The following is a 41,910-nucleotide window of genomic DNA, read 5'->3' on the forward strand; positions in this document are numbered from 1 at the left end:
CCGATCCGGCGCCACCGCACCGACACCACCCCCATCCGGCGCGGCCACGCCGACGTCGGTCACGTCATGCTGACCATGAACCTCGTGATGCTGTTCCTCTTCATGGCGATCGCCGCGCAGCCCTCCCGCACCATGAAGGTCATCGGATGCGGCCTCGCGACCGGCATGGCCATCGACGCGTTCGTGCTGCGGGCGACGCTCCTGCCCGCCGTTCTCCACCTCCTGCGCCCCACCCGGCCCGGCTCACCCGCCCGCCGTACCGGCTCGGCGGGCGGCAACAAAGCCGAGGATGGCGGCAGGGCCGGCCGGCGCCGCGCGCGCCGGGGGCATACGCCCACGTCGGCAGCGGCCTGCGACACATCTTCTTCCCAGTCCTACCCACCGGTTAGCCCGTCACCACAGCTGCCGGTCCGCCGCCCCCTCAGCACCCGCCCCGGACCACTTGGGATCGAGTCGAGCGCCCCCGACAAGCGGCGTCCCGAGGTGCGTTCAGGATGACTCGTTCGACGCAGTGAAGACGGTCCGCGGCGCCCACCGAAGGCGTCGCGATGTGATGAAGGACGCCGCGGAAAATCTGTAGATCCCGTCTAAGTATCTTTTCGTGGCGATGGTAAAGCGTGTAACAGCCTATGCTGCGGTGCGGATGACCGAAGAGGCATCGCCGGCCGCATGGCGCCTTGGGCCACCATGATCACCTATGGGTGGAAACGGGAAACAGTCGGAAACTCCGCGCGCCTGCCACAACGGATGGCAAACTCTGATTGACGCTGCGACTGACCGCCAAGGAATCGCACCGTGGACCGAGCAACGTCATCGAAACTGGCCGGGGGGTCTGGCGTGTCGGCGCGCTCGCACGAGTTCGGACGTGAGCTACGAAGGCTTCGGCTTGCCGCGGGCCTCACCCTTACCGGCCTCGCTGGGAAGGTGTATTACAGCAAAGGCCAGCTCAGTAAAGTCGAGCGAGGGCTGAAGCCAGCGACTCGTGAACTTGCCCAGCTCTGCGACGCGGCCCTCGGCGGAGACGGCGCGCTTGTTTCCTTGATAGGTCATCGTTCAGTTGATACGGACTTTGCTTACGAGGAAAAACTCGAGAGTCGCGAGGAGGTATGGGTCATGCAGCTGTCACCAGACGGCTCGAGCTCGTTCCAGCCCATGGGCAGACGCGATCTGATGGCATCCGGAGCGGTCTCTGCGATCGCAATCGGTCTCGGTGCCGTCGGAACGCAACCGAGCATTGGTGAACGTAGCTCCGTGGAAGCTATGCGCCTTCTTTTCGACCAGTATCGGGTGATTGGCCAGTCGGTCAGCCCTGGGGTTATTCTTCCTGCTCTCATTGCGCAGACTCACACCATGCGTGAACTCGCCATCCATGCGGATCCGAAAACTCGGCTGGAGCTCCTGCACCTCGGCTCACGGTATGCGGAGTACGTCGGATGGCTCGTCCAGGAGACAGGCGACGACGAAGGAGCCCTGTGGTGGACCCAGCGAGCCGTCGAACTGGCGGCGGCGGGCGGAGACCAGGATCTGGCGGCCTACGCGATGGTCCGTCGGGCACTGGTCACGCTTTACCGGGACGACGGTGAACAGACGGTCGCACTGGCACGGCGGGCACAGGACAGCGCATTACCTGCACGGATACGAGGTCTGGCTGCCCAGCGCGAGGCGCAGGGGCACGCGATAAACGGCGACCTCAGGTCCTGCATGAGCTCCCTCGACCGAGCACGCGATCTGCTGGCCGCCGCCGCGGCGGACGCCGGAGAAGCTCCGGTCATCGGCACAACCAATCTGACAGACCCAGTCGGAATGATCACTGGGTGGTGTCTCCATGACCTCGGACGTCCCAAGCCGGCAGCCGAGATCATGGACCGCGAGTTGAAGCTGGTCCCGGCCCGTGCGCTGCGTACCCACGTCCGCTACGGAACTCGCCGCGCCCGCGCCCATGCGGCGGCGGGCGACATCGAGCACGCCTGCGAACTGACACGAGGGCTGTTGACCAGCGCCGTCGCCGTCGACTCCGCGACCATCGCGGCCGATCTCCGCCGCCTCGCTTACACGTTGCGCCGCCATTATCGGAACCCCTCGGTTCAAGCCCTTTCTCCTGATCTGAGCGAGTCGCTCAGCCTGATTGACCCGGAGGAATCATGACTGCCGTCGCCGAAGTGGAGAGCCCGGCGCAGGACGTTTTCATCAACTATCGTACGGGTGACGGAGACAAGGCCGCCATCTACATTCATAGAGAACTAGCGCACCGTTTCGGGGCCGAGCGAATCTTTCGCGCTTCGGATTCGATCGTTCCGGGTCAGATCTATACGGACGAGCTCCTCGAAAAAGCTCGAAGGAGTGCCGTTATGATCGTAGTCATAGGGCCGAACTGGACGCGATCATCGGAGCTTGGTAATTCCGATGACTGGGTACGGCGCGAGATACTCGAAGCGCATAGTAACAAGGTTACGATTGTTCCTGTACATGATGGTCGCCTGACGGAAAGACTGAGAACGAGGGAACTTCCGGAAGACCTGAAGTGGCTCGCAACTGTGCAGTCGTATCGCCTAGACGAACACAATATAAGTAGGGACCTGACTACTCTCGGAGACATCTTGGCGAACATCGTACCCGCATTGCGTCAGGCGGACGGGGCCCGACCGGCACCAGGTACGGCCTCGCCGATCATCCACAACCATCTGGGCGAGGCGTACGGACCTTCTCTGCTGGGAAACGCGATCTCGGGTGATGGCGGCGTTATAGCTAAGGGCAACTCCGGACCGACGCACACCGGCACGGGAGATCAGTACAACAACTCGCAGCATGTGACCGGTGAAGGGCGAGCTGGTCATTTTGTCGCTGGCGACGTCTATGGTGGATTCGGGAACCAATACGGAACTCCAAAGGGGCCGGAGAGCGAAAAGTGACGGAATGGATGTCGACGGGTTTGGAATTGCCGGGACCCGTGCATTCCGGATCTGGAATTCAGAACAATTACATTGACATCCATAATCCGGTCGATTTTCGGCGGTCAAATCCTCGGCAAGTCGCCTTAGATGATCTAAATTCCTTGCATGAGATCTTTGTGTGCCCGCCTAGGTTTCTAGAAGCGGCCGATAGGTTGATGACGCTACGGACCGTTCTCCTCGGTGGGCCTCCGGGCAGTGGTCGGACGACAACAGCAAAGATGTTGCTCCACCATCTCGCAAATCCGGTAGGCCGTATTCACGAAATTCTCCCGGAGCAAGCGGACGGCAGTGGAATTTCTGCCTCCGAGCGGGTTGGAAGTGGCGACCAGATGTGGATTGACCTGTCCACCCTGGACCGCGACATCTGGCCTAAGATTCAGGGTGAACTGCTCTCACTCCGATCTGTTGTCCTGCGGCGGGACGCATATCTTGTGATCGTGCTCCCTGATGAGAATTCAGATGTCACTCCCGAATTCAGGCGATTTTATGTCCGCCCTGGGAAGCCGGCCGCGGGCGCGGTGTTGCGTAGCCACCTCGATGCCGTTGGAATTGGCGATATTGGAGACAAATTAACCCTGGATAGATTAAATATTCTCCTGGGATCAAGTCCGTCGTTGAATTGGACGGCACGGCTGGCAAGCCTCCTTCAACAGGCACGCGAAATTGCCTCCCAGGATGACGGTATGGATTCCTGGATCGCTCGTGTGGAAGACGGCCTGCAGGATCATTCGAAGGCAATATCAGACCTTGTCGTCCGTCGGAACAAAGGGCCACAACGGGCGCTCCTGCTGGCCGTCGCCTTCATGCACGGAGCTCCGGCTGATCAGGTTCTGCGAGGGGCGGACGAGCTCCTCGACGCGACTGGATACTCCGGGCACGAAAATTCACTCCTGGAAAAGCCGGATCTGATGGAGCGCCTGTCCGAGATCGAGGCACGTAGTGATCTTGATGGTCGTGTGCACTTCGAGAAAATCGGCTATGGTGCCGCCGTTGGTGCACACTACTTGGAATACAGGCCTGACCTTCGGCCAGGCATAATCTCATGGGTCACTCGGATTCTACGGTCAGACGCATATTCGCGCGGGACAAAAGAGGGGCTACTGGGATCCTTCGCCGACCATTACCTTCGTGACGGCCGTCGCAACTTCTGGGGTGATTTGGCGAAGCTGTCCGTGGAATGGGCGCGCCACAAATCGACTAGTGATGCGGCGAGGCGGTTGCTCGGGCGTGCACTCGACGACGATACTGCCGGTCCGACCTTTCGGAGGCAGATTTACGAGTGGTCGCAGCTTGCTCAGCTCGAACTCGGCCTCGTCCGCGTTCTGACGAATCTGTGCGAGGAGGTCATCGCCGTGCGGCATCCTGACCAGGCTGTCGTAAGGTTACATCATCTCGTGCGACGTCACGACCGAAAATCTCCGGAGCCGCGCAGGGCGCTGTTAGCTCTCGTGGAGTCTGATCAGGGTGCGAGGCGGTTGATGCTGCAGCGCCTGACCAGGAGGCTCCCGCCGCAGCCTGACCAGCGTGAACCACGGCAGTGGGATATCGATGTGGAGATTTTTCTCGGCATCGTGGATCCCGCCCAACCGGGTTGGGTCAAGGACGGCATACCGCTCCTACACGAGAAGGAGGTCCAGGAACACCTCGCCTCGTGTTGGGGTGCTGCCTTCTCCGCACAGGATCAGGCCGTAGCGGTGAGGCGCAGAGTGGTCGACTGGTTCGTAGCCGCCAGTGTCGATTCTCATCATCGTGCTGCGCTCCTCGATGTCTTGGTCGCCGCCTGTTCAGGCCAGATCAAAGCCTTGGCGAGGCTGCACACCTGGGTGCGGTCATGGTCGGCCTACAGCGGTGGCGAAAGGTCGGGCCGGACGGAATCGATCTCCAATGATCTGCTTAAGAAGATCAGTGTAGCTCAGGGAATCCCTGTCGAGATTCTGTAGTGGATCTTCGTTCGCGTGTTGAATTTACAGTGCTCGAGCGGCCTATCCTCGCATGCCCTAGTACCTCTGCATTTTCGTGCTGGGAACCTCTGGGTGTGATAGGTCCCGGAGTCGGAAGAATCGTGGAGAAGCGGAGGAAATATGCAGCAGAATCGCTGGAAACTTTTAACGGGCGCGGCCCTGGCTGTCGGGGTCGTCCTAGTGGTGGTGGTCGTGTGGGAAAACTGGAAGCTACTTGTGCCTCTCGGGATCGCTGTGTTCGTTCTCGGTTTCCTTGCGGCGATTCGCCGGCCATCCTATGGCGTACTGGAGTACGACTCTCCCTCGCATTCGGATCCGGCACCGGAGCCGACTTTTGTATCCAGAAATGACGAATTTCGCGTCAGTGCTGTCCCGATTCCCAGTAAGATTCCGGACTATGATTTTCTTCTGTCCGCTACGGTCCGCTGGTGGCCGTCCGGGCAGGCTGATGGGTATCCACCCCTGGCTGCGCGTGGTATTGCTGTTGATTCAGTCATCGCGCGGGCGAGGCAGATTACGGAGCAGCGGGATCCAGGTCGGAGCGCGCTCGTAGAGAAAGAGCTGCAAGGTCGCCTTGGTGTTGTGGGGGCGGACCGTTCAGGCCTGCTTGGCGTGGCCGCAGACGACGTAGTCCTCGGTCTCCCGCCGGAGGATAGAGAACGTCTGAAGAAGCTCGCAGCGGTTCGAAAGGACGAGGAGGTGTGGAACCACGAGCGCCGCTGGGAAGAGAACAGGAGAAAATACCTTGGCGAGGATGTTCTGAAAGACACTGGAAGCGCGGTCGTCTGGTGGCTGGCGCGTAATGGAGATCATGTGGAGAACGCCGTGGGGGAGATCGAGCGGCTCGCCCGTCTGTCTGCCGCGGCTAATAACCGGGAGCTACCTGACTGGTTCCAGCACACAAGTTACGCGCCGAATGGTTCCGACGACCCGTTCTCCTCGGCGCACTCGCTCGAGGTGGGCGGCCTCTGGTCAGAGAGTCGGCGTGAGCCGAGGCCGACTGATCTTATCGATAGGTTTCTAGACCTTGCGAAGTTTGAGACTGATGATCCCAGGCGCGAGCTTTTTGGTCAACAGATCGCGTTGATCTTGGAGAAGCATGGCAACCCAGGAATCGCGGAAGAGCTCCGTGAACACTTCGGAGAGTCCGTCCCGCCGAGTGATGAGCATGCGGCGAGGGATGTCGAGCCCGCGGCCGGACCGAACGACCCAGACGATAATCCGGATTATGGCCCGGATCCGGACGCTGATCCCAATCCCGGGAATTCGCTATAGTGCGTGTGTTTCACGCACTTGGGTGCGCACGAAGGGCTGCGTTGACTTGAGCCATACGTCCGCTCGTTAAACCTACGGGTCGTACGGAACCCGAGGGGCATCGACCGGAGCGACGTCCGAGGAGTTCAGGGCGTCCGAGGCGAAGCGTTGCAAGGCGGCGGTCACCGTTGGCAGGTCGACCTCGGCGAGATGGTCCATCACGTGTCTGCGGACGCTGGCCACGTGGGTCGGCCAGGCCGCGCCGAGCCGGGCGAGGCCGGAATCGGTGAGTGCCGCGTACCAGCCGCGGCGGTCTCCGGGGCACTGCTCCCTCCGCACCAGGCCCTGTGCCTGTAGGCGGCTCACGATGCGCGTCATACCGCTGATCGACAGGGAGCAGGCCGCCGCGAGGTCGCTCATGCGCAGCCGTAGCCCGGGCGACTCGGAGAGAAGCATGAGCGCGGTGTACTCGTTCAGCGACATGTGCTGCTCGCGCAGCAGGTCGGCGTCGAGAGCGCGCGGCACGATCAGCAGCGCCCGGCCGAAGGCGCGCAGGAACGCCTCCTCCTCGCCGGACAGCGGGGTCGGAGGGCCCGGATCAGCCCCTGTCATGCCGCCAGCTTACTTGCTTGACATGACAAGCAACCACCTGTTTGCTTGACGTGGCAAGTAAACAGGCGAAGCCCACCGGGTCGAACAGACCCGGTGGGCCCACGTATGTCCCTCCGGGAGAGAGTTCGCCAATGACCATCAAGATCGGCATCATCATCGGCAGCACCCGTCCGAACCGCAACGGCGAGCAGGTGGCCAAGTGGGTGTTCGACGTCGCCTCGAAGCGCACCGACGCCGAGTTCGAGCTCGTCGACCTGCTGGACTACCCGCTGCCGCACCTCGACGAGCCGCTCCCGCCGTCGCTGGGCCAGTACCAGAACGAGCACACCAAGCGCTGGGCCGCCAAGATCGCATCTTTTGACGGGTTCGTGATGGTGACGCCCGAGTACAACCACAGCACCTCGGGCGTGCTCAAGAACGCCATCGACTACTTGTTCGCCGAGTGGGCGAACAAGGCTGTCGGCTTTGTCTCCTACGGCGGGGCGGGCGGCGCCCGGGCCGCCGAGCACCTCCGGCTCATCGTCGGCGAGCTGCAGATGGCTGACGTTCGCCAGCAGGTCGTGCTCTCGCTACTCACCGAGTTCGAGAACTTCAGCGTGTTCAAGCCCGGCGAGTACAACCTGGCCGCGCTGGGCACGCTGCTCGACCAGGTCGTCGCCTGGAGCACGGCCCTTGCGCCGCTGCGGCAGCCCGCCGCCTCAGAGGCCTGACCGGTCGGTCTCGGCGGGCGTGCGGGCGCCGCGATCGTGCAGCCAGGCGATGAGGTCCGTGGCGCCCACGCGGCCGGCGGCGTCCAGGAACATCTGCGGGTTCTCCGACATGTGGGCCTCTCGTGGTTCCGTTCGACGCGTGGGCCTTCCCCACGACCTCGGGGGCGAGGGGTGACCGTAATGAGGATCCCGGGAGACGGCAGGCAGGCCGCCTGGTCGGAGCCACCAGGCCGGCCTGGGGCGGGCTCGGTGCCCGTAGCCTCCCGCTGTCCCGTCCCGGTCGCCCGTGGCCTGTTTCGGTCTGCCGGCCGGGTCATTCCAGGAGGAGTGCCATCGCGCCGACCAGGGTGGCGCTGCTTACGATCTCCCGGTTCCTGATCATTTCCGGGATGCGGGCGAGCGGGATCCATTCGATGCGGTCGGACTCGTTCTTCTCGGTCGGCGGGCCGACCAGCTCGCACGCGTCGGCTCGGAACAGGAAATGCCGGGCATTGGTGACGCCGGCCGCGGGTTCGGCGTAGAGGAGTGGTGCGAGGGCCCCCGGGCGCCAGCCCGTTTCCTCCTCGAGTTCGCGGGCGGCCGCACGCGGTGGATCCTCGTCGTCCTCGACCAGCCCCATCGGGAATTCCCAGGCCCAGGTGTCCGTGGCGATCCGGTGGCGCCACATCATGAGGACCCGTCGGTCGTCGACCGCCGCGACGACCGCGAGATCCCGGAGCCGGACCACGTGGTGTTCGCCCGCCGTGCCGTCGGGTCGCTCGACGTCGAGACACCAGACACCGAGCCACGGGGTGTGGAGAACCTCGCGTTCTCCCTTTACTTTCCAGCGCATTGCGGAAACCACCTCGTCTCAGGCCGCGGAGTTTCGACTCCCCGGACCTCCACTCGACTCGGGCGACGTGTGCCTTCCTCTGGAAGGCCGCGTCGTCTCGTCATTTTGTCGGGGGGCCGAGCCCGGTCAAGGGTCGCTCATACACCACGGGCCGACCTGGGTGTCCGCCCCTCACCGGGTGCCTTTCGGCTGTTCCGGGCGTCATTCCGATCTCCGCTGGTGGGGTTGATCGGTGTGGCGTCTCGGCGTGAGCGGTTGTCAGCGGACGAGTTCGTCCGCGGCCGGTCTCGTCTCTTCTCGATCATGCCGGGGTCGGGAGAGGTTGGTCGCCGAGGTGGCAGGGACCAACTGCCAGCTGCGGGGCAACCCGGCTACTCGAGCATGTCGAGCAACTGCCGGAGGCTCTTGCCGCTCGCGTCGTGCGTCCAGTTCTTGTTTCCGTCGATCTGGGTTCCGACGTACTCCCTGAGCGCAGGGGACGGCCCCGCAAATGATCGTCCGTCGGGTAGCTCCGTCCAGCCGTCGGCAGTCACTACCGCGTGGTAGGTCTCTCCGCTCCTCTTGCGGGTGTGTGTCAGCCGGTCGCCGGCCTGGACCAGCCCGGCGCTCACGAGCCGGGCGAGGTTGCCTGCCCGCCTTGCCTCGGACTCGTCCTTGCCCGCATGTCCCGATCCGAGCAGCAGACGCCTGAGGACGTCGTTCGCGTTGTCGATCAGTGGTCGAGCCTGCGCCTGCAGGTAGGCGAAGACCTCGTCATCGACCTCGATCTTCTCGGTCATGCCTCACACTCCTACGCAAGAGACTTTATTTCTTTGGAGTATCCAAGTCTTAAAGTCAAAAGTCAAGGCGGTCTGCACCGATCGGTCCATTGAGGCCTCTGGCTGTCCGGACAGCTCGCGCACGTCGGCGGTGCGCCGGGCCCAACCGTGCCCTGCGTCGCGAGCGGTGTGCCCACGACGTGCTGGTCCGGCGCCGAACCACCGCCGGCCACCCATGTGGCGGCGAAGAACTCGTTCACGTCGAGGACCCGGTCTTGGAGCCAGCCGGAAACATCGGCGAGGAGGCCATCGCCCCCGAGGTGCTCAACCCCCCGTGTCGTCTGGCCAGCAGGGACGAGCTGCGGCCGACTGTGTCCGGCGTGTCGTGGTCTGGCGGGTGTCCGAGTCGGTCATGGCGCATGGACATCCGTCGCATGGTTATAGCGTCAACGCTATGATCTGGGGTACCGTCGAGCTGGAACCGGAAGTGCGGGACTGGCTGGAACTGCTGCCGACCGCACAGTTTGCGACGGCTGCCTTCTACGTAGACCTGCTCGCCGAGCAGGGTCCATTGCTGGGTGAGCCGTACACGCGGCAGCTTGACGGCAAATTGCGCGAGCTGCGGTTCCATCTGGAGGGCCGAGCGGTCCGGGTCACCTACTGGATCGCACCGGGCCGGCGGGTAGTGCTGCTGACGGTGTTCGCCAAGACGCGGATGCGGGAGGCCGCCGAGGTGTCCCGCGCGAGGCGCGCGCTGGGAAGCTGCCTGACCGAGTCGCACACGGTGGGCGAGGATGAGGGGGACGGCGGCGATGACTGAGCGGGCAGGCTGGGCGGAGCTGCGGGAACGGCGGATGGGTGAGCTGGGTGCGCGGGATGCGTACCAGGCGGCAAGGCTGGCGTTCGAGCTGGGCCGGTCGGTACGGGAACTGCGCCAGCGGCGCTCCTGGAGTCAGTCCGAGCTTGCCCGCGCCGCGGGCATGACGCAATCGGCCGTGGCGCGGTTCGAGGCCGGCGGTACCGTACCGACTCTCCCGGTGCTGGAACGGCTCGCCGAGGCTCTCGACGCAGACCTCGACGTCCGCGTCGTCCCGCGTTCCGTGGCGTAGGAGACGTCCTGGCATGCCGGGGTTCGAGTCCCCCGAAGCCCACGAGCCGGCCCGTCGTGCTCGCTGACTTTTGGTCAGCTTCGCGGCGGGCCACGATCCTGTCGACGCCACGAACCGGCCTGGTCTGGCTGAGCCCGTCGACCCCGCGCCGCGCCGCTTTCATGCTCGGGATATCCGAGGTACTCGGCGCTGAACGCCTCACCCGTGCGCTGACCGATGCGATCAGCGATCCGCGGCTGCGAGCCCTCCTCAACCGGCTCGGACACCGACCCGACGGCCCGCTCGACCATCTCCCCGGCGCGATCGACCAGGCCGTCGACAGCGTAGAAGCTGCTCGGGCCGCCTGGCGGCAGGGCTCATGCCGAGGTCACGCCGTATGGGCCGGCGAACGGACCGAACGACGAGTAGCGTATCTCATCGGATACGCTTCACGTCGTGATGGAGGGGATCGTGATGGAGGGGGAGTGGCGGATTCGCTGGCGGGCCGGCTGATCGAATCGGCGCGACTGGAGGCGGGCCTGTCCGGGGCCGAGCTCGCGCGGCGGGCGCACACGTCGCGGCCGACGTTGGCGGCCTATGAGCACGGGGTGAAGTCACCGACGTTGGAGACCGCGACGCGCCTGCTGGCGGCGGCGGGCTTCCGGCTCGACGCCGTGCCGGTGCCCTCGTTCGAGGTCGTGGTGGACGGGCGGGGGCGACCGTTCACCGTGCCGGATCGGCTGCCCCGGCTCCCGATCCGGCAGGCGTTGGCACGGGTACGCCTGCCGGTCCATCTGAACTGGTCCGACCCCGATCGGACCTACGACCTTACGGACCGCCGACAGCGCCACCGGTTGTACGAGATCGTCCTGCGCGAGGGAACGGCGGAGGACATCCTCGCCTACGTCGACGGGGCACTGCTCGTCGACGCCTGGCCGGAGCTTGTCCTCCCCGCCCCGATTCGGCGCGCCTGGGAACGGGCCGCCCTGAGGTGATCACATCGTTGCAGCGGGCGGTTGCGCGGATCTTCTTCGGGCTGCCCGAAAGTGTGGGCTTCGCGGTCGCGGGTGGCGCCGCGCTCATCGCACGTGATCTCGTCGACCGCGAGACCCGCGACGTCGACCTGTTCACCGCCCTCCCGCCCACGGCATCGATCCCCGACACGGCAGCGGCGTTCGAACGCGCGGCGGCCTCGCAGGGCTGGGCCACCCGGCGGGTCCAGTTCACGGACAGCTTCGCCAGACTTGTCGTCGAAGCAGACAGCGAGGCGCTGATCGTGGATCTCGGTGTCGACAGCCCGCCGGACGAACCACCCACCCTCACCGAACTCGGGCCGACACTCAGCGCCCATGACCTGGCGGCCCGCAAGACCCTCGCCCTGTTCGGCCGAGCCGAGGCACGTGATTTCACCGACGTGCACGACCTGGCTAACGTCTTCACCAAGGAGAAACTCGTCCACCTCGCCCAAACCCAGGACGGCGGCTTCGACCTGCAGGTGTTCGCCGACATGATCGGAACCATCAGCCGGTTCACCGACGACGACCTGGGACTGCCCCGCCCGGCCGCCGACCGGCTACGCCACTTCTTCCACACCTGGCGTCAGGAAATCACCGGCGGATGAGCGACTACCGGCCTGCCCCATTCGGATCGCTGCCATGAGCCCACGCCGGACAAGATCGTCGCCCACGATTCCCTCCCACCACAGGCGAGTGACTCACGTGGCAAGATTCCCACCGGCTCTGCGGAACGTGTGTTCGAGGTCGACCACGGTGTGATCATTCCGATCCTGGTCCGGCATCGTCCCTGGTCGGCTGCCGCGTCCCGATTGGGCGGACGGTGATTGCAGGACCTTCGACCAAGATCGAGCGGTTCTTCTGCTGCCACGTTGGGTCCATCCCTCATCTGTCGGGCATCAGGTAGGCCACGCCGGCCGCCTCGACCCGCTCGATGTCCACCGGCCGCACCGGGCAGCCGGTGAACCGCTCGACGGCCACCAGGCATTTCGCGACCTTGCGCCGGTGGTCGGTGAGGTCCATGCCGGCCAGGTACGGCAGCACGGCCGGGGCGAGCTCGGTCACCCGGTCGAGCCAGGGTTCGAAGGAGGCGACGATCTCGCCGTGCTCCGCGAGCGACAGCCGGGTGACCGCGTTGACGTTCCAGAACATGCTGGCCGCCCGGCCCCGCCGGGACAGCGCCCGCAGCACCGGCGCCCGGGTGCCCTGGAAGCCGTTGTGCTCGACCGCCAGCACGGCACCCTCCACGGCGAGGACGGCCACAAAGAACTGGCCGGCACTCCACCTTTCGTGCATCTCGGTGATGGACACCGGCGTGGTGGCGTCGGCGCCGAACGCGCGGAGCACCCGCGCGATGTCGGCCCCGGGAACGACGGTGACGGTGGCCGCCTCGCCGATCGAGCTGTGGCGCACCCAGCGGTAGGCGGCCTCCGGCCGGGCCGCGGGCGGCGGCTCGCCGCGTAGCCGGTGTCCCAGCCGGTCGGACCGCCTGTGCACGACCTCCGGCGCGGCCGGGGCCGCCCACACGACGAGCAGGTAGCCCTCGCCGCCGCGCAGGTCGCCTTCGTACTCTTCGCCCTCGTCCCGGTCGCGGGCGTGCACACGCAGGCGGTACGTGCCCGGCCACGGCGGGGTCTCTCCTTCCACAGCGGGGATCGCCAGTCCTGCCCCGACGATGGAGGCGGACCCGGCCGTTGCCGTCCAGCTGACCTCCACCACTTCGTCCCATCCGTCGAGCTCGACCTCGTCCGGAGGGCCCTGGAGAATCGCCAGGCGGACATGCGCCGAGCCGGCCGCCGTCCCGGTGCGGATCAGGGCACCGCCGGGCACGGTCTCGACCAGTCCGTTCGCGGCGAACGACGTGGGTGCCGCCGCTTCCAGCGCCGGAGAGCCGGACTCGGCGAGGGCGAAGCAGTGGCCGGCCACGCTGACCCGCCCGGCGGAACCGCGCGGAAGCCGGTACTCCGCCCGGCGACGGGCCAGCGCCGCGGCCGCGTACGCGGCCGGCATCGGCACCTCGGCGAGAACATGGGCGGCCGCGCCGAGCGCGAGACCGACGACCGCGGGTGGCCGGGCCGGCACCGCCGGCAGCCCGAGCTCACGCAGCACCGCGATGGAGACCGCCACCGCAAGGGCGAGGTGCACCGCGCCATGCCGCGCCGCGACCACCTCCTCGGCCGCTACCGTCTCTTCCTCCGCCACGACCTCCTTGTGCACGGCCTCCACTACGAGCAGCGGGGCGACCAGCGGGTGGGAGCTCAGCGTCCGCACCAGGTCACAGGTGAGTGCGCTCGCGCCCCAGCGGACCTGGTCAAGCATGATCACGGCGGCTTCCGGCTCGCCGCCGCCACTGGCCATGGCGAACGCGACCACCTGGCTACCGGCAGGCGTCGGGACGCTGGCCGCCAGCCCGGTCGGGACCCCGCCCAGCTCGAACGCGCCGAGTGTCAGCTCCAGTGCGCCGAGCAGGCGTTCGGCCAGCAGCGGGCCGAGCCCGCGCAGCGCGCGCAGCACGGGCGACTCGGCCTCGCCGGCCGGGGAGGGCGGCACGAAGAACGGCTGTGGTGCGGGCCGCGGGCCCGGCCTCGGCGATGGCGGTGGAACCGGCCCGGGCCCGGACAGGCCCAGGCTCGTCACCGGCGCCGCGTGCGGTGATCGGGGCTGATCGAACACGGCCCGCCCCTGGTAGCTGACTCGGGTGGAGCGCCCTCGTGGGTTCGGGCCCTGACCGGCCATGCCCGGAGCGTGCGACGCCCCGGGCACGCCGAGCCGGCCGAGCCGGGCCGCCGCGTCGGGCGGGATGACGCCCGCCAGCGCCGGCACCACCTTGGCCACAGCGTTCGCGAGCGCATCCAGCGCCGCCGCCGGGAGCATCGTCGTGCCGTCCGCGGTGCCTGTCCGGTGTTCCACAGTCCGCCTCCTGCCTCACGGGTCTGGTGAGGATGTGAATCCTTGGCCGGTGGTTCCTGTACGGGCTGGTTGAAACCCGAGCTCGGATGCTTGCACGAGGGTCCGACAGGAATCAGCCACGCCGGCACGACCGCCGCCGGGGGCAGGCGGTTGGCGCCGACACACTCCGGGAGGATCGTTACGGCGGGGTTAGGTGCTCGTGCTGACATACCTGGAATGAAAACGTCCAAAGGATTTTTGGCCGGTGGTGCGATGTATTTCGGCAAAGCGCGCGCCGGTGAATGGCCATCACCGGGCCGGTAAGGGCCCCGCGTGCGTTCCGGTCAGCGGGCGCTGTTCCCACTGCCACGATGAACGGGTGGATGAGCTTGAGGACGCGTGGTTCGCGTTGAGGACGGGCATCAAGATCGGAGTGAGCCTGCCGCATCTGGCGGCGGACGCGCTGGCGGCCGGGTTCGACAGCCCCGCGCTGCGTGCGCTGGCGGCCCTGGGTGTCCGTGACGATCTCGAAGCGCGCCGCCTGCTGCCCGTCGCGCTCACCGAGCTGGGCCACAGCCTCGAGCCGCGGACAGATACGTGGGGTGAGCTGTTTCCCTGGGAGGAGTCGCGCGCCCGGTTCGAGCCCGATCTCGTGGCTCGGACCGAGCAGGCCCTGGCGATCGTGCAGCGGGACCTGGACGGGACCGACACCGGCCTGGGCCGCCTGACGCTCCACTGGTCCGGCGGATACGGCGACGACGGTGAGCCGCAGCTCCTCGTCGGCTTCGGCGGCGAGCCCTACCGCGGCGGGGGCAACCCCGCGGACTGCCTGGGCGGTGCCGACCTGCCCCACAGGGTCGTGTCGCTCGCCGCGAACGTCCAGGAGTGCGTGATGGAGATGTTCCAGTTCTACTGGCCGACCTGCGCCCGTCATCGCCGCGGCCTGCATCTGCCGGACTGGGACTGGGACGGCGTCGGATGGCCGGTGTGGCGGTGCCGGGCCGAGCGAGGCCACGCCGTCGCCCCGCTCGGAGGGCTGCGGACGGAGCCGCCGATCTCCTGATTCGCGCGGCCGATCCGGCGGGCCGCCACCCGACGACGTCGGCAGCCCGCCGGGTGGGTCAGCCGGGCGTCGGGCGATGGCGGCCGGGGCGCGTCAGCTCGTCGGAGACCTGGAAGACGCCCGGGGCGACCTGCTGGGACGCCGACCGCATCCGGTAGGTCCACTCACCGGGCGGCCAGGTCGTCGCGGTCGACCAGTACACCCGGTCGAGCCGGGCGGAGCTCAGGATGGCGGTGCCCAGGTCCGCGCCGCGCAGGTCCGCGCCGCGCAGGTCGACCCCGCGCAGGATCGCCCCGGCCAGGCGGATCCCGCGCAGGTCGGCCGCACGCAGGTCCGCCTGACGCAGGACCGCGTCGGTGGCGTCGGCCGCGCGCAGGTCCGCGCCGCGCATGATGATCCCGTCGGTGTCGGCTCCGCGCAGGTCGGCGCGGGCGAGAAAGGCCTTCCGGAGATCCGCGTTGTGGAGGAAGGCTCCGTGCAGGTCCGTCCCGTGCAGGTCGGCGCCGGTGAGGAAGGCGCCGGCGAGCAGCGCGCCGGCGAGGTCCGCACCGCCGAGCGCGGCCTGGCTGAGGTCGGCGTCCCGCAGGTCGGCCCCGCGCAGGCAGGCGTCCCGGAGGTCCGTTCCGCGCAGGTCGGCGCCGCTGAGGTAGGCGCCGTGCAGCTGCGCCCCGCGCAGGATCCGCCCGGTGAGGCACACTCCGGCCAGGTCCGCGCCGGTCAGGTCCGCGCCGGCGGCGTACCCGCCCGTCCGAGGCCTCCCGCGCAGCGCGGCGAGCAGGCCACCCAGCGACCCCAGCCGTGCGGGGGCGCTGCCATGGGGCCCGGCACCCGGCGCGGTCTGACCTGGTGCGGCCTGACCCGGCGCGGCATGATCTGCCGCCGCGTGATCCGGAGCTGGGCGGCCCGGCGTGTCGGAACCCGGGGTGCTGAGCGGCCGGGCGTGCAGGTCCCGGCGCTCAGCACCCATCGTGATCACCCATACGTCGCGAAGGTGGGGCGACGGGTAACTCCACCGCGGCAATCATGTTTTCTCCCCGGGAGCCCGGACGTCCGCACGTGGCCTGCGTCATAGGTGGTGACATTAGCCACATGTGGGCGGAGAGGGGAGCGATTGCGGCTGTCGGTGCTCTCCCGGAGCTACTCCTGGTAGTCCAGCTGCTTGGTCGCACCGTTAGGGACGGCCGCCGGGCGTGGGGTCACGGCCACCGTGGGGATGGTGCCGCCGCACCGCAGCACGACGTCCACCACACGCAGCAGCTCCGCGACGTCGAGCAGCGTGCCGGCCATGTAGCCGCGCTGCGCCCAGATCTGGTGCACCTCCGCGGCGTACTCCCTGTCCCAGCCGGCGATGAACTCGGTCGACGAGTCACCCTCGCCGCCGGCGCAGTCCCCGACGACGACGCGGGTGAAGCCAACGGACGGGTGCTCGCCGCGCATCGAGTCGATGAGCTTGTCGAGCGCGGCCTTGCTCACGTTGTAGGCCGCGAACCCCGGCCAGGGCGGCGTCAGCGACGCGCTCACCGACGACAGGTAGGCCGCCACGCCACCCGAGGCCTTCAGGTGGGGGAGAGCCGCGGCGGTGATCAGCGCCGCGCCGATCACGTTCGTGTCGAACGCCTTGCGCCAGGTGGCGGCGCCGATCGTCTCGAACCGGGAGAGCGGGCCGATGCCGGTGGCGTAGACGATGGCGTCGATCCCGCCCAGGTCCGCCGCCGCCTCCTCGATCGCGGCCTCGCAGGACTCCTCGTCGGTCACGTCGCAGGCGATGGCGAGCGTGCCCGGCCCGGCCTCCTTGGCCGCCTCGACCAACCGGTGCTGCCTGCGGGCGAGCAGCGCCACCTGGTCGCCGCGCTGGCCCCGGTCGACGCCGATACACCGGCCGAGGCCGCTCGACGCACCGACCACCACAACTCTCATCGCCTGGACTCCAGTTCTGTAGGCCGCGGGCCGCGGCATGCGGGGCTGGTCGGCCCCCACGTCGTGGTAGGCGGCCCGATGTCAAGCTGCCGGGCCGCGACAGGCCTCATAAGTGAACACATACACGGACGAGTGTCGAGTGAACCACGTCACCGCGGCAAGCGGGTCAGTCCCGCAGCAGGCGGCGCAGCCACTGGAGCCGTGCCGCCTTCGCCGCCCGCGAGAGCGCCGCCTGCGGAGCCACCAGGTCGAACCCGTGGAAGCCGCCGGGCCATACGTGCAGCTCAGCCTCGCCCCCGGCCTGCCAGATGCGGCTCGCGTAGGCAACGTCCTCGTCCCGGAACGTCTCGGCCGAGCCGACGTCGACGAAGGTGGGCGGCAGCGCGGAGAGATCCGTGGCGCGCGCCGGGGCCGCGTAGGAGGAGACATCGGGGCCACCCCGGGCCTCGCCGAGCAGAGCCGACCAGCCCATCTCGTTCATCGACCGGTCCCAGACGCCCAACCCGGCCATCTGCCGGGCGGACGGGGTGTCGTTGCGGTCGTCGAGCATCGGGCACATCAGTAGCTGCCCGTCCAGGGACGGGCCGCCGCGGTCGCGGGCCAGCAGCGCCGTCGCCGCGGCCAGGCCGCCGCCGGCGCTCTGTCCTGAGATGATGATCCGGGACGGGTCGACGCCCAGGTCGGCCGTGTGCGCGGCCGTCCACACCAGGCCCGCGTAGCAGTCCTCGACCGGTGCCGGATGGGGATGCTCGGGCGCGAGGCGGTAGTCCACGGAGACCACAACGAGTCCCAGCTCCTGCGCCCAGTCCAGCGGGTCGTCGAGCCCCAGTCGGTTGTCGCCGATGATCATGCCGCCGCCGTGCGCGAAGTACAGGACGGCGCGGGGCGCGGTGGTCGCCGTGGGCCGGCACACGAGCAGTGACACCTCGGGCCCGCCGGGTGGGCCGGGCACCGACACCTCGGTCAGCTCGAACGCCCCGTCGCGGGCCAGCCGCGCGTCCTGGTCCCGGGCCTGGCCGGTGCGCTCACGGGCGGCCAGGACGGCGTCCAGCGTCCGCATCCCAGCCAGCGCCTGCCGCATGATCACCATTGTCGGGTGCACCTCGGCGTCGAATGGCGGCGGCGGCCCGGCGGCGCCGTCCTGGCGCGGGGTCGATAACGGGGAGTCGACGGTCATCGGCGGTCCTCCTGCGTCGGTGCGGAGCCGTGAGCGGGTGTTATGAGACGCCCGCCAAGCATCGTCCCCGCTTGTCATCCGGCGGGCGACCGGTCGGGCCGGAGACCACGGGCCGCCGGTCAGGTGAGGAGGCCCAGGACGCCGCGCATGTACTCCAGCGCCTGGCGGTCGTCCAGCCGCCGGCCGCCGGCCCGTTCCCGCTCCGGGTCGACGCCGGGGTCGGCGGCGACCCGGGCCGTCGCGCCGTCGACGAGCGTCCGCCACGCGGGATGCTCGAGCAGGCCGGTCGTCTCGAGGAAGCCCAGCATGCGTGCCGCGTCCTCGAGCCGGCCGACGGCCGCCGCCATGTTGACGAACTCGACCGTGGTGACGCAGACGGCCTGCATGTTCCCGTCGTCGAGCAGCTGCTCGACGTGCGAGTGCAGGATGGCGAACGCCCGTGCCCGCTCACCGCGCCGGAAGACCGCCCGGGCCTGGACGGCCCGGTTCGGCGAGTGCGTCCGGGCCGGCACCTCGACGCCGACGGCCTCGTCGAACAGCCGGTCGGCGCGGTCGTGCCGGCCGCGCAGCAGCGCCGAGTAGCCGAGCAGCACCAGAGTCAGGTTCAGCAGGGTGGGCGGCCCCTCCCGGCGGTACCGCTCGACCAGTGCCCCGACCACGGCGTCGTGCTCGGCGAACCGGCCGGTGAACAGCAGGGCCGCGCCGACGTCCAGCTCGAACTGCTCGGCCAGGTCGTCCGCGCCGTGCCGGCGCAGCTCCGCCACGGCCGGCGCGGCCCAGGTCACATGGGCCGGGTAGTCCTCGTAGACGGACGCCCGCGCATGGCGGACCAACGGATGGTCCGGCTCGCCGTGGCGTTCGACGAGTCGTTCGTAGGCGGCGCTGTCCTGGCTCATCTTGTAGCGCTGCGCCGCCCAGGTGAGCGCGAAGACGACGAGGTCGGGGTCCGGCTCCGCCCCCGGCCGCCCGAGCGCCAGGAGCCGTTCGATCCAGTCGCCGATCTCGTGGCGGCTGCGGCGGACGATCTCCACGACGACGGGGCGCACGAGCGCCCGGGCCAGCGCCGTGTCACCGGCCGTGCACCCCCGGTCGAACGCGGCCCGCAGGTTGGGCCAGAGCTCGTCGAGACGGGCGACGCCCTCGACCTCGGCCGGGCCGGCGAGCAGCACCTGGACGCGGGCGGCCGCCTCGAGGCACCACCGGGCGTGCCGTTCGGTCGCCTGCCGGGTCTCACCGGCGTCAGCGAGCCGTTCGGTGGCGAACTGGCGCATCGTCTCCAGAAGCCGGAAGCGCCGCCCGAACGGCCCGGTCTCCGCCACGAGCATCGACCGCGCCACGAGGTCACCGAGCAGGTCCTCCACCTCGCCAATCGCGCCGCCCGCGCCGCCCACGTCGGCTGTGCCCGGGTCGCCCGGCCGGCCGGCGGCGCGCGAGCCGTCCGCACCGTTGCTTTCGGCGGTTGCCGCGACGGCGGTTGCCGCGCCCAGGTCGAACGGCCCGGCGAAGACCGACAGCTGCCGGAACAGCCGTTGCGCGGCGGGAGCGAGCAGGTCGTAGGACCACCGCACGGTGGCGCGCAGCGTCCGGTGGCGCTCGTCGGCCGTCCGCGCGCCGCCGACGAGCAGGCGCAGCTGATCGTCGAGACGCTCGAGCAGGTCGGTGAGGCCGAGGGCCGCGGTGCGGGCGGCGGCCAGCTCGATGGCCAGCGGGAGGCCGTCGAGACGGCGGCAGATCTCGGTGATCTCGGCGTGGCCGGCCCGCGCGTCGAAGGCGGGGAAGACTGCGCGGGCGCGCTGCGCGAACAGCTCGGCGGCCGCTCCGGCGGGCTCCAGCGGGCCCACGGCGACGAGCCGCTCGAAGCCGTTCCCGAGGCCGAGCCGCTCCCGGGAGGTGGCGAGGATCCGCACCTCGGGGCAGCCTTCGGCGATCGCCTGGGCGAGCGCCGCGGCGCCGTCGACGACATGCTCGCAGTTGTCCAGGACGAGCAGCACCCGGCGATGGCGCAGCGCCGCCACGACGGACTCGCCCAGCGGGCGCCCGGAGCTCTCCGTCACGCCCACGACACCGGCGACCGCCCGCGCCACATCGGACGGAGCCGCGATCTCGGCCAGCTTGACCAGCCAGACGCCGTCCGCGTCGCGGTGCCGCGCCGCCGCCGCGAGGGCCAGCCGGGTCTTGCCGATCCCACCCGGCCCCACCAGGGTCACGACGGCTGAGACGGCCAGCGCGCCGCCGACGGCCTCCAGATCATGCTCGCGGCCGAGCAGCGGCCCCAGCCGGCGGGGAAGATTGCCCGGGCGCTCGCCCGGGACGGGGCGTTCGCCGACCTGGCCGAATCCCCCGCCGGGCGGCAGGAGCCGTCTGTCGTGCTCCAGGACCAGTGCCTCGAGCTCGCGCAGCGCCGGCCCCGGTTCCACCCCGAGGGTGTCGACCAGGTGCCGGCGGGCGGCGCGGAACGCCGCCAGGGCCTCGGACGGGCGCCCGGCCCGGTAGAGCGCCGTCATGAGCAGCGCCCACAGGCCCTCGCGGAGCGGGTGGGCGGCGGTCAGCTCGGTGAGCCGGCCCAGCGCGGAACGCGCGTCGGTCTCCACCTGGCGCGCCAGATCCACCTCCACGGCGGCCAGCCACTGCTCGACCAGCCCGTCGACGGCTCCGGCCAGGCCGGGGACGACCAGCCCGGCCAGCGGCGGGCCCGCCCACTCGGCGAGGGCGGCGGCGACGTCCCGCTCGTCGAGCAGCCGCTGGAAGCGGACGACGTCCACCGCCTCCGGCGCGACATCCAGCAGGTAGGCGGCGCCGACCCGGCGGATCGAACCGGGACCGAGCGCCCTGCGAAGCCGGGTGGCGTACGACTGCAGGGTGCGGTCGGCCGTCCTGGGCGGGTGCGGGCCCCAGACCAGCTCCACCAGCCGCCCGACCGGCACGACCTTGCCGGGCGCGAGCGCGAGCGCGGCGAGCAGCGCCTGGCACTTCGCCGGGCCGACGTCGACCGGCTCGCCGCCGGACGTGACGGCACCGACCCCGCCCAGCAGCCGGATCCGCAGCACGGGTGCGCTCCCTGCCTCGACGATCAACTCTCCCGCCGCCAGTATGCGACCCGCCACCGACACTCAACCGCCGCGCCAGCGATTCACCGCCGCCGCTCAACACGGCGACGCCACCGTTGCCTCATGACAGTTCTCAGTTTGGACGCCGGGCGCGCCCGCGCCGCGGTGGCGGCCGGTCGGCCCGGTCGGCCTGGTCGGAGGTCACGGTGAAGGCGGTCGTCCAGGACAGGTTCGGCCCGCCGGACATCCTGCGGCTGGCCGATGTCGACGTGCCGGTGCCGGGGCCGGACGAGGTGCTGGTGCGGGTGCGGGCCGCGGCGCTGAACCCGTACGACTGGCACATGCTGCGCGGCGACCCGTACGTCGCGCGGCTGATGGGCGGGATGGGGCTGCGCCGGCCGAAGAACCCGGTGGCCGGGCTGGACGCGGCCGGCGTGGTCGAGGCGGTCGGCGTGAACGTGCGCGAGCCGATCCCGGGCACGGAGGTGTTCGGCTTCTGCCCGGGCGCCTTCGCCGAGCTCGCCCGCACCCGGCCGGGCATGCTGGCCCGCAAGCCGGCCGGCCTCGCCTTCTCCGACGCGGCGGCGCTGCCGACCGCCGGCACGACGGCACTGCGCGGGGTGCGGGAGACCGGCGAGGTGCGGGCCGGGACCAGGCTGCTCGTCAACGGTGCCGCCGGTGGGGTGGGTACCTACGCCGTCCAGATCGCGGCCGGGCTGGGCGCTGAGGTGACCGGCGTGTGCAGCGGGCGCAACGCCGAACTGGTCCGCTCGCTCGGCGCCGCGCACGTCGTGGACTACACGAAGGACGACTTCACCGCGGACGGCTTCCTCGAGCGGCACGGGGGTTACGACGTGATCCTCGACAACGTCGGGAACCACCCGCTGCGCCGGCTGCGGCGGGCGCTCGCCCCGCGCGGCACGCTGGTGGTCAACGCGGGCGGCTCACCCGGGCGGGTGTTCGGCGCGGTCGGCGCCATGCTCGGGGCGGTCGCGGCCGACAGGTTCGTCCGCCAGCACCTGCGCGTCCTGCCCACCCGCCTCGACCGCTCCGAGCTGGCCGCGCTCGCCGACCTCGCCGCGGCCGGCGGGCTCACCACCGTCGTCGACCGGACGATCCCACTGGTGGACATCGCCGCGGGGCTGGCCCTGGTCGAGGCCGGCCACGTCCGCGGAAAGATCGTCGTCGACGTGACGTGACGTGACGCCGGGCTCGCCGGCCCTGCCCTGCGGACCGCCGCGCGGTCACCTGGGCCGCGCGACGGACCCCGCGACGAGCCGTGACGCGGGCCCGCGGCTCAGGTCGCGAGGTCGGCGTCGGAGCGGGGGAGCCGCAGGTGCCTGCCCTCGGCCGCCATCCGGTGCATCAGGGCGACCGCGTCGCGCTTGTCGACGTGGCCGTCGGCGACCGCCATCCCCATGACGTCGATCGTCTCGCCGGTCGTGATGCCGCGCCGGCGGGCGTACCGCAGGGACTCCCGGTCGTCGGAGATCCACCAGGAGCCGGCGAAGGCCGCCCACTCGAGGACGACGAAGCAGCTCTCCGCCTCGCCGAGGTGCCGCAGCGGTTCGGCGTCGGTGCCGCCGAACACGGCCCGCCGGATGCGGTTGACCCGCCTGATGTCGGCCTCGTCGACGATCTCGATCGCCTCGCCGAGCCAGCCCTCCACCGGCAGCAGGGCCAGGTCGGGGAAGTACCGCGCCGAGCGGCTCGCCTCGTAGGCGACGGCGGCCGTCCAGCGCCCGCGCCCCCGGAGCACCGACCTGAGAAGGTCGAGACGGCCCACGGCGGCGAAGTTGCACAGGACGGTGTTGTCGGGGAAGAGAAATTCCGTGACTACTCCCCGGGCGTCGGGCGGTCCGCTTCGAGTGCGGTGCTGAGATCGTCGACGTCGACGCCGAGCAGGTTGGCATAGGGACGCAGGGTTGTCACGCCGGTTTCGTACGCGGCGTAGGTGTCCCTGAGCATGAGGCCGGGTGGCCGCGGGGTGCCGGCGACCGCGGCCCGCCGGGCGAACTGGTCGCTGCGGCCGGCGAGGTGGGCGGCCTTCGGCCCCGTCATCCGCTTCAGCCGGTCACAGGCAGCGGAGTTGATCATCTGTAGGTTGCGCAGCCGGTAGGCCAGCGCCGACGGGGTCACCATCAGGTCACAGGCGAGGGTGGCGAAACAGCTGTCGGTGAGGCCGGCCGGACCCACCGCGTCGCCGAGGGCATCCTGCGGCATCAGGAACGCCGAGGCGAACGCGTTCGCGCGGATCTCGCTGGGATCCTTCGACTGGGCGGGGTCGAAGATGTCCCGGTCGAGGTGGACGTCCTGGTCGTCGCCGGCGAGCAGGTGGCCGAGCTCGTGGGCGAGGGTGAACCGCTGGCGGGCCGGCACCGGGGACGTCGCCAGCAGGATCAGCGCCCCCTCGGCGGAGGCCGCGGCCAGGCCGTCGATGCCCGGGCCGAGATCGGCGACGGCGATGTCGACGCCGAACACGGCCTCGATCACGCTGATCAGATCCTCTTCCAGCACCGACCGACCGGCCTTGTCGACCTCGTCGAGCGCGCGCCCGGCCAGCCGCCGGCCCTGCTCGGACCAGCCGACGGGAACATGCTCCAGCCGGGGCCCCTGCCACGGCGCCGGATAGCCGAGATCGGCGAGGTCGGCGCGCATCGTGCTGAGGCGTCTGGCCGCGGCGAGCGCGCCGCCCGCGTCACCGCCCGCCGTTCTGGCGGCGAGCGCGAGGGCCGGCTCGTCGCCGGTGAGGAGCCAGTCGACGGTGACCTGACAGACCTGCGCGATGCGGGCCAGGTCCGTCGAGGAGAAGCGGCGGGTGCCGCGCAACGACTTCGACATCTTCGACTCGTCGAGCCCGATGCGCTGCCCGAAATCGCGACGGGTCAGCCCGGACGCCTCGATCAGCCCGGCGACCCGCTCGGCAACGGTGGCGTGCCCGGACGCAGCCGCATGCCGGGCCGAGGCTGTGTTTCCGGGGAAAGCCGCAGGCCTGGAGGACGGCGCATGCCCGGACGGCGGCGGGCGTTCCGGAATGCTGGGCATCCTGCGACGATAGCCTCTCCTTGCGATTTTCGCAAGACGACCCCGGCGCTGGCGGCGCACCCAGCCGACCCCAGTGCACCCCCCCAGAAGGCCCAGGCGCCGGCCAAAGAGCGCTCCAGGGTGTGCGCAGTTGATGTGCGGCGGCTGAGGGAGTTCATAGACTCACTCAGCCGCCGCACTTTCCCGCCGTGTTCTCGCCGGCCTCCGGCCTCGATCTCTTCGAGGCCGCCCACCGCCAGCTGGACGTCCTCGGCATCCGCACGCCACGGATCCGGCTGGTTGACCGGAGTGGCGGCCACTACCCGGCGGACGTCGCCGTGGTCGAGGACGTGCCCGGCCACAGCGGGGTATCGCCGAACACAACCTCCGCGCGGCGCTCGCCTCCCTGTCCGCGGACGTCCGTTGAACCCCTCCGAACAGGGCGGCTAGCCGAACACCCTGGTGGTGGCGAGGACGGCGAGGCGGTTGTCGCCGCCGGCGTCGCGGGCCTCGACGCGGCCGAGGCCGTCCCGTACCTGGGCCGTGGCCACGACGGGGCCGGTGCGCACCGGGCGCAGGAAGCGCAGGGCCAGGGAGGAGAGCGAGGTGCCCGGGGTCAGGGAGAGCGCCGCCTCCTCGACGGCCAGGGCGATCAGCCCGCCACTCACCGTCTGCGACGAGTTCAGCCCGTCCTCGGTGCGGGGGAGCGTGGCGACGCCCGGTTCGCGGATCTCGCAGCGTGCGCGCTCGGCCAGCGGGACCTGTAGCCGTCCTCCGCGGGGGCGGGAGGCCAGGCCGGTCTGCGCCGATGGCATGATCATCTCTGGGTTCGGGGCGGCCATGAAGGACGCGGTGCAGAACGCCAGCTCGTCGCCGCCGGCGCCGGTGAAGACCACCTCGACGCCACAGACCGACTTCCCGGCCTTGACCAGCCGAGCCACGGTGTTGATGGTCCGGGACTCGTGCAGCGGGCGGTAGACGTGCACGTCGAGGTCGAGGGTGACCGGGACCCGTGGGGCGACGGCGGCCATGACGGCATGCCCGCACGCGGTGTCGGCCCAGACGGCGAGAATGGAGGTCCGGACGCTCGGCGTGCCGGGCACGAACATCTCGGGGACGATCGCCGCCGACCCGCGCAGTTCGTCACCGACCCTGGTCAGCTCGAAACCGAGGTCGGACAGGATGTGCGTGCTCGGGCGCACGTCGCTGTCACTGCTCACGGAAGCCACGCTCCTGGTCCGGGGACGAGACGGGACGGGACGAGACGGGGAGGGTCGGGGGCACGTGACCTCGATGTCACGCCCGACGGCCGGAGCGCGCCGTCGCTGGCCTCGTCCTCCCCGGCAGCCGCCGGAGCAGGTGCTCCGCGCACCACACTAAGCAAATATCGACGTCACAATCAAAGGAACGTGGCCGCCACGATCAGGTCTCCCAGTCCCCGTCGTCGCCGGTCAGGCAGGTGGAGAGCCAGTCCGCGGCCTCGACGAAGTCGTGCCCCGTCAGCCGCTGGCCCGCGGGCGGGGCGGGGCGGTCGGCACGGGGATAGGAACCCAGGAACCGGATCTTCCGGCAGATCCGGTGCAGCCCCATCAGGGCCTCGCTGACCCCGCGGCCGCTGACATGCCCCTCCGCGTCGATCGAGAAGCAGTACCGGCCCAGCCCCTCACCGGTCGGCCGGGACTCGATCCGGACCAGGTTGACCTTGCGGACCGCCCACTCCTGCAGCAGCGCCAGCAGCGCGCCCGGCTCGTCCTCGGTCGGCCACACCACGATGGACGTCTTGTCCGCGCGCGTCGGCGCGGTCGTCGGGCCGGGACGTCCGAGCAGGACGAACCGGGTCGTGGCGTCGGCGGCGTCGTTGACGTTGGTCAGCAGCGCCTCCAGGCCGTAGCGCCGCGCCGTGAACTCCCCGGCGAAGCAGCAGTCGAACCGCCCGTCCCGAACCAGCCTGGCTCCCTCGGCGTTGGACGCCGCCGACTCCCACTCCGCGTGCGGCAGGTTCGCCGCCAGCCACCGGCGTACCTGGGCCTGGGCGACCGAGTGGCCGGTGACCGTCTTGACGTCGTCCAGCGTCGTGCCCGGCCGCACCAGCAGCGCGAAGCTGATCGGCAGCAGCACCTCGCGGCGGATGACCAGCGGCCGGCCGGTCGCCAGCTCGTCCAGCGTGGCGGTGACCGCGCCCTCCACCGAGTTCTCGATCGGCACCAGCGCCGCGGCGGCGTCCTCGTTGCGCACCGCGTCCAGCGCCGCCGCCACCGACATGGACGGGAACAGCTCGTGGGTCGCCGCCTCCGGCAGCGTGCGCAGCGCGGCTTCGGTGAAAGTCCCCTCAGGGCCCAGGTAGGTGAGGCGGGCGTGCGGGGCGTGGGCAGGCAAGACGTGTCTCCTGGGACCGGTTCGGCGGCGGTCGTCGCCTGCGGGGTGAAGGTCGGCGGTCACAGGTGGCGGAGGAGCGTCGTGGGGTTCTCGACCGCGTCGGCGACGAAGCGCAGGAAGGCACCGGCGGTGGCGCCGTCGCAGACCCGGTGGTCGAACGTGAACGAGAGCTGGGTGATCCGGCGGACGGCCAGCTCGCCGTCCACCGCCCATGGCCTGGGGAGGATCCGGCCGATGCCGATCATGGCCACCTCGGGATGGTTCACGATGGGCGTGGCGCCGTCGACGCCGAAGACGCCGTAGTTGTTCAGGGTGAACGTGCCGCCGGTCAGCTCGGCGGGGGTGAGCCGGCCCGCCCGGGCGGCGGCGGTCAGCCGGGTCATCTCGGCGGCCAGGCTGGCGGTGGTGTGGCCCTGGGCGTCGCGTACCACCGGAACGACGAGCCCGCGCGGGGTCTGCGCGGCGAACCCGAGGTGGACGGCGCGGTGCCGGCGCACCCCGGTCGCGCGGCCGTCGGCGTCGGTGACGACGGTCGAGTTCAGGTCGGGGAAGCGGCGCAGCGCGGCGACGCAGACCCGGGCCAGCAACGCCAGCACGCCGACGCGGGGCTCGGCGCCGCCCGCGTTGAGGGCGTCCCGGGCGGCGAGCAGCTCGGTGGCGTCCGCGTCGACCCAGGTGGTCGCGTCCGGCACCTCGCGCCGGCTGCGCCCGAACGCCTCCGCCGCGCGCCGCGCCAGCGGGCTCAACGGGACGACGTCCGCGACGTCCGCGACGTCCGCGCCGTCCGGGCCGGCCAGGTCCGTCGGTGCGGTCGGTGCGGCCGGGGTCGCCAGGTCCGCCGGGGTGGCCGGGCCGGTTCGGGTGGCCGCGGTGATGGCCGCCTCGACGTCCCGGCGGCGGATCAGGCCGTCCGGGCCGGTGCCGGTGAGCTCACGCAGGTCGACGGCGTTGTCCCGGGCTAGCCGCCGGACCAGCGGCGAGATCACCTTGACCGCCTGCCGGGCGTCACGCGCCGTCGGCATCGGCGCGGGTGGCATTGGCGTCGGTGGCATCGGCGCGGGTGGCGTCGACGGCAGGGGCACCGGGGCGGTCGTACCGACCGGCGACCGGTCAACGCGGCCGGCGCGGCTCGCGCGGCCGGCACGGCTGGTCGGCGCGGGCTCGGCGCGGGGGCCGTATCCGATGAGGACCCTGCCGGACCCTCCGCCCGCCGACCCCGGAGCGCCGTCCGCGCCGTCCGGGCCGTCCGGGCCGTTCGCCGGCTGTTCCGCGGGTTCGTCGACCGTCACGATGATCAGCGGGGTGCCGACCGGGACGGCGGTGCCGGGCGGGCCGGCGAGCGCGGTGACGACGCCCGCGTGCGGGCACGGCACCTCGACGACCGCCTTCGCCGTCTCGACCTCGGCCACCGGCTGGTCGACGACGATGACGTCCCCGATGCCGACCATCCAGCGGACGATCTCGGCGGAGGTCAGCCCCTCGCCGAGGTCCGGGAGGGCGAATTCGAGTACCGCGGCCACGGTGTCACTGCTCCCACTGGAGTCGGGCGACGGCGTCGAGGACGCGGTCGACGCTGGGAAGGTAGTGATGCTCGAGCATCGGCGGCGGGTACGGGATGTCGAACCCGGTCACCCGCAGCACCGGGGCGGCCAGGTGGTGGAAGCACCGTTCGGTGACCCGGGCGGCGATCTCCGCGCCGACGCCGCCGAAACCCGCGGCCTCGTGCACCACGATCGCGCGCCCGGTGGCCCGGACCGCCGCGCAGACCGTCTCGTCGTCGAAGGGCACCAGCGAGCGCAGGTCGACGACCGCCAGGTCCCAGCCCTCCGCGACCGCGGCCTCGGCGGCCCGCAGGCACACCGGCAGCGCCGGGCCGTAGGTCAGCAGCGTCGCCGAGGTGCCGGGCCGGCGGACGGCCGCCCGTCCGATCGGCCCGACCTCGGCGCGGGCGACCTCGGCGGGGGAGAGCCCGTCCTCGGTGGACCAGTAGAGCCGCTTGGGCTCCAGGAAGACGACCGGGTCGTCCGACGCGATCGCGGCGCGCAGCAGGCCGTAGCTGTCGGTGACGGTGGCCGGGGTGACCACGTGCAGTCCGGGGGTGTGCGCGTAGTACGCCTCGCTGGAGTCGCTGTGATGCTCCACGCCGCCGATGCCCCCGCCGTATGGGACGCGGATCGTCACCGGCAGCGACACCGCTCCGCCGGTGCGGTTGCGCATCTTCGCCACGTGCGACGCGAGCTGCTCGAACGCCGGGTACGCGAAGGCGTCGAACTGCATCTCGACGACGGGCCGCAGCCCGTACATCGCCATGCCCACCGCGGTGCCGAGGATGCCCGCCTCGGCCAGCGGGGTGTCGAGGCAGCGCTGCGTCCCGAACTCGGCGGCGAGGCCGTCGGTGACCCGGAACACGCCGCCGAGCGCACCGACGTCCTCACCGAGCACGTGGACGTCGGGATCCGCCCGCAGCGAGTCGCGCAGCGCGGCGTTGAGCGCCTGCACCATCGTCGCCGCGCTCACCGGGCCTCGCCCCCGGCCAGGCCGGTGCCTGCCTGATTGCTGCCTGCCTGGTTGGTGCCCGCGTGGTCGGTGTCCGTGTGGTCGGTGTCCGTGTGGTCGGTGTCCGCGTGGTCGGTCTCGGCGGCGATGCGGGCGGCCAGTTCGGCGGCCTGCTCCCGCAGCTGGCTGGTCGGACGGGCGTAGACGTGCGCGAACAGCGAGGCCGGGTCCACCGCGGGGGGCTCGGCGCCGAACTCGGAGCGCATCTCGGCGGCGAGCTCCTCGGCCGCCGCGGCCACGGCGGCGGCCGCGGGGTCGTCGAGGAGGCCGGCGTCGCGAAGATGCCGCTCGAGCAGTGTCACCGGATCCCGGGCCTGCCAGGAGGCGACCTCCTGCGCCGTGCGGTACCGGGTCGCGTCGTCGGCGCTGGTGTGCGCGTCCATCCGGTAGGTGACCGCCTCGACCAGCACCGGCCCCCGTCCCGCCCGCGCGTGCTCGACCGCGGCGCCGAGCACGGTGTGCACCGCCGGGGCGTCGTTACCGTCGACGAGACGTCCGGTGACGCCGTAACCCACCGCCTTGTGCGCCAGCGTCGGCGCCGCGGACTGCCGCGCCAGCGGCACCGAGATCGCGTAGCCGTTGTTCTGCACCAGGAACACCACCGGCGCGTTCAGCACCCCCGCGAAGGTCAGCGCCTCGTGGAAGTCACCCTCGCTGGTGGCACCGTCGCCGACGAGGGCGAGCGCCACGACGTCGCGCGGTGCCCCCGGATCGGACGCCGCGCGCAGCCGGGCGGCGTGCGCCAGCCCGACCGCGTGGCAGGCCTGGGTGGCCAGCGGGGTCGCCAGCGGCGCGATCCGGTGCTCCCGCGGGTCGTACCCACCGTGCGTGTGCCCCCGCATCATGGCCAGGACGTCCGCCGGCCGCACCCCGCGCGACACCACCGCCAGCGTGTCGCGGTAGGTCGGGAACAGCCAGTCCGTCTCCCGCAGCACCATCGCCGGGGCGATCTGGCACGCCTCCTGCCCGGTGGAGGCCGGGTAGACCGCGATGCGGCCCTGCCGGGCCAGGGTGGTGGCCTGCTGGTTGTAGCGACGTCCCAGCACCAGGCGGCGGTGGAGCGCGCGCAGCAGCTCGGCGTCGAGCGCCCGCGCCGCCGGCGTGCCTAGCACCCGGGCCGGTTCGGGACCAGGCAGCAACGGCCCCGGGTCACGCCGCGGACCGTGGTAGACCGGACCGCGGTCGGTCGGGCCGTGGGAGCCTGGCGGCCCGGCGAGGCCGGACGCGGCGCTGGCGTCGAGGATCGTCATGGTCCACCTTCGGCAGTTGGCGGCGGAAAGGGTTCGAATGCGGCCCGTCGCCGGCTCTGCAGCCCGACCGAGATGCGGCGGTGCCCCTCACCACCCTGGTGAGCCGCCAACGCGAGGTCCGACGTTCAGGAAACGAGATGTGGCCAGCGGTGGCCGGGCGCGAGCTGTTCAGGTTCGCCGGCATGCCCGGTTCGGGCGCTGTCCGTGATCACGATCCTTCTCCGCTCGACTTCTTGGCGCTGGCTGGGCTTCGCGGCTTCCCGTTGACGGTATCCAGGTGGTAGCCGGCCGCTGCCAACCGATTTTCCGCCTCTGCTCGACGGCTGGACCGTGTTCAGAATCACCCTGGGGGTTCGGGCATGGCATCAGCTGCGTGGGTCATGTCGTAGGGAAACACGGGTAGAATCTTGCGGTTGTTCTCCGCGTGACACCTTGACTACCCGGTTTTCCGGTAATAGTGGTGGCATTTCAAGGGCTGGCCGGCGCTTGCCGATCAGCCTCGTTTCTGTTCCTGTTTTGCCTGGTCAGAGGCATGATCGAAGTCTGTCGGCCGGAATTTTCCGCAGTGGATGTGAGTAGTGCGGCACGGTATCCGCTGGCCGTGACGCGCAGTGCTCCCACGGGCCGGATGTCCAATTTCCGGGCAGCCGCGGCGTCGCCTGAATCCGCCGGACTTTCGGCCCTCCCGACCTGTGACCAGGGTCTCCGTCGGGGCCGCCGAAAGTGCCCTCGACGATTGTCGTCCTGCCGTCCGGACCCGTTTCAGATCCTATTGGGTTGGGACGGACGAGCCAAAGCGCCCGGCCGGCCGGCTGAATGGCTCCGCCGGCGCTCCGAGTGCTGCTTCTGCCCCCGTGCAGGTGTCGCCGTCCGCACCCGGCCCCAGAGCAAGATCGAAGCGTGGCGGCGGAGAAGCGCGGCGGCTGGGTGAGTCCATAGGCTCGCTGACTCGCCACACATCAACTGCGCACACTCCGGGGTGCCCGCCGAGTCGAGGTGTGTGGCTGAACGTGTGTTCTTGGTGGGCTGTCGTTGTTTGCTGTTCGGGGGGGTGGTGGTGGGGAGGAGGTGGATCTTGACGGCTTGGCTGAGTGAACGCATACTCGCCCGAATGTCGAACGGTGGGAACGGCGGACCGGAACCGAAGGCACTCCCGATACCGGCGGACTGGGGTGACGTCACTCCCGCCTGGATGGCGGCGGCGCTCGCCAGCCGGCACCCGGGCGCGGAGGTCGGTGAGGTCAGGCTGGTCCTCCGGGACGACGGCAACAACCGCCGTGCCCGGTTCGGCGTCACCTACAGCGCGGGCACCGGCCCGGCCACCGTGTTCTGCAAGGCGGAGGGCCTCGGCGAGCACCGGGTGCTGCACCGGAACAACGGGAACATGTTCAACGAGCCGGACCTGTTCGCGTCCGGCGCCCCCCTCCCGGTCGATCATCCCGCCTCGTACCTGGTCGTCATCGACCGTCCGGCCGAGGACTACGTGATCGTCATGGAGGACGTGACCGGGCGCGGTGCCGATCCTCGCGACGCCACCCGGCCGATGACACCCGACCAGGTCGCGCACGGGCTGCGCGGGCTCGCCCGGCTGCACAGCCGGTACTGGGGGTTCTCCGGCGAGACGAACCCGGAGCTGGCCTGGGTACGGACCTGGGAGGCGACCGAGGGCTTCGCCGGGGCTCTGCGCACGCGCGTGCCGACCGGGGTCGAGCGCGGCATCGACCTGCTGCCCGACGAGGTCAGGTCGCGCAGCGCCGACGAGCTCGTCGGGCTGTGGTGGCGCTACGTGGAGTCGCTGGCCGCGGACCCGCCGACCCTGCTGCACGGAGACGCCCACATCGGCAACACCTACGTCCTGCCCGACGGCGACGTCGGGTTCCTCGACTGGCAGGTGGCGCGGCGCGGCGGCTGGTCGCAGGACGTCGGCTACTTCCTGGTGGGCTCGCTGACGGTGGCGGACCGGCGTGAGCACGAGGCCGACCTGGTCGCGGAGTACCTGGGGGCGCTGGAACTGCCGGGGGAGCGGCGCCCGTCGCTGGAGGCCGGCTGGCTGTCCTACCGTGCCTCGGCGGCCTACGGTCTCGCGGTGTGGCTGTCGACGCTGGGGACCGACGGCTGGCAGCGCCGGGACGTCTCGCTCGCCCTCGCCGAGCGGTACGGGGCGGCGTTCGTCGAGCTGGAGACCGAGGCGGCGCTGGATCGCCTGAGCCCCTGAGCCCCTGAGCCCCTGAGCACCAGCGCCCCTGAGCACCCGCGCCGGCGGCGCCCGGTCGTTGCGGGCCATAAAAAAGTGAACGTACACTTATCGGCTGTGTATCCGTTGTCTGAGCGCAAGGACGGTAAGCCGGGAAGCGGGCCGCTGGCGGGCGTGAAGGTCGTCGAGCTCGCCGGCCGCGGGCCGGGGCCCTTCGGCGCGATGATCCTCGCCGATCTGGGGGCCGAGGTCGTCCGCGTCGCCCGGCTCGAGGACGTCGCGCCGAGCGAGGAGGAGAGCGCGACCGAGCGCTCCCTGAAGGGGCACCGCCGTATCGACCTGCTGACCCGCGGACGCCGGTCCGTCGCGCTCGACCTCAAGCATCCCGGCGGCGTCGAGGCCGTCCTGCGGATGGTCGACCGGGCGGACGTCCTCGTCGAGGGGTACCGGCCGGGGGTGGCCGAGCGGCTCGGGCTGGGGCCGGACGAGTGCCTCTGGCGCAACCCCCGGCTGGTGTACGCGCGGATGACCGGCTTCGGGCAGGAGGGCCCCTACGCCCGCAGCCCCGGGCACGACATCAACTATGTCGCCCTCGCCGGGGCGCTCGAGCCGCTGCGCCGGCCCGGCCAGCCGCCGGCCCCGCCGCTGAACCTGCTCGGCGACTTCGGCGGCGGCGGGATGCTGCTGGTCATCGGCGTGCTCGGCGCGCTGGTCGAGCGGGCCCGGTCGGGGCTCGGCCAGGTCGTCGACGCCGCGATGGTCGACGGCGTCGCGCTGCTGACCACCCTGTTCCACGGGATGCGCGCCGAGGGGCTGTGGTCCGACGAGCCGGGCACGAACATCCTCAGCCTGGCGGCCCCGTTCTACAACGTCTACGAGACGTCCGACGGCCGGCATGTCGCGGTCGGGGCGGGCGAGCACCAGTTCTACGCGGAGCTGCTCCAGCGGCTCGGCCTCGGTGACGAGCTGCTCCGCCAGCAGGGCGACCCGGCGAGCTGGCCGGCCGGCCGGGCCGCGCTGGAGGCCGTCTTCCGCACCCGCACGCTGGCGGAGTGGAGCGCCGAGCTGGAGGGCACCGACACCTGCTTCACCCCGGTGCTGACGATGGAGGAGGCCACCCGCCACCCACACAACGTCGAGCGGCAGACCTTCGTCGAGGTGGACGGCGTCGTCCAGCCGGCACCCGCCCCACGATTCAGCCGGACCCCGGCGGGGCCGGGTGGGCCACCCGCGGCAGCGGGCCAGCACACCCGGGAGGTCCTGCTCGACTGGGGCTTCGCGGCGGACGAGCTGGACGCGCTGCTCGCCTCCGGCGCGGCCCGCCAGGCCCCCACCCGCGAGACGCCCGGCGGCGACAGGCCGACGTGATCACCCGAGCCGGTCGAGCCGGTCGAGTCAGTCGAGCCGGCCAAGCCACTCGCGCATCCCGCTGACCGGGGCACCGAAGCCCCGGTGCCGGGGCTGGTGGAGGGCCGCCATCCCGACGGCGTCGCCACGAGCTCCAGCACGCCGCTCACGGTCGTGCCCGCCCGCGGCGCCCCGGCGGGCGCGCTGGGCGCGGCGGGGTCGCGCAGCTCGTACCCGGCCATGGCCTCGGTCCCGCTCAGGAAGACGACCGGCGTGACCCGGTCCACCGCGAGACCCGCGACCCCACCGGCCTGGCCGACCCCATCGACCTGGCCGGCCCAACCGGCCTGCCCGGTCCCACCCGCGGCGGGCGGGCCGCTGCCGGCCGATCGCCCCGTGCCGAAACAGGCCCGCACCGCGGCCTCGACCGACCTCCGCGCGCCCGCCGCGTCGGGTGGGCCCGGCGGCACCGGGCCCGCCACGAGGCTGTCCGCGATCCGGGCGACCTCGTCCGCCCTGCCCCCGCCGACGCTGAGCACGAGACCTGGCCCGGGACTCCACCGCAGCGAGAACGACCGTCGGTCACCGATCCCGGTGCTGAGGAGGAACCCGTCGTGACCGTCGACGACGGCGGGCAGCACCGTGTCCCAGCCGTCGCTCGGAGCGTGCGCCACCTCGGCGGCCAGGTCGACCGCCGGGCCGCGCCGGACACCGATCCCGTACGTCGCCGGCCCCACCGGGAGGTCCCCACCGGCACCGGGGCTCCCGGCACTGGCGTTGACAGGTCGGGCGCTGGCAAGCCGGGTGCTCGCGTCGCCGGCGGGCGCGGCGGCGTAGACCACCCGCACCTCGAAATGGTCGCGCCGCGGGCCGCGGACGTCCCGGAAGTACTCGCCCTCGCGCGACTGCCGGCGGAACCCGGCGGGAACCCCCCCCCCCCCCCCCCCCCCCCCCCCGGGCGGTCACCCCCCCGCCCCCCCCCCCCCCCAGGGGGCCCGGGACCTCCGCCACGGCGCCGGGGGGGCGGGGCGCGTCATGGGTGGCGCGCTGCTTCGCCGGTACGACGGTGCTGGTGGCAAGGACGGTGCTGGTGGCAAGGACGGTGCTGACAGCTAGGACGGCCGCCAGCATCACGGCCGCGACGACTACGGGTAACCTCCGGAGCCGCCAGGCATCGGGGACGGCTGTGGTGTACTCGGACCCGTCGGAGGGACGGCCCCGATGTCTCCTGGTCACGAGATGGTGATCGGTGAGCAGATCAGTGCCCACGTCATGTGGGTGCAGTAGTCCTGTTTCCGGACCTTCCACCCGTCGGCGGTTCGGATCATGCGGACGGAGGGGGACCATACGACTTTGCTCGTCGCGCGGCCCTGCCATTCCTGGGCGTTGATCAGAAGGGTGATCATTGCTTCGGTCTCGCTCAGGAAGGTGACCGGCCCGGCCGACGTCACCTGGATGCTCTCTACCCGCTTCCGATCGGTCCGTACCGCCTCGTCCATGGCCGCGCGCAGGCCGTCGCCGCCCTCCACCCGGTCGAGGGCGGCCCACGGGGCCGTTCCGGAGCCGGGGGTGAAGGCATCACGCGCCGCCTGCTCGACCTGGAGCGACTGTCCCGGGTCCCGGGGACCGTGCGGCGCCGGCCCGACGACGAGACTCTCTGCGATCTTTCGTACGCCGGCCTTCGACGGCCCCCGCACGGTGAGCACCACCGCCGGCTCTGGACTCCAGGCCAGCAAGTAGATCAGGTTCTCCGTGCCGTCGCTCGTCGTGTACGCATAGGTCCGGTGGCCACCCACACCCGATGTCAGTCTCGGTCTCCCCAGGACGGGGTGTACGACGACTTCGTTCAGCTGCCGCATCCTGGCCTCAAGATCTACTCTGGGATCGCGGCTGACCGTCACCGTGTAGTTCGGGCTGTCCGGTGTGTATCGGACGTTGGAGGGGGAGAACCTCCCGGTCGTCGGAAGGCTGCTGTAGTCGGTGGCAACGAGGTCCGAGCCCAGTCCCAAGAGGGACTCGGGCTGGCGGGAGCGCACGCCGTAGCCGTCGGGAAGCCAGTGGACGTCCACCCCGTAGGCCGTGTCGAGCGGCGGGCTCAGGACGCTGACGTCGGCGGGGTACGCCGCTGATCCCCTCTCGGGGAGGACCTGTGGAATGACCACCGCGCCGACGGCCGCGACGGCCAGCGCCATGGCGGCGGCGAGCGCCTTGCGCCGTCGACGGCGGCGTCCGCGTTCGATCACGTGTCGCGCCAGGCCGGATGGCTGCTGGATGGTCCGGGCGGCCGAGGTCATCGTCGCGCGCAGGTGCAGCTCGAACCCGGTGTCCGGGTCTGGGTCAGTCATGGGGTGCTGCTCCTTTCCGCTGGGGTGTACTCGGGGCCGAGGACGGTGCGCAGCCGGGCGAGGCCGCGGGCGGCGTGGGTTTTGACGCTGCCCGGGGTGCAGCCGACGGCGGTCGCTATCTGGGTCTCGGTGAGGTCGTCGAAGTAGCGCAGCACGATCACGGCGCGTTGGCGCGGTGGGAGCTGGCGCAGCGCGGTGAACAGCTGGTCGCGGGTGGAGAGCGCGTCCGTGCTGTCCGGGGTGCTGTCCGCGATCGGCTCCGTGGCGGTGTCGAGCGGGTCCTCGCGGAAGCGCCGCCGGCGCCGTCGGCTGGCGGCGGCGTTGACGAGCGCCCGCCGCACGTAGGCGTCGGGGTCGTCGACGCGGCGCCAGTATCGGTAGACGCGCAGCAGGACGTCCTGGAGCAGGTCCTCGCCCGTGTGCGGGTCACCGGCCAGGAAGACGGCGGTGCGCAGCATCGCGGTGCCGCGGGTGGCGACGAAGAGCTCGAACGTCGCCGTCTTCGAGGCGGAGCGTTCCGCCATTGATGCCCCTCCCAGCCGCCGTCCTCGGCTCCCCACTGGATGCCGCCGGAACGTCAGTCACCTTCAAGACGCAGGCGGGTGGGAAATCGGTGGACATGCGACCCGAGGAAATGCGAAAAAATTGTGCGGACGGCCCCGGACGGGAAACCGGGGCCGTCCGCACCCGGGTCAGCCGACGGGCACGGCCTCCGGCTGGGGGATGGTGCCGGCGGCGACCAGGGCGGCCCGTTCGTCGGCGTCGAAACCAAGAGCGTCGAGCACCTCGTGGGTGTGCTCGCCCAGTCGGGGGATGGCCCGCGGGGCGGCGGGCCGGGCCGCCGGGCCGAGCCGGAGGGGGAACGCCGGCTGGTCGAGCCGGCCCCGCTCACCCCAGTCGAAGCTGACGACCCGGCCGAGCTGCTGGTTGACCGGGTCGTCGACCAGCCGGTCGATGAAGCCCGTACGGTCCACCTCGGCGACGAGTTCCGCGGGTACCCCAGCCGCCTGGAGCCGGGCCACCCAGTCCGCGGCGGCACCGGTGCGGAACACCGCCTCCAGCAGCTCCTCGGCGGGCTGGCGCTCGCCGCGGCGGGTCCGCAGCGGCGGCGGGTCCTGCGGCAGGCCGACGTCCGCGGCGCCCTTGCCCGTCACGGCCTCTCCTGTCGCGACCCCGCCCGCCACGACCTCGCGCAGCCGCTGCCACGCCGCCGCGTCGGGCACCGCGAGGGCGAGCCACGCGCCGTCGCCGCACCGGTAGATCCGGTACGCCGCGCCGTAGCCGGTCTGGTCGTGGTCCAGGACCGGGCCCTCGACGACGGCGCCGTCCGCGACGAACGCGCCGGACTTCAGCATCAGCGCCGCGCCGAGCAGGGACGTCTCCACCGACTGGCCCGCGCCGCCGCGGCGGCGCGCGTACAGGCCGGCGAGTACCGCGCAGGCCGCCACCCATCCGCTGGTGACGTCGATCGCGCCCCAGACGAGGAACGTCGGCGGCTGGTCCGTCCCGCCCTGGGACGCCTCGACGCCGGACAGCGCCTGCATCAGGTGGTCGTTGGCGGGCAGGAGGGCGCGGGGGCCGGTCGCCCCGAACCCGCTGGAGTGGCTGTAGACGACGTCGGGGTTGACGGCGCGCACCGTCGCCTCGTCGTAGCCGAGCCGGTCGGCGAGGCCCACCCGCGAGTTGTGGTGGACGACGTCGCTCCAGCGGAACAGCCGGGCGAGGACGTCCGCGGCGCCGGGCGCCTTCATGTTCATCGCGACGGCCCGCTTGCCGCGCTGGCCGGCGGCGAACATGGGCTCCATGCCGCGGTGGACGTCCCCGGTGCCCGGCTCCAGCTTGATCACGTCGGCGCCGAGCTCGGCGAGGATCAGCGGGGCGATCGGCCCGGCGAGGTAGGCCGACACGTCGAGGACCCGGACGCCGGTGAGCAGCCGCGCGCCCGGGTCGGGCCGGCTCGGGCCGCCCGCCGCGCCCGCCCCGGTCTGAGCGCTCGGTGTCAACGCGGCGCCTGGTGTCAACGCGGCGTCTGGTGCTGACGCGGCGTCTGGTGCCGGCCTGGCGCCCGGTGCCGACGCCGTGCCCGGTGCCGACGCGGTGCCCCACGGCTTCACCCGGCCGACCGGCCCCAGTGCCGTGATCGTGCCGCGGTCGGGATCGTCGCGCTCCACGCTCAGCCCGATCTGCCGGACGTGCGGGTCCAGCAGCGCCTCGCCGGGGCGGAGCACCGGCTCGCAGCGGAAGTTCGCCCCGGCGAGGTCCCGCAGCCACCAGGACCGGTCGCGGGTCGCGAACGCGCGCGTCCACCGCTCGCTGCGGTCGGCCATCGCGCCGGACACCAGGTCGGCGGTGTAGCCGTTCTCGCTCGGCGGCTCGTTCATGTGCTCGAGGAACGCCTCGTAGGCGCCCTTGGCGCCGAACCACAGCTGGACGTACCCGCCGTCGGCGCACCGGTACGCCAGCGTCTCCGCGGGCCCCTGCTCCTTCCAGAGCAGCCTGATCGACGGCGAGGAGTTCTCCACCCGCCCGATGATCATCGGGAGGATCGCCTGGAGGCCGTCGACGAGCGAGGTCTCGGCCCAGCCGCCGCGGCCGGTCGACTCCCGCTCGTAGAGCCCGGCCAGGGCGCCCACCGTCGCCGCGAGGCCGGCGCCCGCGCTGGCGACGGTGAGGTCGGCGAACACCGGGCCGGGACGGTTCGCCCTGATCTGGGTGAGCAGGCCGGACCGGGCCGCGAGGAGGATCTCCAGGCCCTCGGTTCCGCCCCCCGCGTTGAAACCGTCCCCGACGCGGACGGCGACCAGCCGCGGGTTGGCCCGGCCGAGGTCCGCGCTGCCCAGCCCCCGAAGCTCGATCGCCTCCTCCGGCCCGGCCAGGAAGACCACGTCGGCGTCGCGGGTGAGCGCGGCGATGGTCTCCGCTGCCGCGGGCTCACCCTCGTCCACCTCGATGATCTGCTTGCCGTGATCCCAGACCCGGCTGAATTCCACCCCGGCGTCCAGGGTGGGACGGTGGCGCGAGCGCACCCGCGTCACCCGCGCGCCGAAGTCGCGCAGCAGCGCGCCGGGGAGGCTGGCGGCCAGCCCCGCGCCGACCGCGCTGACCCCCAGGGCGACCTCGACCACCCGGATCCCGGCCAACGGAGCGGCGCTGTCGGTGCCGGTGGTGCCGGTGGTGCTCGTGGTGCCGTCGGCCGACTGCGGTAACTCCGAGTCCGATCGTGATGTTGCCGTGCTCATCGAGCCCCTCCAACCGGTGGCGGCCGGCGGGACCCGCCAGCCGAGGGAGATTTTCGACGTAGACGTCGGCCAACTCTCTCCGGTGGGCGGAGGGGCGTGCAAGGCTGCCGTTCGCGACCTCCCGGTGGCCTGACCTGCGAGGCCCGCCGCTCTGACCAGCAGGGGCCCGCCCCATGGCCCGCGGTGCGTGCGGCACCTCGCCGGCGTGACCCGTGATGCCTCGCTGGCGTGACCCGCGATGCGCCGCCGGCATGACCTGCGGCGGCCGGCGATGTGACCTGCGGTGCCACGCTGGCGTGACCTGCGGTGGCCTGAGCAGCTCACCCGATTCGCCCGGTTCGACCGCTTTGTGGCACTTTCGTGCGCGCGGCCGAATGTACCGTGGTCATAGCCGGACGCGGTGTATCCGCTGGTCATCCCCGTTGATCGCTCCCGGTCGCCACCTGCTTGCTGTGCGTCCCGAATTCGCAGCGAGAGACCTCCGCCACAACTGCGGATGTACCTATCGGTACGGGCAGTAATCGGTGCATGGGTATAGGTATCTCTCGCGCACAGTTGCGCCGATCCGCCAGGACCGTTGATCAGTTGGTTTCGGCCTGTACCCAACGCCCGCGGACGGGTTGGGGAAGCGTCTGATGGGTCTGCTCGACGCGATCACGAACATGGGTCACACACCGGCACACGTCCGCCCGCTGACCCCGGGCGACCGCGCCTATCTCGCCTTCGTCCGGCGCAATCCCGGTGAGCACCAGGACATCGGCGCGCTGCTGCACTTCGACGGCCCCCCGCTGGACCTGCCGGCCCTGCGGGCCCACGTGGCCGAGCGGCTGCGCGACCCGCGGGCCCGGATGCTGACCGACCGTCTCGACACGGTGCGGGTCTGGTCCCCCGAGCGGGGCGCGTCGGCCGAGGAGACCCGCTGGGTCTCCGACCCCGACATGAACCTCGACGACCACGTCGTCGCCTTCGACCTGCCCCCCGCCGACGGGGACGCCACGGCGGGGCAGGCTGCCGACGCGTCCCACGACGCCCGGCTGCGGGCCGCCGTCGACGCGATCGTCGCCCGGCCGATCGACCTCACCCGGCCGCCGTGGATGCTCTACCTCCTGCGCGACCCGACCCCGGGCGCGACGGGCACCGCGCTGGTCTACCGCTCCAGCCACGTCCAGCAGGACGGCTTCGCGCTCTACCGGGTGATGTACCTGCTGTTCGGCGAGAGCGACGAGGTCGATCTCGGGCTGGCGCCGACGATCCGCCGCCCCCGCCCGGCCGACTACGCCCGGTTCGTCGGCCGCGGGATCTCCTGCCTGCTGCCGACCCGGCGCCTCGAGTCCTGGGGCGGCCCGCCGAGCGGCCCGGCCCGGCACACCTGGGTGACCACGGAACTCGCCACGCTGCGCGCGGTGGCCCGCCAGCACGGCGTCACCGTGAACGACGTCTACCTCGCGGCGCTCGCCGGAGCGCTGCGCGCCTGGTCGCTGCCGGAGTGGGAACGCAGCGGCCGCCAGGTGCACGCGCTGATGCCCATCAGCATCCGCTCCGCGGCCGAACAGGACGTCCTGTCGAACCACAGCACCGGGGCGCGCGTCCCGCTGTTCTGCGGTGAGCCCGACCCGGCCCGGCGGGTGGCCATGATCGCGGCGGAGACCCGCCGGATGAAGCAGGGCGGGCTGGGCCTGGTGGAGCGCCAGCACTTCCCGCTCATGGCGGCGAAGGCCTCCCAGCGCATGCTCGCGAACGTCGGCAGCTACCCGGCCCAGATCAACAAGATGGCGCTGGTGGCGACCAACGCCCGGTCGATCCGCGGCCCGCTCTCCATCGCCGGCCGCCGGATGACCGGGCTGATCGGCATGGGCCCGCTGCTCGTCGGACGTCAGCACCTGGCCGTGGCGATGTTCGGCGTGGACGACCGGGTCGGGGTCACGTTCGTGGCCAGTGAGAGCGTTCCGGACCACGCCCGGCTCGCCGATCTGTGGCTGGCCGAGCTGGCCGCGCTGGGCCGGTCCGACTCGCCCGTCGGGGTGAGCGTGCCGACCCAGCGCCTGTCCTCGGCGTCGGCCGCGGTGACGGCCGTCATGGCCGGCGCGGGGCCCGGCGCCGTCTCCGGCGCTGTCTCAGGTGCCGTCTCGGGTGCGGTGACCGGTGCCGTCCGGACCGAGGTCGGCGCCCTCATCCGCCCCTGGCGCCGCCGCCCCACCACCCCGGCAGCCCCCGCCATGTGACTCTCACGTGACCTGTCGGAACCGGCCCCGCGGCGGGTCCAGCGAAGCGTGGCGGGTGAGTGAGTCCATGGACTCACTCACCCGC

Annotated in this window: 35 protein-coding genes and 1 pseudogene (1 of these 36 only partly in view); 17 read left to right on the forward strand and 19 right to left on the reverse strand. The window is 71.3% G+C overall.

The window, feature by feature from the left end; all coding sequences use genetic code 11:
• The 5 genes from MXD62_RS16015 to MXD62_RS16035 form a co-directional block, all read left to right on the forward strand.
• Positions 1-498, forward strand: partial view of an MMPL family transporter gene (locus MXD62_RS16015; RefSeq protein WP_248830085.1) — the 3' portion only. It extends 2,055 nt beyond the left edge of the window; the window shows 498 of its 2,553 coding nt (coding positions 2,056-2,553); its start codon lies off the left edge, out of view; it ends in the stop codon at positions 496-498.
• A 339-nt stretch (positions 499-837) separates the two neighbouring features.
• On the forward strand, positions 838-2,145 hold the full coding sequence (locus tag MXD62_RS16020) for a helix-turn-helix domain-containing protein (protein ID WP_248830050.1): 1,308 nt from the start codon (positions 838-840) through the stop codon (positions 2,143-2,145).
• Positions 2,142-2,909 carry a toll/interleukin-1 receptor domain-containing protein gene (locus MXD62_RS16025; protein ID WP_248830051.1) on the forward strand — a complete coding sequence of 256 codons (768 nt, stop codon included), beginning with the start codon at positions 2,142-2,144 and terminating at the stop codon, positions 2,907-2,909. The genes MXD62_RS16020 and MXD62_RS16025 overlap by 4 nt, the downstream gene beginning before the upstream one ends.
• 371 nt (positions 2,910-3,280) lie before the next feature.
• Positions 3,281-4,891, forward strand: coding sequence for a hypothetical protein (locus MXD62_RS16030; protein ID WP_248830052.1), 1,611 nt, complete (start codon positions 3,281-3,283; stop codon positions 4,889-4,891).
• 141 nt (positions 4,892-5,032) lie between these two features.
• Entirely contained in the window at positions 5,033-6,187 is a 1,155-nt protein-coding gene (locus MXD62_RS16035) for a hypothetical protein (protein WP_248830053.1), read from the forward strand.
• A gap of 72 nt (positions 6,188-6,259) precedes the next feature.
• Here MXD62_RS16035 and MXD62_RS16040 read toward each other — a convergent pair whose 3' ends face one another.
• Complete coding sequence (locus tag MXD62_RS16040; RefSeq protein WP_248830054.1) at positions 6,260-6,778, reverse strand: MarR family winged helix-turn-helix transcriptional regulator; 519 nt, start codon at positions 6,776-6,778, stop codon at positions 6,260-6,262.
• Positions 6,779-6,909: 131 nt separating this feature from the next.
• On the opposite strand from MXD62_RS16040, the gene MXD62_RS16045 reads away from it, so the two are divergent.
• On the forward strand, positions 6,910-7,488 hold the full coding sequence (locus MXD62_RS16045) for an NADPH-dependent FMN reductase (protein WP_248830055.1): 579 nt from the start codon (positions 6,910-6,912) through the stop codon (positions 7,486-7,488).
• Here MXD62_RS16045 and MXD62_RS39220 read toward each other — a convergent pair.
• The 3 genes from MXD62_RS39220 to MXD62_RS16055 form a co-directional block, all read right to left on the reverse strand.
• Entirely contained in the window at positions 7,477-7,599 is a 123-nt protein-coding gene (locus MXD62_RS39220) for a hypothetical protein (RefSeq protein WP_285224090.1), read from the reverse strand. The two genes, MXD62_RS16045 and MXD62_RS39220, sit on opposite strands and share 12 nt — an antisense overlap.
• Before the next feature lie 202 nt (positions 7,600-7,801).
• A complete protein-coding gene (locus MXD62_RS16050) occupies positions 7,802-8,320 on the reverse strand; it encodes an NUDIX hydrolase (RefSeq protein WP_248830056.1) in 519 nt (172 codons plus the stop codon).
• Between the two features lie 371 nt (positions 8,321-8,691).
• Positions 8,692-9,099, reverse strand: a complete 408-nt coding sequence (locus MXD62_RS16055; RefSeq protein WP_248830057.1) for a hypothetical protein — start codon at positions 9,097-9,099, stop codon at positions 8,692-8,694.
• Positions 9,100-9,532: 433 nt separating this feature from the next.
• Between MXD62_RS16055 and MXD62_RS16060 the strand changes: the two genes are divergently transcribed.
• The 4 genes from MXD62_RS16060 to MXD62_RS16075 all read left to right on the forward strand — a co-directional run bounded on the left by MXD62_RS16060 (position 9,533) and on the right by MXD62_RS16075 (position 11,787).
• Positions 9,533-9,898 (forward strand): type II toxin-antitoxin system RelE/ParE family toxin, encoded by a 366-nt coding sequence (locus MXD62_RS16060; RefSeq protein WP_248830058.1) that lies wholly within the window; start codon positions 9,533-9,535, stop codon positions 9,896-9,898.
• Positions 9,891-10,187, forward strand: a complete 297-nt coding sequence (locus MXD62_RS16065) for a helix-turn-helix transcriptional regulator (protein ID WP_248830059.1) — start codon at positions 9,891-9,893, stop codon at positions 10,185-10,187. Before MXD62_RS16060 ends, MXD62_RS16065 begins: the two co-directional genes overlap by 8 nt.
• A 464-nt stretch (positions 10,188-10,651) precedes the next feature.
• On the forward strand, positions 10,652-11,161 hold the full coding sequence (locus tag MXD62_RS16070) for a helix-turn-helix transcriptional regulator (RefSeq protein WP_248830060.1): 510 nt from the start codon (positions 10,652-10,654) through the stop codon (positions 11,159-11,161).
• Positions 11,162-11,169: 8 nt separating this feature from the next.
• The gene (locus tag MXD62_RS16075) at positions 11,170-11,787 is read left to right on the forward strand and encodes a nucleotidyl transferase AbiEii/AbiGii toxin family protein (protein WP_248830061.1); all 618 of its coding nucleotides are present in this window, start codon (positions 11,170-11,172) and stop codon (positions 11,785-11,787) included.
• Between the two features lie 277 nt (positions 11,788-12,064).
• Here the strand turns inward: MXD62_RS16075 and MXD62_RS39765 are convergent, their stop codons facing one another.
• A complete protein-coding gene (locus tag MXD62_RS39765; protein ID WP_248830062.1) occupies positions 12,065-14,089 on the reverse strand; it encodes a DUF6461 domain-containing protein in 2,025 nt (674 codons plus the stop codon).
• Positions 14,090-14,447: 358 nt separating this feature from the next.
• Between MXD62_RS39765 and MXD62_RS16085 the strand changes: the two genes are divergently transcribed.
• Positions 14,448-15,131, forward strand: a complete 684-nt coding sequence (locus tag MXD62_RS16085) for a hypothetical protein (RefSeq protein WP_248830063.1) — start codon at positions 14,448-14,450, stop codon at positions 15,129-15,131.
• Between the two features lie 58 nt (positions 15,132-15,189).
• Here MXD62_RS16085 and MXD62_RS16090 read toward each other — a convergent pair whose 3' ends face one another.
• From MXD62_RS16090 to MXD62_RS16105, 4 genes are all read right to left on the reverse strand, one after another.
• Complete coding sequence (locus MXD62_RS16090; protein ID WP_248830064.1) at positions 15,190-16,098, reverse strand: pentapeptide repeat-containing protein; 909 nt, start codon at positions 16,096-16,098, stop codon at positions 15,190-15,192.
• 170 nt (positions 16,099-16,268) lie between these two features.
• Positions 16,269-17,048, reverse strand: coding sequence for an SDR family oxidoreductase (locus tag MXD62_RS16095; protein ID WP_248830065.1), 780 nt, complete (start codon positions 17,046-17,048; stop codon positions 16,269-16,271).
• A gap of 166 nt (positions 17,049-17,214) precedes the next feature.
• Positions 17,215-18,225: an alpha/beta hydrolase gene (locus MXD62_RS16100; RefSeq protein WP_248830066.1), complete on the reverse strand. Its 1,011-nt coding sequence runs from the start codon at positions 18,223-18,225 to the stop codon at positions 17,215-17,217.
• A gap of 119 nt (positions 18,226-18,344) precedes the next feature.
• Positions 18,345-21,329: a BTAD domain-containing putative transcriptional regulator gene (locus MXD62_RS16105; protein ID WP_248830067.1), complete on the reverse strand. Its 2,985-nt coding sequence runs from the start codon at positions 21,327-21,329 to the stop codon at positions 18,345-18,347.
• 149 nt (positions 21,330-21,478) lie between these two features.
• Between MXD62_RS16105 and MXD62_RS16110 the strand changes: the two genes are divergently transcribed.
• Complete coding sequence (locus tag MXD62_RS16110; protein ID WP_248830068.1) at positions 21,479-22,471, forward strand: NAD(P)-dependent alcohol dehydrogenase; 993 nt, start codon at positions 21,479-21,481, stop codon at positions 22,469-22,471.
• Positions 22,472-22,569: 98 nt separating this feature from the next.
• Here the strand turns inward: MXD62_RS16110 and MXD62_RS16115 are convergent, their stop codons facing one another.
• Positions 22,570-23,058 (reverse strand): hypothetical protein, encoded by a 489-nt coding sequence (locus MXD62_RS16115; protein ID WP_248830069.1) that lies wholly within the window; start codon positions 23,056-23,058, stop codon positions 22,570-22,572.
• Between the two features lie 50 nt (positions 23,059-23,108).
• On the reverse strand, positions 23,109-24,317 hold the full coding sequence (locus MXD62_RS16120) for an ImmA/IrrE family metallo-endopeptidase (protein ID WP_248830070.1): 1,209 nt from the start codon (positions 24,315-24,317) through the stop codon (positions 23,109-23,111).
• A gap of 191 nt (positions 24,318-24,508) precedes the next feature.
• Between MXD62_RS16120 and MXD62_RS40715 the strand changes: the two are divergent.
• Positions 24,509-24,661 (forward strand): annotated as a pseudogene (locus tag MXD62_RS40715) (aminoglycoside phosphotransferase family protein); the annotation flags it as partial.
• 81 nt (positions 24,662-24,742) lie between these two features.
• Here the strand turns inward: MXD62_RS40715 and MXD62_RS16125 are convergent.
• The 5 genes from MXD62_RS16125 to MXD62_RS16145 all read right to left on the reverse strand — a co-directional run bounded on the left by MXD62_RS16125 (position 24,743) and on the right by MXD62_RS16145 (position 30,478).
• Positions 24,743-25,516, reverse strand: a complete 774-nt coding sequence (locus tag MXD62_RS16125; RefSeq protein ID WP_248830071.1) for a hotdog domain-containing protein — start codon at positions 25,514-25,516, stop codon at positions 24,743-24,745.
• A gap of 202 nt (positions 25,517-25,718) precedes the next feature.
• Positions 25,719-26,672, reverse strand: a complete 954-nt coding sequence (gene pheA / locus MXD62_RS16130; RefSeq protein ID WP_248830072.1) for a prephenate dehydratase — start codon at positions 26,670-26,672, stop codon at positions 25,719-25,721.
• 59 nt (positions 26,673-26,731) lie between these two features.
• On the reverse strand, positions 26,732-28,192 hold the full coding sequence (locus tag MXD62_RS16135) for a dihydrolipoamide acetyltransferase family protein (protein ID WP_248830073.1): 1,461 nt from the start codon (positions 28,190-28,192) through the stop codon (positions 26,732-26,734).
• A 4-nt stretch (positions 28,193-28,196) separates the two neighbouring features.
• Complete coding sequence (locus MXD62_RS16140; protein WP_248830086.1) at positions 28,197-29,174, reverse strand: alpha-ketoacid dehydrogenase subunit beta; 978 nt, start codon at positions 29,172-29,174, stop codon at positions 28,197-28,199.
• An 11-nt stretch (positions 29,175-29,185) separates the two neighbouring features.
• On the reverse strand, positions 29,186-30,478 hold the full coding sequence (locus MXD62_RS16145) for a thiamine pyrophosphate-dependent enzyme (RefSeq protein ID WP_248830074.1): 1,293 nt from the start codon (positions 30,476-30,478) through the stop codon (positions 29,186-29,188).
• A 1,192-nt stretch (positions 30,479-31,670) separates the two neighbouring features.
• On the opposite strand from MXD62_RS16145, the gene MXD62_RS16150 reads away from it, so the two are divergent.
• The 3 genes from MXD62_RS16150 (at position 31,671) to MXD62_RS16160 (ending at position 34,637) form a co-directional block, all read left to right on the forward strand.
• Positions 31,671-32,693: a phosphotransferase gene (locus tag MXD62_RS16150; protein ID WP_368862410.1), complete on the forward strand. Its 1,023-nt coding sequence runs from the start codon at positions 31,671-31,673 to the stop codon at positions 32,691-32,693.
• 105 nt (positions 32,694-32,798) lie between these two features.
• Positions 32,799-34,040, forward strand: coding sequence for a CaiB/BaiF CoA-transferase family protein (locus MXD62_RS16155; protein WP_251081786.1), 1,242 nt, complete (start codon positions 32,799-32,801; stop codon positions 34,038-34,040).
• Between the two features lie 84 nt (positions 34,041-34,124).
• Positions 34,125-34,637, forward strand: coding sequence for a hypothetical protein (locus tag MXD62_RS16160; RefSeq protein WP_248830077.1), 513 nt, complete (start codon positions 34,125-34,127; stop codon positions 34,635-34,637).
• 614 nt (positions 34,638-35,251) lie between these two features.
• Here MXD62_RS16160 and MXD62_RS16165 read toward each other — a convergent pair.
• The 3 genes from MXD62_RS16165 to MXD62_RS16175 form a co-directional block, all read right to left on the reverse strand.
• The gene (locus MXD62_RS16165; RefSeq protein WP_248830078.1) at positions 35,252-36,364 is read right to left on the reverse strand and encodes a hypothetical protein; all 1,113 of its coding nucleotides are present in this window, start codon (positions 36,362-36,364) and stop codon (positions 35,252-35,254) included.
• A complete protein-coding gene (locus MXD62_RS16170; RefSeq protein WP_248830079.1) occupies positions 36,361-36,888 on the reverse strand; it encodes a SigE family RNA polymerase sigma factor in 528 nt (175 codons plus the stop codon). The genes MXD62_RS16165 and MXD62_RS16170 overlap by 4 nt, the downstream gene beginning before the upstream one ends.
• A gap of 168 nt (positions 36,889-37,056) precedes the next feature.
• Entirely contained in the window at positions 37,057-39,603 is a 2,547-nt protein-coding gene (locus tag MXD62_RS16175; protein ID WP_248830080.1) for a CoA transferase, read from the reverse strand.
• Between the two features lie 635 nt (positions 39,604-40,238).
• Between MXD62_RS16175 and MXD62_RS16180 the strand changes: the two genes are divergently transcribed.
• Entirely contained in the window at positions 40,239-41,825 is a 1,587-nt protein-coding gene (locus MXD62_RS16180; RefSeq protein ID WP_248830081.1) for a WS/DGAT domain-containing protein, read from the forward strand.
• The last annotated feature ends 85 nt before the right edge of the window (positions 41,826-41,910 follow it).

Origin of the sequence: Frankia sp. Mgl5 (assembly GCF_023242985.1) — a bacterium.
Taxonomy (GTDB): domain Bacteria; phylum Actinomycetota; class Actinomycetes; order Frankiales; family Frankiaceae; genus Parafrankia; species Parafrankia soli.

Coding starts and splice junctions, on each gene's coding strand:
- MXD62_RS16025 (WP_248830051.1), top strand. CDS start 2,142: ATGACTGCCGTCGCCGAAGTGGAGAGCCCGGCGCAGGACGTTTTCATC.
- MXD62_RS16120 (WP_248830070.1), bottom strand. CDS start 24,317: ATGCCCAGCATTCCGGAACGCCCGCCGCCGTCCGGGCATGCGCCGTCC.
- MXD62_RS16045 (WP_248830055.1), top strand. CDS start 6,910: ATGACCATCAAGATCGGCATCATCATCGGCAGCACCCGTCCGAACCGC.
- MXD62_RS39220 (WP_285224090.1), bottom strand. CDS start 7,599: ATGTCGGAGAACCCGCAGATGTTCCTGGACGCCGCCGGCCGCGTGGGC.
- MXD62_RS16035 (WP_248830053.1), top strand. CDS start 5,033: ATGCAGCAGAATCGCTGGAAACTTTTAACGGGCGCGGCCCTGGCTGTC.
- MXD62_RS16150 (WP_368862410.1), top strand. CDS start 31,671: ATGGCGGCGGCGCTCGCCAGCCGGCACCCGGGCGCGGAGGTCGGTGAG.
- MXD62_RS16030 (WP_248830052.1), top strand. CDS start 3,281: ATGTGGATTGACCTGTCCACCCTGGACCGCGACATCTGGCCTAAGATT.
- MXD62_RS16040 (WP_248830054.1), bottom strand. CDS start 6,778: ATGACAGGGGCTGATCCGGGCCCTCCGACCCCGCTGTCCGGCGAGGAG.
- MXD62_RS16055 (WP_248830057.1), bottom strand. CDS start 9,099: ATGACCGAGAAGATCGAGGTCGATGACGAGGTCTTCGCCTACCTGCAG.
- MXD62_RS16095 (WP_248830065.1), bottom strand. CDS start 17,048: ATGAGAGTTGTGGTGGTCGGTGCGTCGAGCGGCCTCGGCCGGTGTATC.
- MXD62_RS16090 (WP_248830064.1), bottom strand. CDS start 16,098: ATGGGTGCTGAGCGCCGGGACCTGCACGCCCGGCCGCTCAGCACCCCG.
- MXD62_RS16165 (WP_248830078.1), bottom strand. CDS start 36,364: ATGACTGACCCAGACCCGGACACCGGGTTCGAGCTGCACCTGCGCGCG.
- MXD62_RS16180 (WP_248830081.1), top strand. CDS start 40,239: ATGGGTCTGCTCGACGCGATCACGAACATGGGTCACACACCGGCACAC.
- MXD62_RS16050 (WP_248830056.1), bottom strand. CDS start 8,320: ATGCGCTGGAAAGTAAAGGGAGAACGCGAGGTTCTCCACACCCCGTGG.
- MXD62_RS16175 (WP_248830080.1), bottom strand. CDS start 39,603: ATGAGCACGGCAACATCACGATCGGACTCGGAGTTACCGCAGTCGGCC.
- MXD62_RS16140 (WP_248830086.1), bottom strand. CDS start 29,174: ATGGTGCAGGCGCTCAACGCCGCGCTGCGCGACTCGCTGCGGGCGGAT.
- MXD62_RS16060 (WP_248830058.1), top strand. CDS start 9,533: ATGATCTGGGGTACCGTCGAGCTGGAACCGGAAGTGCGGGACTGGCTG.
- MXD62_RS16145 (WP_248830074.1), bottom strand. CDS start 30,478: ATGACGATCCTCGACGCCAGCGCCGCGTCCGGCCTCGCCGGGCCGCCA.
- MXD62_RS16100 (WP_248830066.1), bottom strand. CDS start 18,225: ATGACCGTCGACTCCCCGTTATCGACCCCGCGCCAGGACGGCGCCGCC.
- MXD62_RS16065 (WP_248830059.1), top strand. CDS start 9,891: ATGACTGAGCGGGCAGGCTGGGCGGAGCTGCGGGAACGGCGGATGGGT.
- MXD62_RS16170 (WP_248830079.1), bottom strand. CDS start 36,888: ATGGCGGAACGCTCCGCCTCGAAGACGGCGACGTTCGAGCTCTTCGTC.